This window comes from Salinispira sp., assembly GCF_059431795.1.
Genome location: NZ_JBXWXS010000011.1, coordinates 1 through 57671 on the forward strand (window position 1 = coordinate 1; position 57671 = coordinate 57671).

Genomic DNA, 57671 nt, shown 5'->3' on the forward strand with positions numbered 1-57671 from the left:
CCTGCTCGGCCATGCATCCGGGACCTGGTCGGCTGGCTCTGCCAGCCTGCTCGGCCATGCATCCGGGACCTGGTCGGCTGGCTCTGCCAGCCTGCTCGGCCATGCATCCGGGCTATATACCGGCCGATTATGTCGGTTTCTATATTCACCCGGCTTCTTTTTGAAAGATATTTCAGCGCCGTATTCTCCCAGGTATGGGGTATCACATTCACCGCAATGGTCTGCCCCTCAAATGTCTCCAGGTATATTTCGGCGATGGTCAGGCTGATACCGTCAATGGCAATGGATCCCTCGGGTATACACAAGGCGGCAGCCTGCTCTGAAAGGAGCAGTTTTACATATCGGTTGGTTCCCCGCTGCTCAATGGCAACCACAGAGGCCGTTTCGTTGATATGTCCCTGCACCATATGTCCGTCCATTCTGTCACCCACTCTGAGGGCCCGCTCAAGATTCACCGTGCTTCCGGAAGTGAGACTGCCCAGGTTGGTCTTGGAAAGGGTCTCTCCCAGGCAGTCCACGCTGAACTGCCGTGATGAACAATATGTCACCGTCTGGCAGGCACCATTTACCGCAACCGAATCGCCGAGCTTCAGTTCGGGAGCAATACCGGGGGCGGAAATTCTCAGCCGTATAGCCGCATCCCCACCCGATGATCCTATAGAGGTGATCGCTTCAACTCTTCCCAGCTCTTCAATCAGTCCGGTAAACATGCTTCCTCCTCAGAGTAGGCGGTAAGCCGGATATTTCCGTCCCCTGCATCTTTCCAGCTGGCATGAATCAGGTGCTTGGCATCCGCAACTGTGGCATACCCCAGATCATTTAGAGCGTTCACCCCTGACCCGAGAATCACCGGGGCGGTGAACACCTCAAGGCGCTGATACAATCCGTTTCGGAGAAAATCAGTAAAAATCCCTGAGCCCCCTTCCACCAGGAGGGAATTGATCCCCATGGTTCCCAGCTCATCCAGCAGTTGATCCAGGGGATATCGGGGATGGGAAGGATGGGTCCGGACTTCGGCTCCTGCAGCTTCAAGTTCCCGGATTCGGGAGGGATTTGCGTTCACTCCGCAGAAAAACACGGTTCCCGGCCCGGCCACATGAAAATCCGGCGGGGTACGCAACCTTCCGTCCAGTACAATTCTCAGTGGATTGGGTCCGCTGCCGTGACGGACGGTGAGACGGGGATTGTCCTGAATGACAGTACCGGAGCCCACAAGGACGGCGTCGTGTTCCGCCCTCATTCTATGTACTTCCATACGGGCCTGACTGCCGGTAATCCATTTGGAATCCCCGGACATGGCTGCGATTCTTCCGTCAAGGCTCTGGGCAATCTTGACGGTCACATGGGGCCGGCCGGTTCTCATTCGGCGAATGAACCCGGGGTTGAGCCCGGCGGCCCGGGTTTTCAGCACGTTTTGATCTACCCTGCAGCCCGCCGCTTCCAGGACCGACACTCCTCTGCCGTTTACCCTGGGGTTAGGATCACGATGGCCGATAACCACCCGGGATATTTCCGCCTCGAGGATTGCGCCTGTGCATGGGGGTTGGTGCTTGCCCTTACCGCTGTGGCAGCAAGGCTCAAGGGTGCAGTACATTGTCGCTTCAGGAAAAGTATGGCGGCCGGTTCGGGATCGGGCATTGTCTATTGCCGCCCTCTCAGCATGGGGGCCGCCGTACCGGGCGTGGTAGCCTTCACCGATCACCTTTCCGTGCTCAATGATTACGGCACCCACCCGGGGATTGGGGGACACCATCCGCCCCCCTTTTTCAGCAAGTTCAATGGCCTTGCTCATCCAGGTTTCATCTCTCATCTGAAACTCCTGTAGAATGGAGAACCGTGTATCCGGCCCCCCGGAGAATCTGATGATCGGGGCAGACGGAAATTCCGCCGCAAACATGAGCTACATGCAGCAGCAGAAATCCCGTTAGTGCATAAAAAACCCTGAGCCGACTCTGTCACAAAGGACAAAGACTGTACTCAGGGCTATGCATTCGGAAGAGAGGGCAGCCCGCGGGGGCACCCGTTGTGTCCGGAACCATATACTGCAGCCCCGGTTTGATTTTCTTCCATCCGGACTATACCGTCGGCACCGGAATTTCACCGGTTCAATCCTGTATTCAGGAGTCGCGGGCTATAACCGCCGGTCAGGAATTGCAACATGAACTCAACGAGTTCACGGCTCACCCTGCCCTGAAAATCGATAATATATTACCTATTAAAACTTCAAAAGTCAATATTTTTTGTACTTGGGACAATCAGCGGGTCGATTTCCCCGGTTGAAAGGGTATGAAAGCGAATATATTCCATCTTTTTCCCCCTTTGCAGCCTGTGAGACAGATCCGTATGCCAACGCACCATATCCGGCTGTTGCTGCTTTGTCTGGTTCTGTCTTGTTCAGCCGCAGCCTGTAGCCGGGCTCACAACCAAACCCCCATGGAGAAAACACCCGGCTCCAAACCCCCGGCTTCCTCACGCCCTCCATCTTCCACCCAGCCCCCGTCTTCCAATAGTACAGAGGAACACACATCGAAAGAAGTTCCCAGCGAGCAAACCGGTGATCCCCTGCTCATCAGAAGCATCCGGGCTTCATCACATCTGGTTAAAACCGACGGCAGCATGCCCTATGGCCCGGCGAATGTGTTGGACGGCGATCCCCGAAGCTGCTGGGCTACCGTGGGTACCGAAGAAGCGCCGGCCGACTGGATTGAGTTTGAATTTGATAAGCCTGAGCTAATCCACAGCATACAATTTTCATCCGGGTTTTTCGTACCAGAATATCTTGAAAAGAATAACCGCATCCGGGAATTGGATATTGAAATTGACGGTTCATTTCATAACAGGATTGTCTGTACCGATCCGGTGACCATGGGAATGTCCATGACCGAAATATTGCTCCATCCGGAGCACTCATTCACCCGCATACGCTTCACCGTTGTTTCGGTGTACCCGGGAACCCGCTGGAATGACTCCTGCATTAGCGATGTACGGTTTTTGCGCTACGGGAAAGTTCTTCATCCCGGGTTGGTCACAGAACAAACCACAGAACAAACCACAGAGGAAACCACAGAAAGCGCTACAAAAGCAAGCGGGGAAGAAATCAATAATATCACTACTAAAGAAGCAGAGCAGCAGGATGAGCCAACAGGGAGTGTAGTATCCAAAAAAATTCGTATGTACAGACTGCCGGGATTCATTCCTTACATGAAGGCTGAAAGCACACAGCTGTCATCCCCAGAGGATAATTCGGAAGATGTGGTGCTGGATTGGGAAATTCTCAGTCAGCTGCAAAGAAGCGAATCCATCGAATTCACCCATAGCGATGACGGACTCCTGGTAGAAGAAAAAAACAGATACCATGACATTAAGCTTTCAGGCCGTACTATCCGGTACGAGTACGATGAGCACAGGCGGCTCATCCGAAAAATTACTGACTACCCCGAGGCCGCAGAAGGCAATCGAATTACCACCGCAGAGTATCTGTATGACCGGGACTGTCTGCAAGAAATACAGTTGTCACGGGGGGAGTCACGGTGGCGAAGGGAGTACCGCTATGACCTTCCAGAGAGTGAAACGGAACGGGATGTCCCTCAGAATCCCAATATGCCGGCACCACTGCTCAACAGATGCAGACACAGCGAAATACGGTATTATGGCTCCGATGGAGAACTCAATGGTACTGAGATCTTTGAGTACAATGAAGCAGGTCAGCTGAAGAAAATGACCGCATCCAGTAATCAAACCCGAAGTACAACCAGATATGAGTATGACTCCCTGGGCCGGATTCAAAAGATCTTTTCAGGAGGTTGGGTTGAAGAACGAATCTACGCCGGGGACGGGCGCCAGCTCTACGTGATTATCCGGGACAGTTCCCGGCCGGAACTAACTATTCGCTTCCGCTGCTTTGAGTATGATTCAATGGGGAACCTGTTGAAGAGCACCACATATAGCTGTCTGCGTGAGTATGATTATGTACCCGGTGCCCGCACCAGATGGCCGGATCCCAGACAACGGCACAGGGCAGCAAGAAATACCATACACCTGGCCGCTCTCGGCGAAGGGTTCACAATTCAGCTTACAGAGGATTCCCGTGTGCAGTACGCGTACGACAATAATGGAACTCTCCGCTTTGCACTGGTGGATGACCACCCCGGAGTTGAAGTCCCCTGATCGACGGCCGGCGGGGCCACTGCTGCCGGCGCTGCTGCCTTTGCTGCCGGCGGGGCCATTGCCGCTGCTGTTGCTTTTGCTGCCGGCGGGGCCATTGCCGCTGCTGCCAAATGGTCCGGGCATGTGTGATGACCCGGTGATATAGGCGGGTCGTCGGCCCATTCAGTTTATCCGCTCTTTTCCTCAGCTGGCGTCGCCGGGTCAGGTCGCCGGGTCAGGTCAGCAGATCAACTGAGAGCATGCCGAATCTGCTTTTGAAGCCACAAAGCGGTTTGAATGAGGGATGGACCGTCATGAATAATGTTCTTCCCCTTCTCGGTTGTGGAAACGATAATCCTGGAAGGATCCAGCCACTCCCATCCCCGCTTCTCCACTTCCCGTGGGAAATCCAGGGGATATTCCGGCTCGTGGAAACCGAGAAAGATGGAGGGCTTTCTCTTTTCTACTTGCTGATAATCGAGCATGGTATAGGAGTCGCCCCCATCCCTGCCGCTGGGCAAGGCTCCCGCAATACGGATAATATCATGAATGTAGCTTCGCCCCCCGATGCTCCGGGGATGCAGACCGAACCAGAGTTCCGGGTATACCTCAGGAGCAGACTCCTGACTCCAGGGCCGGGCTTCAGTTATGCTGCGGGCAGATGCATCCATTCGTTCTGAAAGCTGCCGTCCATGGCCGGTAATACCCAGGAGGGCGGAAATATTGATTATATTTTCCAGAATTCCGTGGAAGCTGGAGGGAAGGGGCAGCGCGTATACCGGATACCCTGCCCGCATCATCTCCCGCCCCGCACGAAGCTGTACGCCTGTGGTAATAAGGATCAGATCCGGATTGATCTGTTTCAGAATACTGTGGTCGGCTCTTACATAGTCTCCGGCCAGAAGCGCATCTCCCGGAGAGATAAAACGGGGGCAGTAGGATGATATTCCCGCAAGCCTGTCTCCCGCTCCCAATTCAACAATCGCTTCGCTGAAACCGGGATTAAGGCTCACAACTCGCCGGGGAGGTTCGGCGAGCTCAAAAGTATAGTCCAGAATATCGCAGTGTACCCTCATAGCCGCCCCCCTCTTGTTCTCCCCTGCAGACTCCCGTTCTCTCTGCCAACGAGCAGCCGGGTCTTGAGATCGGTGGATGCATTATTCTCAAAGCCGGGGATGGAAAAAAAGCTCTCAAGAAGCATACCCGCCGCTCCCCGTGCCGGCAGAAGGGTCTGTTCCCGGAGAATGGTCACATTACACTCCACCGGAGTATTAAAAGGCCAGTGTGAGTTTGCGGCAGCCATGGTCAGTTCTGCAATATCATCTTCAAAATACTTCAGATCCCCGCCGATAAACACCTGGGTGAAATTCAAAAGATTCACAACAAACCCAATATGATCGGTAAGTTCCTTTAAGAATTTCCTCCGTACGGTATAATCATTTCGAAAAGAATCCAGCTCCCGGGAACTTAAACTGAACTGCCCTGACCGGGGAGATGTTCCGCCAATCCCCACAAATTCTCCGGCGGTTCCGTTGGGACCGTCGTAGAGAGCACCGTTAATCACCATTCCCAACCCAACGCTGATGTGATCGTTCTCACCCTGTATTGTTTCCCGGAGCGGTTCAAACGAAACGTAGACAAAGAGAAAATTGGAGAACGATTCACTTCGGTGGCTGGTGAGAATTCCAGATGCACAGGCGTTGGCGTCATTGGCAAGCATACAGGGAATACCCAGGACCTTTTCTACGTTTGTGTGAAAATCAAAGCTTTTATTCCGGATATCCAGTTCCGATGCATGGGTGATGGTTCCCATTTCCTGATTCACCAATCCGGGAACCGACACCCCCAGGCCCAGAATCTGTTGCCTGTGAATACCGTCCATTTCGCTCAGTTCACCCATGAGCCGGAGAAACAGGTTCTGTATGCTCTTCGGTCCCAGCCGCGCAGTCAGACTGCGGGTAATGATCTCCCGATGATGCATATCTGTGACCACACAATGCATGCCGTCCTGATGCAGTTCAACTCCCACCGCATATCCGAACTCAGGATACACCGATAATCCCACCGGGCGTCTGCCAGGTTTTGAAGCCGAAGCTTCACGGGGCAATTCATATACCAGATTTTGATCGATGAGGGAATTTGCAATGGTGCTGATTGTGGCCTTATCCAGTCCCAGAAGTTCACAGAGTTCCATGCGGCTGATGCCGTGATGCAGCCATATGCTCCGTAAAACCTTATGATAGTTATAACTGGTTTTCTCACCCCTGGCGTAGTGTTCCATATGCTCCCGTCATCATTCCCCCAAACATGTAATGGGTTTCCATTATATCCATGAGAGGATCATACAGCAATCTCCGCCGGGGATACAGTCTCGGGTTTCAGCACCGGGAACCGATCATCCCAATGAGAACATTTCGAAGTGGATATGCCTCCTCTTAATGCCCATATCGTGTAGTTGGGGAAACAGAATTCTGCGCATTGCAGGCGGTCCGCAGAAAAATACCCGGGAATTGGGTATGTTCAAGCCCCGGGCCTCGCAATGCTTGCGAATGATCTCCTGGGTAAGAAATCCGTTCTCGGCACCATGGATCTCACTACTGCGGTTTTGCACAACGGGTACAAACTGAAATATTCCCGATGCCAGGTTGTGGAGTTTTTCTCCTGCTTCATGTATTTCATCCTGGTAGCACAAATCCTCCGGACTCTGAACGGCCCAGAACAGGATAATCCGTTGGGCCCGGATTTCCTTTGACTCGCCCATATCCCGCAGGATGGAGAGCAGAGGAGTAATGCCTATACCTCCGGCGATTAGTATCAGTTCATCGTCGCCGTTCCCCGACGGATAAAAACGTCCATAGGGACCGTCTAACAGCGCTTTATCATTCTCCTGAAGTAAGCGGAGGGAATCACTGAAGTTGCCCAGGTTTTTCGCGGATATTCGCAGCCTGGAATCCCCGGGGGCTGAGGATATGGTGTAGGGGTGCTCTTCACTACCTGCCTTGCTTCCGGGGAAACGCAGGAACACAAACTGACCTGCCCTGAATGTGAAATTCCCAGGAGGACGGATGTACAGCTCCCGTATGTCACCATCCAGAATATTGACTCTTTCCACCCGGCTGTCCTGCTTTCTGAGCTTGATCGGCCGGATAATTTTATGCTCAACCCAGAGCACAAGGGCAGTGAGACCCCAAACGCCCATCAATATGATCCGCCCCCAGCTTTCCTGGGTGGAAGATGCCAGGAACACGTGGAAACTGAGCAAAAGTACTGCCAGTACCAGAAAATTATGAAGAGATTTCAATATGTTGTAGTCCAGCCCCAGTCGACGGGTAATAAAGTTCCGGAGTTTATTCATGGGAGCAAACCTGTGCACCAATCCTGGCACCATAATAATTACCGTGACTGCAATTAATGTGAGAAAAATTAAGAAGGCAAAGTTTCCTAAACGGGTTTGAAGGTTGACAACGGGAAACACGGAGATCTTGAGCTGGCGGTGAATAATCGCAAAGACCAGTGCGGCGCTTGCCATATAGCCGTGAAACTGCATCACCCGGTCATGTCCGAAATATCTGTCCAGGAACTTTTTCCTGGTGGAGATGATCAGGACATTCAGAAAGTAAATATAGGCGGTAATCCCGAAAATCATGGCCAGGGAAAACGGTTCAAGAACGTTGTAGAAATTACCCCGAAAGTACAGATAGAGGGGCAAAACAGGCGACGCCACCCCCAACAGAGGAAGGAGAACCCGGATCAGCAGAGGACGGGGCTCTCTCATTCACTGCCTCCAGTGGAGAGCTTGTTCCGTATTTGCTTCACAAAATCTTCTGCCAGGGATTCGATCTCACCCCTATTGGTATAGGAGGCGGATGTTACTGAATCAACTTCAACTTTGGGTTCCCAGTCGGTTATCTGAGTTGTATGAAGGATAACATTTTCAGGATTTCCGCCGTTGGCATTCAGCCATTCAATAACCCAGGGCCTCACCTTTGCGGTGGCTCCGCTGTTGGTTATGAACACCGCATCGAAATCATCCGCACGCAGTCCTTCCAAGCCCCGGGAACTGTGATCGGTTACCTGAATATATATGTCTCCGGTGTTTATCCGCTCAAGGAGCTGATCCAATAGACGGTTTTTGAACCGGGTGGGCTCGAAGGATATAAGAATTCTCGCCTCGGCATTTTGTGGACCATACGCCCCCTCCGATGCACTCAGATGGGAAATCAGAAAAATCGCAAGAATAAGAAAGATGATGCTCCGCTTCATATACTTCCTCCAGAAATTTTTACTAAAATACTAATAAATATTTCATGGGGGAAACATATTAATCGAAAAAACGTTCCAATGCAGGGATATCGGCATCGGGAATTCTGCCCAGAAGTTCTTCAACCAATTCAGGAAAACTGCATACGGTAAACAGATCGCTCACCGAACGGTCTATGTCGTTAAGCGATATTATGGAGAGAAGAGATGCTTTCCTGATAATCTGAGCCCTGAATACCTTATTTCGCATGGCAATCTCTGGCTGGGGACGCTTAAGAATGGACATTGCTTCAGGGGTTGCCAGCTCCCATCGGCGGACATCAAGGATATGGGCGAAGGGTTCGTCGGCCATACTGATGAGCCGGTGTTCCAGCTCCCTCCGGTACTTTTGCGCTCCTTCCTCATTCCAGGAACCGGAAACCTTCACCCCCAGAACCCTGCCGATACTGACTATTTCGTATTCACCGTGAACTGTAAACCCGGACATATGATTTAACTATAGTTCACTCTGGGGAAAAATACCCACAGCGGATACAAAAGCAGGTTTCACATTGTGCTCCAATCTTAAAAGCCGATGCATTATGTCCGGAATGTTCCGGCAATTCATGGGTCAATGTTTGAAGCGGGACTTGCAGCGGGCAAGGGAGCCAGGAGAACCTCTACCCCATTTTTCCGCAGAGCTTCGGCTTCCGTAAACCCGTCATCGGTTATCAGCAGATCCACTTCGCCGGGTACTGCAAAACGGGAAAACCCCCGGGCATTGAACTTGGAGGAATCTGCCAGAATAACTTTCCGGGCAGCGCCCCTGAGCATCGCCTGTTTCACCGATCCTTCAATGCTGTTCTGGGTAAAAAATTCTCCCTGGGCGGTGAAGCTGGTGGCGCCGATGAGCGCAATATCGAAGCGGAGCTTTTCCACCGCATCCAGCGCAATCGGGCCGATAAAACTGCCGGCTTCCCTCCTGAAGCTGCCTCCGGAAAGGGTCAAGCTGACCGATAAGGATGAGCGGAGGCTCGATGCGATATCCAGGCTGTTGGTGAAAATCCGAAGGGGTTTAGCATAGAGCTCCCTGGCAAGCATCAGATTGGTGGATCCCGCATCAATGGCAACCGCATCATCCCCGGCAATCAGCTCCAGGGCCCGATACGCAATGGCCTGCTTTTCCCGGGCATGGCTGGTGGCCCGGTCCTGGACGCTGGGGAGAACGCCGATATTCTGAGCAAGCCGGGCGGACCCGTGGGTCCGCTGGACCAGCCCCTGCTCCTCCAGGTGGGTTAAATCCTTTCGGATAGTCACCTGGGATACCCCCAGCCTCTGGGTAAGCTCCGCAACGGTCATTTGCCGGAAGCTCTGGAGCAGCCTGATTATGCTTTCATGCCGGGGCTGCAGAACGGCGGATTCAGACATCATATGTTCCTGAAGAGACGTTGCCGCCACTGCCGGTCCAATTGGTGTGGAAGAATTTTCCCCGGGGTTGATCCACCCGTTCATAGGTATGTGCTCCAAAATAGTCCCGCTGAGCCTGAAGCAGGTTCGCCGGAAGCCGTTCACTCCGGTACCCGTCAAAAAAGGCAAGAGCGGTACTCAGGGTGGGTACGGGAATTCCCAATTCTATGGCTTTTGCCAGCACTCTTCTCAGGGAATCCTGGGTCCGGGTTACCACATCACGAAAATATCCGTCCATGAGAAGACTTGAGAGCTCAGGATTGGCATCGTATGCTTCCTTGATTTTTCCCAGGAATGCCGAGCGGATAATACATCCCCCCCGCCACATCAGAGCTATGGAACCGTAATTGAGCTTCCAGTCGTTCTCTTCTGCGGCTTCCCGCATAAGCATAAATCCCTGGGTGTAAGAAATAATTTTGGCGAACAGAAGGGCCTGTTCCAGGTCATCCACAAACTGCTTCCGGTCACCGTCAAAGGGAGTATTCGGTCCTTTGAGTTTTTTCGAAGCCAGGACCCGCTCCTCCTTCAACGCTGAGAGAGTCCGGGAAAATACCGCTTCGCCGATGAGGGTGACCGGGACGCCCAATTCAAGGGCGGAAATTCCCGTCCACTTACCGGTTCCCTTCTGGCCGGCGGTGTCCAGGATTTTTTCCACCAGAGGCTCCCCCTGTTCATCCCGGTACGCCATGATATCCCGGGTAATTTCTATAAGATATGAATCCAGGGGACCTTCATTCCACCGGGCAAAGGTTTCATGAAGCTCATCATGATCCATTCCCAGACCTTCCTTCATCAACTGGTAGGCTTCGGTGATCAGCTGCATGTCGCCGTATTCGATCCCGTTGTGAACCATTTTCACGTAATGTCCGGATCCTGCATCTCCAACCCATTCGCAGCAGGCTTCACCGTCCCCGGTTTTTGCGGCGATGTCCTGAAATATGGGTTTGACCCATCGCCAGGCGTTCTCATTACCCCCGGGCATAATGCTAGGGCCTCTCCTCGCCCCTTCTTCACCGCCGGAAACTCCTGTTCCGATAAAGAGAATACCCTTCTCTTCCAGTTCCTGGGTACGGCGGTTGGAATCGGGAAAATGACTGTTCCCGCCGTCAATGACAATATCACCTTCATCAAGGTAGGGAAGCAGGGCCTGGATGAATTTATCCACAACCTCCCCTGCTTTCACCATGAGCATGACACGTCTGGGCTTCTTCAGCATGGAGACAAATTCTCCCAGCTCATAGGCGGCATGAATATCCGGTCTGCCCTGGGCGGGGCCTTTCATAAAATCTTCGGTCTTTCCTGATGTCCGGTTATACACCGCAACCGCATATCCGTTATCGTTCATGTTCAGAACCAGGTTCTGCCCCATGACTGCAAGACCGATCAGTCCAATATCAGCTTTTGACATGGTATTCTCCTAGAAATCTCTGTAAAGTATCTTTTTTTCATGCTCGGGAAGCACCATGATCCTGTGCCGCCCCTCTGATCAGTGTTATCTGTTATATCTTCCACGGCGGGGAAGATGGAAGACTTTTTTCAAAATCTTCCATAAGTGTCTGCTCGTATTTCCCCCGGTAGGCTCCTTCAACAAACAGCGGAAGTGCTTCATTCACAAACCTGCCCCAGGCAGCCTCCTCTGCGCCGGGAATAATGGGGTAAAACAGTGCGCCGATCTCCTGGGCTGCAGCATAGTCACCGGGGGCATCGCCGATCATCAATATGGAAGAGCCGTCATATCGGCCTTCGGCGGCGGTCTTCAGGTGAAATGCCTTGTTACCCATCTCCTGCCCGGCAATGGCCTGGACATACTCACGAATGTTGTTTTCTTTCCATTCATGCTCAATATTCGCCACAGGTGTTTGGGATACAACCATGGTATCCGCATGTGTGACCATCTGTTTCAATGCTTCTGGAACCGCAGGAAAAGGGGCCACATTTCTCACCATTCGGCTTACTGCAAGATTCACTTCCTCAGACCAGTCTCTGGCCTGAAGGAGGTCCGGATGGGGGCTGGCTTCAATTTCTTTGAGAAGTCCGGACATTCCCAGCACCGATTCCCTCTGTGTCCATTCTCTAAGCGCATCCATCCGGGGGATATCAACTCCCCGTTTCTGAACATCAGGATGCTCCCTCAGAAGGTCCAGACTGAGAATCAAGGCTTTGAAACGGTTCACTCCCCGGGTTGTAGAGAAAAGATTTACAAACTCCCACACCTCCCGGGCGGCATCGCTGACTCCCTGGAGATTCATCACATTAATAAAGGCCGGACAAAAACACTCCTTGTGTTTCAGTCCCATGCTGTCAAACACACAGCCATCCGAATCAATTCCTATGAAAAAGTCTTTTGTTTTCTTAAATGTGCGAATACGTTCCAGAATGTCAGTCATATGTTCTCCTCGTAACCCAATAATAACGGTATATTTGAAAGTTGTCCACCGATTATCTTTGTTTGCTTTTGTTTTTCGTAATTTTTCGCAATCATAGTTGGGTGGGAAAATACAAAACATGATTGCACTCAATAGGCACCCGCAGGTATAATTCAATAAGGTCTCAACTTATCTTCGAGGATGGTCCCATGTTTCTCACCAGCGAAACTGAAGCAGAAGTGATGCTGAATTTTGCAAACCGTATCCGAAGTTTCTTACTGGATAATCCTGAAATGCGTATACAGGAGCCAAAGAGAACGGTTGAACTCCATGGCGGACGGTCGTTCCCATTTCCCATGCCCGGAGTTGATTTCGACAGCATTATTTTTCACGGTCACCAGGGGCTGTACCATAGAGAAATATCCAGGGAAAGCAACTGGATTTCCCAGATTATTTTCAATAAGGAGCAAACCGGTTCATTTGAACTGAAACCCTTCAGAAGGTATGCAGGATTCATCGTGAGCTCGGTGGAGCATGCTCCGGACAATATGGAAGCCTACTTTTCAAGTCAGGAGAGCGAACCGCTGGTTCCCCTGGTAATTCCCATTTTACAGGAGGAGCACAGCAACCTCAGGGAAGACGGTGAGATAATCAACGGAACTGTAAAGGGTTCCCTGGCAGTGTACGCTCCTCCCGGGGACGAGGGTGAACGGCTGGCGGAAAAAGTGTACCGGATCATGATGAACTCAGCGCAGCAGAATGAAAGCCGGTTCGCAAGCCACGGCATCCGCAGCCTGGAAATAGATACCCCCAGAACCATGAGCTTTCCGGAGATGGCGGAGGCAAGCGGCGAGCTTCGTGCCGGCGTGGACTGTAACATTCAGGATGACAGCTATTGGACGGTGATATACTGAAAGCTGGCCGATCTATTGACAGTATATCTTACCGAATTCGGTACGTGCAGCCCGTGAGCATTCGGTCTTTTCCATGAGCTGCAATACAGGAATTTACCGTGAGCAGTACTACAGAAGATTATCTGAAAAACATCTATTCGGCCTCGGAATCCCAGGGTAGTGATTTAGTGAAACTGGGAGAGCTGGCGAATCTCCTGCAGGTAACCCCGGGAACCGTCACTTCAATGATGAAAAGCCTCAGTGAAGAACAACTGGTGGAATATCTTCCCAGGCACGGGGTCAAACTCACCCCAAGGGGAAAAACCCTTGCATTGAAAATGGTTCGCAGACACCGGCTGATTGAGCTGTTTCTGGTGGAAGTTCTGGGTCTTGAATGGCAGCTGGTACATGACGAGGCGGAAATACTTGAACACGCCTTCAGCGACCGTCTCATAGACCGGATAGATGAAATACTGGATCATCCCGCTGCGGATCCTCACGGGGACCCCATACCCGCTGCGGACGGAAATATTTCACAGCACGATGGAATCCCTCTAAGTGCCCTTGATCCTTCCGAAGAAGCACAAATCATGCGGGTAAATCATGACAGCGGAGATTTCCTTGAGTTCCTGGGAGATCGCGGCCTGTTTCCGGGAATCCATATACGGGTCAGGGAGAAAAACACCGTAAGCGGCACCCTGATTCTCAGTCGCGGGGATCAGGAAACCACCCTAAGCATGGGGATGGCCTCACTGATCTCGGTTCTCAGAATCTGAGGGCGTATCGTCTTTTGACAGCCTATCGTCTTCTGACAGCTCATCGTCTTCAGATTCGGTTTTAAAGCGGGTAATCTGCTCTTCCAACGCACTGCTTTTCAGGCCCAATTCACTGCTGAGATTATTGAGATATTCCATGGCTCCTGTTATCTCCCCGCTTCCGGCAGAAACCTCACTCATGCCCTCAAGCATCTCACCGGCAAAATTGTTCACTTCCTGCATCAGACCGTCGATGTTCCGGGTTTTGTCGTGGATATCCGCAGACTGTTGCTGAAGTTCCCCGGATCCGTCACTGAGCTGGGACATTGCCGTAAGAATCTCCCGCCCACCCACAGACAGCTCCTCGGTACTCTGGTGGATCTCCTTAAAGGCGCTGTACACATCTTCAATATGGGTGTTGATCTGGGCAAACGCATCTCCGGTCTGCTCCACCTGAACCGTTGTATCGGAGATTGCTTGAATAATCTCCTTTATACTGCCGCCGATGCGCTTGGTGTTGGAGGAGGTTTGCTCGGCCAGACGCCGTATTTCCTCGGCAACCACGGCAAAGCCTCTGCCGTGTTCACCCGCATGGGCGGCCTCAATGGCGGCATTCATGGACAGCAGGTTAATCTGGGATGATATACCGTTAATTACATCCAGAAACTCCTGAATACTTTCAATCCGTTGGGCGACCCCTTCCTGGAAGGTTTTCCCCATTACCTCAACCTGTTGAGCCCCTTCCCTTGCAGTATTCACCAAGTCCGCACTTGATTCGGATTTAGCCTGCACTATTTCAGCAACATTGTTAATCGAGGCGATCATCTCATTCACCGAGGCCACCGATTCTTCAACCATGGATGCCTGCTCCTGAGTAATCCGGGAATTGGTGTTCACCGAATTGCTGATGGCACCCAAAGATTGTACCGCATTGCCGATGTTACTCTTCAGCCGCTCCATCTGCTTCATCATATTTTGAATGGTGGCTGAAATCTGGCTGATTGAGCCTGCGGTTTCTTCGGTATTCGCGTTCAGATCGTTGCGGATATCCGCGGTTTGGCTGCTCAAATTCTTGATGCTGGAGACAATGTTTCTCAGGGATGCAATGAAACGGTTAAACTCAATGGAAAGTTCTCCAACTTCATCCTTAGTCTTTACCTCCAGCTGCCTGGTGAGATCACCGCCGCCGTCCGCAATTTCCACAATACTTTTCTTCACTTGTAAAAGGGGCCGTAATGCCCGTCTGTTGAAGAAGGCCACCAGCACGGCAATGAGGACAAACCCCGCCAGCATGACCAGGACTCCGATTATTCTGAAACTGTTCAATGCTGCGAACTTCTGACTGTGTGGCACTTCATAAAATACCGTCCAGCCCCAGTTCGGCTCGCTTCGATACAACATCCACCACAGCTCGCCGTCCCTGGTAAAATCCCTGTTCCCGTCCAACTCTGCCTGGGCATTCTGAATATAGTTTTCAAAGGCCAACTCCCTGCTCCCTCCGGGCAGCGTCGGGTGGAGCAGAACCGTCCTCTGCTGGTCAAGAATGAACGGTATCACCTCGTCATCCTGCAGCATATCGCTTTCATAATACTGCTGTCTGATGCGGGAGAGAATCTCGCTCCGGGTCTCCCGGGCCAGCTCAACCAGCTCGTCGCTGCCTGCCCCCGACTCCAGGAGCTCAGCCCGTTCGGCCCGCTGGGAGCGCTGAAGTTCCTGCAGCTCCCTGGTATATTCCACATAACCGTCCTGAATAATCGCCATGATCATCTCTGCCCGGAACTCAAACTGTTCCCGTTTTTCATTGGTTATAATTCGGCGGACCGTGGATTCAAGAATGAACGACATAATCAGAAATGTCACCAGAGTGATAATTACTATGAGAATAGTGATCTTAAACGAAAGCGTTTTGGTTCGTCGGGCCATACATTTCTTCCTTTGGGCAGGTAACAACGTTTCGGCGCATAACGCCGCTGTTACTCAGTATAATATCATCCCGGGGAAATTGAACAGAAGTTCAATAGAAACCCTGCAGCGACGGAACCTGAAAACGATCTTAACACGCAGTTTTGGATATATATTATTGAATGGTATGAAGTGCAGCAAATGCGAAATTCTGCCTGAAACAATGATTTCAGAGGGGGTGCTGTATCTATCCCCTGCAATTGCCCTTACCGGTGATAAACTGAAAAATGCGTTCCGCCAGGCCGGTGCAGCCTTGCATGAATCGGATGGAGTGCTTTCCAGCCGTATTACCAAGGATCAGATTGGTGAGGTGATGCGAAACCACCTGAAAGATTTCGCCGAAGCGGAATTATCCGGAACCAAGGCTCTCTATGTTCCACCGGGACATGACCCCACCATTCATGATCTGATCCACATGGAAAGCCTTTTGGCAATTTTCTCCCGCCTTGAGGGCAACTGGCTTCTGGATATGCTGCGGGAGCAGCGGCTCAGTCATGTGTTTCACCCCATCAGGGACGCACAAAACCCGGAGGCCATTTACGGCAGGGAAGTGCTTCTCAGAGGACGGGATCGGGAAGGAAATTCCGTTAACCCGGGAATTATTTTTTCGGTGGCCCGGAAAGCGGATCTGCTCTTTTATCTTGACCGGGAAGCCAGAGTTTCTGCTGTGAGACGGGCAGCAGAAAAAAACATAACCGAAAAGCTGTTTATTAATTTCAATCCAACTTCAATTTACAGCCCCGATTATTGTCTACGGACCACCATGCAGGCAATTGGAGAAACCTCGTTTAAGCCGTCGGATATCGTATTTGAATTGGTTGAAAGCGATTATATTCAGGATATTCCCAGAATGCTGTCTATTGTGGAATACTACCGTTCCAACGGTTTCCAGGTTGCTCTTGATGACCTGGGTTCGGGCTACAGCTCGCTGAATCTCCTCCACCAGTTACGTCCTGACATTGTGAAACTGGATATGGATATGGTTATCGGTGTGAGTAGCGACAGCTTCAAGCAGACCATTCTCAGAAGCATCATCCAGCTGTCAAAGCAAATGAAGATCACCACCATCGCCGAAGGAGTGGAGACCGAGGAAGACTACAATTGGGTAAAAACGCTGGGGGTTGACCTGGTGCAGGGCTTCCTCTTCGGAAAACCCCAGGAGTAGTTGCTGCCCGGCGGTTCCGAAGTACTTGCTATATTCGCGCTAATCCGGCTATTATCGGCTCAGTTTATCTATCAGATCCATTCATCCACAATATATTCATTCCGAGGTATACATTCTCCATGAACAACTCAAACGCAGGCTGGCAGCACTCCCCCTGTTCGCTCTGCAGTTCAACTGCCTGCTGCAAAAACATGCCGGTGAGCAGTCTGGACGCAGAATTCCTGAAGGATTTTTCCCTGCTCACCAATCTTTCAGAGGAACCGAATCTTCTGGTCTCCATGAGGGCCAAAGGGGGGCTCACCCTCTACTACCGGAGCAACTGCCGCTTCCTGGATTCCCTCAGCGGACAATGCCGGATTCACAACAGTGATCAGCAGCCACAGGAATGTAAAGACTACCTTGCCAGCAAATGCTGGTACACCCACAGCTTTACCTCCCAGATCAATTCCCTTCAGATCCAGCTTAGCCCCTCCCGCATTGAGGCTCTCAGGGATGCAAGCATTTTCAATGAAAAAGATCGGCTCTACAGAACCCCGGCATGGGATCGTTCCATGGAAATGATGACGGACCTGGAAGGACCCGGCGAATCGTCGCCCCCGGCACTTACAGACATTTCAGACCTGTTTCCGGGCATCGGAGAGTATCTGCTCATGGAGATTCCTGCAGCAATTACCGGGAAACACAGGGACCTGATGAAATTCCGCCTGGGCTTTCCCGGAATTTGGGTGGTAGGGGACGGCAAGCGATGGGCGTATGCCATTCCACTGAGCCGGCAAAAGGGATCTGCGGCCATGGACGGACTGCTGCCCCGGAATTCCCCGGATTTGCGGGCCCGGATGGAGAAAAGCCAGGAAAACGGAACCCTTCTGAGCTTTCATTACGGAAATTTTGAGAGCTTTCCCTGGGACGATCCGGAACATAGCCCCCTGCCGTTGAGTAGTTGAGCAGTTGATCATTTTAACAGTGGAGCGGATGAGCCCCCGTGTGTTGCGCTGCCAGCCGGCAGATCATTCTTCCGGCACGGTATAGACTGCGTTATATCCTTCAAATCCGTCGTCTTCAAAACGAATCAGATTAGACTGGGGGGCAATACCCGGAGAACCGTCATAGCACTGCCGCATATCTGTCCACCATCGAGGTTCCGGATAGTCCTCGGTTGCAATTCTGTATTTGAATACGATTTCTGTCCCGGGCTCAGCCATCATGCTCCAGGAGAAATACCCCTGTCCGCTATCCACCAGTTCATATTCAGCCGAGTCAGTCTCATCCCATTCATTAAAGTTCCCGCTGATATAAATGTTCGTAGGTGCATGCCAGCCAGTGGTTTCATTCCCGAAGGTGAAATCTGAACTTACCTGGAAAAACACCTCAACGTCCTTTTGAAAAAGCCCGGTGTCGCAGCCACTCAAAGCAATACTTGCGAGTAAAATCGAAATTACAATATGAATTCGTTTCATTTTTTTTGCTCAATTTATCTATTTTTAGCAATTTAACAATGAGCGGCAATTTTTGTCAACAACTTTTATACAGTGGCTTTTTTCCCGTCTTTTAGGCACTATGTAGGAGGGAGGCAGAGCCATGAAACGACTGTCCAAGTTCATTTCCACAATATTCATCGGGGGAGTGGCGGTAATTTTTCCCCTGGCCGTCCTGTTCTTTTTCTTCAGCTGGCTGTTCCGATTGGTATCCCAGGCAGTGCTGCCTGTTGCGCTGAAAATAAATGAATGGCTGGAAATTTCGGTGAGCCTGGCATCGGCAATCGCAGTGGTACTTATTTTGGCGGGATGTTTTGTGATCGGTTTGATTGTAAAAACCAAGGTGGGGAATTTCATCCACAACCGGCTTGAGCGTCATATCCTGCGGCGGGTTCCGGGGTACAATTTGCTCAGAGAGGCGGCAAAGCCGTTTTTTAATACCGAGCGGAATGAGATGTTCACCCGTCCCGCCCTTATTCGCCCCTACGATAATGAAACAATGATGACCGCATTCATTACCGATCATCATGTGGAAAAGGGTTTCTACACGGCATTTGTTCCCACGAGCCCCAACCCCACCAATGGCTTGGTGTTCCACGTAACAGAAGAACGGGTGGACTTTCTGGACACCGGTTTCGAAGAAACCATGCGCTCGGTGGTTGCGGGAGGCAACGGAACCGGTGAACTGATGAATAAGATCAGAAAAACAGATCCGGAAATCTGAGACCGACTACGAGGTAATCCGCCGATTTATCGGCTCCATATGGGCTGAATACTATTTTCTATGAACACTAATCCCGCTGAAGCTTAAACTCGCTGGTGAAGTGAAACTCAATATCAGGATACTCCCGGCGCATGTAGTTCAGATCCCACTCGCTTTCGGCGAAATATACCGGGTTTTCATCCTTGTCCATGGCAATTCTCCGTCGCTGAGATTCCACAAATCTATCCAGCTTTTTCCGGTCACTGCTGGTCAGCCAGCATGCCCGGGCAAAATTCAGCGGTGTGAAACGGCAACTGGCCCCGTATTCATTGAGCAGCCGGTACTGAATTACATCAAACTGAAGATTACCCACGGTACCCACAATTTTTCGTCTTCCCTGATCCTGAATGAACAGCTGGGCCAAGCCCTCTTCGGTAAGCTGGCGGATTCCTTTTTCCAGCTGCTTGCTCTTCATGGGATCGGTATTGGTGAGCTCTTGAAACACCTCCGGAGAAAAACTGGGAATTCCCTGATACATGAACTGTTCGCCGGTTGTCAGCGTGTCTCCGATTTTCAGATCCCCCCGGTCATACAGCCCCACCACATCTCCAGGATATGCATAATCCACCACATCTTTTTTTGAAGCCATGAAGCTGTAAGGATTATTGAAGCGGATGGATTTCCCCGCCCGTACATGGTGGAACATGGTATTCCGCTGAAAGGTTCCGCTGCAGACCCTCAAAAAGGCTATGCGGTTCCTGTGCTTGGGATCCAGATTGGCGTGAATTTTAAATATAAAACCGGAGAATTTACTTTCATCAGATGCCACTGTCCGTACATCGGTATCCCGGGCCCGGGGGGCGGGAGAAATATCCAGGAAGGTCTCCAGCAGTTCCCGGACGCCGAAATTATTCAGAGCTGAACCGAAGAATACCGGAGCAAGGTCCCCGGACAGATATGCGTCCCGGTCAAAATCGCCATAGGCGGCCTCAATCAATTCCACGTCTTCTTTCAGCTGAGCGCTGTCCTCTTCCCCCACTTCTTCCGGGAGCCTGGGGTCCTCCAGGTTTTCGATAAGTATGCGGTCTTCCTCGATACTGGTCTTTCCGGGACGGAAGAGATACAAGTTCTGCTCCACCAGGTTGTACACCCCTTTAAAACGATCCCCCCGATTTACCGGCCAGGTGAGAGGACGTACAGAAATGGAAAGCTTTTCTTCGATAATATCCATCAACTCAAGGGGATTTCTGCCCTCCCGATCAAGCTTATTAATAAAGACAATCACCGGTGTATTGCGCATCCGGCACACTTCCATGAGCCGCTCGGTCTGTTCCTCAACACCCTTCACCGAGTCCACCACCAGAATTACGCTGTCCACGGCGGTGAGGGTTCGATATGTATCTTCGGCAAAATCTTTATGCCCCGGGGTATCGAGAATATTGATGATTTTTCCAGCGTACTCAAAACTCATAACCGAAGTGGCTACGGAGATGCCCCGCTGACGCTCGATCTCCATGAAGTCGGAGGTGGCTCCCCGATCAATTTTATTGGATTTCACCGCGCCGGCTTCCCGGATGCTTCCCCCGTACAGCAAAAGCTTTTCAGTAAGAGTTGTTTTCCCCGCATCGGGGTGGCTGATAATGGCGAATGTACGCCGTTTTTCAATTTCCCGGGCGAGTTCCGCACCGGATTTGGTGGTGGTAGTCATAGCCCGGGCATACTACAGGAAAAGTCCATGCATGAGAAGGGTTTGGCAGTCTCACAGGCGGGAGTTCACCAACTCCGCCGGCGGCCGGATCAGGAGACTTGACTGAATCCAGACCGGAATTTACGGCAGAATGCTGGCCGGAATTGAAGACCAGAATTGCTGGCCGCAATTAGAGACCAAAGGGCCGGCCAAGGGCTCGGCCTGTGAATCAATCCAGAGGCTTTTGAAACATTCTGCCTGTGTAATCCAGCCGATGAAGGTAGGGAGCCTGTCCGCTTGCTGCCTTAAGAAAGTATTCGTCCACCGCCTTCTTTGCACCGGTAAAGTGGCCGTAGTCATCGATAATAATGAATCCTCCCGGGCTAACCAAAGGATAGAGGACCTCCAGCTCCCTATGGGTGGATTCATACCAGTCGGTATCCAGGCGGAGAACGGCAATCTGCTGCGGCGTCGATTCCGTAAGCGTCTCCATAACATCTCCCGGGACAAACTTCAGCTGATCTGGAGGGTAGGCAGTGAGGCTCATGGCTTTGCGAACCTCTTCCAGCCCCGCCTCCCACCAACCCGGGGAGAAGCGCTCCGCTGCCGCCTGCCCGCTGGCTGCAATGGCATCGTGTTCGCCGGGTTCGGTCATTCCGCTGAAGGTATCGTATAGCCAGATGCGTCGATCAGGCCGTGGATTGTGTTCCAGAAGGGCAAGGGCCGCCAGCATGCTGGAGCCCCCCTTGTACACCCCGCATTCCACAATATCCCCGGAAATGCCGTATCGGCACACATGTTCCACCGCCGTGTACAACCCCAGTCCGCGTTCCGGGGAAGTAAGCGTATAGGGACGCACCCGATCCCAATGCCCCGCAAATTCTGCAGGTGCATCCTGAAATAGGCTGCTGAGGGGTTCCACCAGATATCCCCGGCTCTGCAGGAATTTCCGTGCGCGCTGGGTTTTAAACCGGGTAAACCGGGAAAATAGATTCTTCGCCATACTACTCCATCGGCAGGGGGCCATTCGGGCTTGAAAGGCTTTGCACTTCAGGCATGAACGGCTATGCTGAGCGGATGAACTGCCCTCTGTGTAACTCATCCGACTCCGTTCAGCTGGGATCCCGAAACGTTGAACACGCCCATAGGGATTTTTACCGCTGCGGATACTGCGATTGCATCCATGTGCCTGAATCTCAGCATCCTCCAAAAGAGGAAGAAATCCGGCGCTATGCCACTCATAATAATCAATACGGCAATCCCGCTTACCGTACGTATCTGGAAAAAATTCTTGAAGGGGCGACGGAATGGATGGGAAGCCTGAATGATTACAGGGTTTTGGATTACGGGGGCGGAGAGGAAGAGGTGTTGGCCCGCATGCTCAGGGAAAAGGCCATTGAAGCAGAGTGCTGGGATCCCATATACGGATACGATAAGCTGGATTCAACACCATATGACCGGATTATCTGCTGCGAAGCCGCAGAACACTTCGCCAACCCGAAAAATGAATTTCAACGTATGAAAAAGATTCTCCGGCCCGGCGGTCTAATCTATGTGGTAACCCGCCTCAGCGATACCATTGATCAGCCGCTTCAGTGGTGGTATATTAACGACAGCACCCACCTTGTGTTTTACAGTTGCCGCAGCTGGGAGTACATTGCAGACAGCTTCGGTTTCACCCTTCTTCGCTGCGATTCAGAATCGCGGATTCTCCTACAAGGCTGAACCTCCGATACCGCACCAACAGCATAGCTGTGATTGTTCACGGCGTTATGAACTATACTATTTGTATATACAGAAATTTAGAGAGCATATGACAAACAAACCCAACAAGAAAACATCAGAACAAAAAGCCGGGAAAAAACCGGCGAACAAGCAGAAATCCGACAATGGACAGAAAAAGTCGGCCAAAGAGTCCCGCCCCGGGAAATCCCGCCGTCCCCGCAGCACATCCGCAAAAAGCCCGGCAGGAAAGGCAGCTCAAAATTCCGCCGCCGCCGGATCTGCAGCCAGGGGCGACAAGGTTGAGGGAGTAATATCCCTGCATAACCGGGGATTCGGCTTTCTCATCGTTCCGGAAGGTCAGGATATTTTTATCCCCCTGGATAATGTAGGCCAGGCCATGGACGGAGACACTGTACGGGTTCGCATCGAGTCCCGGCCCCGGGGCAAAAACCCTATTGGCAGAGTGGAATCCATTAGCAAAGAGGGGCGGCGTGAGTTCGTCGGTCTCTACACCTGGAAGGACGGAAAGCCCCGGGTAATCCCTGAGGATGACAGCCTCACCCGCCCCATTCCCGTGAGAAAGGCGGGAAACGCCAAAACCGGCCAGGTGGTTGTGGTCAGCAGGGACGGAAATATTCTGGACGTTCTGGGCTACCCGGATGCGCCGGGTGTGGATGTACAAATGGTACTTCGCTCACGGGATCTGCCCTATGAGTATCCGGAGGAACTGAACCGCATCGCCCGTAACATCCCCCAACCCAACATGCGTAAGCTGAAGAAAGAGCGGCTGGATTTCCGAAAACAGCTCACATTCACCATTGACCCGGAGAGCGCCAAAGATTTTGACGATGCAATCTCATTAAAGCAGCTTCCCGGGGGAATGTTCGAATTGGCGGTGCATATTGCTGATGTGAGCTACTTCGTTGAGCCGGGCGGTAAAATTGATACAGAGGCCGCAAAGCGAAGCACCAGCATATATCTGCTGAACCATGTGGCCACCATGCTGCCCGAGCGCCTGGCCAATGATTTATGCAGTCTGAAACCCGGGGTTGATCGTCCGGCTTTCAGCGTGATCATGACGGTGAACAGCCGAGGCGAGGTGCTGAGCTACCGAATTCAGGAAAGCATTATTAAGAGCGACCGACGTTTTAGCTATGAGCAGGTGGAAGAAATCCTCGACGGAAAATATGATCCCCAGGGAAAAACCATTCATCTATTGCAGGCCGTAAGTCTCCTGCTCCGGCGGCAGAGGGAAGAAACCGGAAGCATCGATTTTAATGCGTCGGTGCCGGTGATCAGTCTGAACGACGACGGAACGCCCAAGAGCATCGAACCCTCCAGACGGCTGGACGCCCACCGCCTGGTTGAGGAATGCATGCTCACCGCAAACCGCACCGTTGCCCGGCACATAGAAAAAATCGGGTCCCTGCCCTTCGTGTACCGGATCCACCAGCGTCCCGAACCGGAAGATGCCAGAACGTTTCTTAATCTCCTCAAAGCCCAGGGGATCAACTACCGCATCCCCGAGGATGAACTAGAAAGCGAGGATTACCGAAAACTCCTGTCCATTATTGAAAACCTCGAGTTTAAGGATCTAATTGAAAAAGTTGCATTGCGATCCATGACCAAGGCTGTTTACAGCGTAGAAAATCAGGGTCACTTCGGCCTGGCTTTCGACGCCTACACCCATTTCACCTCTCCAATCCGCAGATATCCCGACCTTTTGGTTCATCGGCTTCTCAAAGAGTACGGACGTACGGGTATCAAGCTTTCAGAGGCTGAAGGGCAGAAACGGAAAAAGGAGCTTCAACGGCTCTGTGATCACGCCTCGGAAGCGGAAAGCCTCGCAACCGACGTGGAACGGGAATATATCAGAATCAAGTCCATGCAGTTTCTCAAGGACCGTCTGGGCGAGGACCATGAAGGGATTATCACCGGGGTGACATCATTCGGTCTTTTCGTACAGCTCAAGGATTTCATGATCGACGGACTTGTGCATATATCGGAGATGAAGGACGATCATTATATTTTCGACGGGGAGAACTATCAGCTGAAAGGTGAGAAACGAAAAGCAGTTCTGCGGCTGGGAGATCCTGTGAAGGTGCGGATCAACCGGGTTTCCGTAGAGGAACAAAAGGCAGATTTCCGCCTTCTTGAACATCCCTCCTGACCCGCTGCCAGCCGACCTGTCTGCCCGCTGCTCGCCGGCGGCCTGCCGGGCCGACCTGTCTGCCGGAACGTTCCATTCCGGCCGTCCGGCCCCGCTGCAGGATGCTCAGGTTCCCCCGCCTGCCTCTCAATCATCACTTCCCGTTTTGACTGTCGCTGCCGTGGTCCGGCGCATCTTCGGACATATGTTTTTTCAGCGCTTTGCGGGCGAGACGGGTAATGAATATGGTCACCGCAACCGTTGCTGCAAGCCCTAATCCGTTTATCAGTGTTTGCAACCAGGCCGCTCCGGCCTGTTCAATGGTATCGGATGATACGCCCGCCGCTACTTCGGTGATGTTTCCCGCCAGGGATCCGAAATACACCCACATGACCGTACCGGGGAGCATCCCGATCCATGAAGCGAGCACATAAGGAAAAAACTTCACTCCTGTTATTCCATATGCATAATTCTGGAGGGAAAAGGGAAACAGGGGTGAAAGCCGGGTGAGAAAGACAATCTTCCAGCCTTCATGGGCCACCGCCCGGTCAATGGCGGAAAACTTCGGCCGGCCCTCCATTTGCCTGCTTACCCAGTTCCTGAATAAAAAGCGCCCGAATAAAAATGCAAGGGAAGCTCCCACCGTAGATCCAAGGCTGACAAGGGCGGTTCCGTAACCGAGACCGAAAATAAATCCCCCCGCAAGGGTAATAATGCTCCCGGGAATTAATGCCACAGTAAGAGCTATATAGAGAAGTACATACACGATAGCTCCCACCCAGCCCAGGTCGGCAATCCAGTCCAGCCCCTGCATAATCAGAGAGGGCAGATCGAATATTATCGCCGCAGCAACCACGGCACCTGCTGCCAGCAATAGTGCAGCCAATTTTCCCCGTTTCATATTGTTCTCCTCATTGTTGTGTCTGTATATACTTGCGTCTGTGTATACTTGTGCCCGTGTATGCTTCTGTTCGTGTTTAGGTATGACCCCACACTTGCTTTCCCGCTGGACAAATTAGTCCAGTAATCCCTGCCTGTCCTCGCCGTTACTGAAAAGTCGGGCCGAGAACCAAAAATGCTGGACAGATACTGCCGGGCTCAGGCGTGTACCGGAGAGAGGCCCCAATACTCCCAAGCCGTTGGCATCGAAAACTGTGTCGCTTATGACGTCAATAAGTACCGTTTCATCGCTGAGGGCAAACTCTTCGGCCATATCCGAAGTGATTCCATTTGGTCCTCCCGCCGTATCCAGGGTATTCAACCCCAGAGCTTGAATCCGGACCTTTTGGTCTGTGGTGGTTTTGTTCAGAAATGCATTGGCCGTCCCCACCTGACGCCCGGTGTTTATTCGTCCCTGATCAAGGGGGCTTCGGGCATCCGGATCATACAATACATACAGGGTTCCATTATTGGTGTTCAGCCGGATAAAAGGCTCTTCACGTAAGCTGTGGTATGCAAGGATGAGGGGCTCTTCCCCTGGGCCATGAACGAACAGGGCCCGTTCCAGAGGGCGCCTGTCCTCCCCTCCAAGTTCCGGGCCTTCATAGAGAAGGCGTGTGGATGAGCGGTCATATCCACGAAATGGGTTCACTCCGTATGCTCTTGATGACAGGTCAGGGGGCTGAAGAATCAGTGCATCGGGAAATACTCTTGAGGCATTCTGATAGCTAATAGTGGTGGCAGTCACAATTTCCAGTTGAAGACCGTTGAGTTCCCCGATAAGAGCCCTGCCGCTTCCCTGCTGCCACCATGACTCGGTTTGCCGGTCATACATCAGAAGATTGGAATATCTCAATCTTCCGGTGGTACCGAAATCAAGAAGCATGCTGCGCCCCTCATGGCGGACCCTCCGTCCGAACACCAATGCGGAATTACAGAGGGGACACCAAGTGACAGAAATGGGCGTACCGGCAATAGTATCATTTACTATTTCATGCCAGATCAGAATTCGCAGAGGATAGATTTTGTGAACGCCACCGGAAGAAACGGCAATTACCATCTCATTATCCGTCAGTCCCTGAGAATTTTGTTCTAAGGATGCAAATTCAGGATCATCAATTGCCGGAATTCCATCCTTTGGAGGACCTCCTGAGCGTATTTCATTCATTTCAATACTGCGGATACTGAAATCGGTATTGAATTCAGATTCCAGGCTTGCTCCCACAGGCTGAGCTGCAAGATAGGATGTTCCGGTAATGAGCAAAAGCAGTATGACCGGTATAGCACGGCGCCATCCGTTCACAGGGCGGAGAATGAAAGAGATCGTGCGACTATTCATTCAGACTCCAATCATAGTCATATCTAATCCTGCCGGGATATCCCCGGCTGATGTATGCTTCGGCATCCGTGAGAGTCTGTCCTTCTGCATACTCGGCAATATGCTTCATGACTCCTTCCACTGAGTTTTGAAAATCTTCCTGATACCAGTTGTAAATACTGGAAAGCCGGGGACTCCTTCCGCTGAAATCCGCTCCCCTGGGATGGTTGATGTATTCTGATGCGGCCGTATTAAGAAGTTGTTCCCGATTGTCTGAGGTGAATGCCCGGGGCTGAAGATTAGGACAGCCCATACTGGCACAATTCACAGCATAGTGGATTCTTGAATCCTGCCAGATGGGACGCAGAATCCGATGTTCAATATCGTTCAGGGTGAGTTCGACCCCCTCAACACTGATGAGCGGGGTATCCCATGGTTTGGAAATATCGCGGATACTTTCCACAGGATAATTATCCAGGATCAGGTCCACGGTGAGGGCATTGTAAAGGTTCACCCAGTAGGCGAACTGCTCATCCCTGTTCAGCATAGACACCGGCTGCTCCCCCAGGTAGTTCAGGTAGGCATCCAGTTCTTCACGCTGTCTATCGGATACTTCGGCGTATTGCATGCGGTGTATCCCGTCCGCGGTGCCGGTTTCCAGGTACTCTTCCAGGAACTCCTCCCAGGGAGCGTGATCAGCTTGCTGTAGAGAGTCCGAATCATGGGCCTCCCAGCGGGGCCAGAGTTCGGCCTGTGGAGCAGCCGCCAGCCCTGCAGTCAGGACGACAAAATAACACACAGTAATACACAAAATACGAAGTGAAGATTTGGGCAGATACATACACACCTCCCGGGTGTTGTCCGGTTTTCCTGGGATTTCCTCAGGAAAAGCTCAGCCGTTCATTGACCAGCTCCCTTGAACTGTTTCCGGACTAAAATACTAATGATTTTTGCATGTATCTACAAGTTTTTTAAAAATTCCTCTGCACTTTTTTTATTCACGGCCCCGGGTAACCCGCGGCCGGGTTTATTCGATTTGCTGGATTTTTTTCAGTGTTTTCAGCCCGGCTATCCATTCGCTTTCACCGATTTCCAGGAGTATTTCTTTTTGAACCTTTTCCCACAGAGGTAATGCCTCATTCAGCTTTTTTCTTCCTGCGGAGGTCAGGCTGTAAACCCGTTTCCGCCTGTCACCGTCCACGGGCTTAACCCCCCGGATGTATCCAGCTTCCTCCATGTAGGACAAGGTGCGGGAGAGAGTGCTGGGATCATGACCGCTGGACTGACTGATTTGTATCCCCGAAGCGGGTTCATTAATGGCAGTATGGACGAGCAAACCATACTGCATGGTGGTTATATCTGCAGCTTTGAAAGCCTGCTCGTAGCGGCGAAGCACCGCCCGGTAGGCCCGTCCGATATTAAATGCTATGCAGGTATCCGGCACCAGCTCAGGAGTCAGCGTCATCGGATCTGCGGTTCTTTCAGGTATTTCTTTTGACATGTCCCTAATATACGCATTTTTAGGTTCCCGAGGCAATTTGGAACGATCCTCATGAGCCATGAACAGCCTCTAATCCAGAGCCTTAACTGCATGTTTGAGCGAGGCCGTATCGCCTCCGGCTTCCCATATTTCAAGAAATTCACTCCAGTTTTCCAGCACAAATTTGGTAATACCGGGATCGAACAGCTTCCCTTCCTGCTCCCGAACATAATCCCGAACACGGTGGGTGGACCACGCCGGTTTATAGCTGCGCTCGCTGAGTAATGCATCCACCACATCACACATGGTTACGATGCGGGCGAGAATATGAATATCTTGCCCCTGTTTGCCGTCGGGATATCCGGAGCCGTCCCAGCATTCATGGTGTTCCAACGCAATAACAGCTGCGGTGCGGATATATTCATTATCACTGTCTTTCAGAATTTCATAGCCTTTTCTGGGATGAGTGCGAATTTCCGCCATTTCCGTAGCTGTGAGGGGACCTGCTTTCTTCAGAATATTGTCGGATATTCCCACCTTTCCCACATCATGGAGTGAAGCACCCAGATGCAGGGAATCTATATCGTGCTGGTTTAATCCCAGATGATTTGCTATGAAGGTGGAAAGCCCGGTAATCCGGTTCAAATGCTCTGCTGTCTCGCTTGAGCGGCGCTCAATTACGATGCTCAGGTTATGCATAACCTCTTTCTGTGTTTTTACCATCGCTGAATTGTAGCGGTTCAGCGCTTTCTGTCTTTGGAGGTTGAACTGGATTAAAATAATCAACAGCACCAGGACCAGTATAATTACCGCAGAGACTCCCAGAACCCGGGCATGTTTTTCAAAGAATCCTTCCGGCTCCCGTAGATATTGGGTGTCACGGGGAAAGTCACCCTTATTCATTCCATAACGCTGTGCGGTGGGATAATCCACCTGATATCCGGCGATGGGCTGGTTCACCAGTCCCGACCATTTATCCAGCTCGCCGTTCTGCCAAATATTTTCTAGAATCTCTGCACTGTATTTACCCAATAGGAAGCCGTCGTACACGTAGCCGCCCAGTGCCCCCTCCAGGATGGCAAACGACCAGAAGCTGTAGATGGGAACCGGACTGATGGACACAAGCCGGTTGATGATCAGGTCATTGTTCACCGGCTTCTCACCATCATAAAAATACAACACGTAAAAGAGTACATCCCCGGGGTCGATGGCAGAAACCTTCAGGGACAGCTCTCCAAGGTCACCACTATCAATCCAATTGAAATTCTGACTGTACTCCCGGGAAAGATCCTCAAGCTGTTCTCTGATGATTCCGCCGGTAAGGGTTTGATCAAGAATTATGTGGATATTTCGGGCATCAGGATGAGCCGCAAGCGCCAAGTCGATATTCTTCCGGTAATCGTTCCGCTCGATAATGTAGCGGATATTTTCCCCTCTCGCCGAAGGTTCCTGATTCAACCCGATGGAGAGGGCGGGAGCGTTATTAAAGAGACTGCTTCGGTGATTCATGAAAAACTCATAGGCCAGGTTATCCGATGTAATTACCAGATCAAATTCCTGTCCCCGGAATTTATAGCTGAATACTTCATACAGCTGTTCAAGATATTCTTCGGAATTAAAACGCTTTGCATCCATGTACTCAAACCAAAGACTGTAGTTCTGGTCTAACGTACCTTCAATCAGTCCCCGGTTAATAGACTCAGTCCATGCAAAACTTTGGCTGTAGGAGTGGAGTATCAATATATCTGTATTTTTTTTACTTTCCCGGGTCAATTGATCAGTATCTCCCGCCAAAAAAGCCGGCAAAAGAAGTACCCAGAGCACAGCAAAGTACATTGCCCGTTTCATTCTATCAATCATGATACGGTGTTTCCCGCTGTAATTCAAGAACGGATGTGGATGTTTTGACCGTTTGCCCTTGACTATCTGCTTATTTTTATATATATTTTTTTATATATAACAGGAGATAGATATGAAAAAGATTGTCATTATAGGCGGCGTCGCCGCGGGTGCCACGGCAGCGGCCCGGGCACGAAGATTGGATGGAGAAGCGGAAATCACCCTCCTTGAGGCTGGTGATGATGTCTCGTTTGCGAATTGCGGGCTCCCGTATTATTTGGGCGGTGATATTGAAAACCGTTCTTCCCTCATTCTCGCCAGTCCCGAAACATTTCATGATCAGTATCGGGTAAAGGTTCACACGGCTACCGAAGCTGTTTCCCTGGATCGGGAAAACCGCAGGGTGCATACCCGCAACCGCAACGACGGATCTGAGCAGGAGTTTGAGTATGATTCACTCATTTTGGCCCAGGGAGGCAAGCCCATTGTACCTCCGATCCCGGGTGTTCAGCAGGACAATGTATTCCAGCTCTGGACCCTGGACGATATGGATGCCATAGATTCATACATTCGGGAACAAGAACCCCGAACTGCAGTTGTTGTGGGAGGCGGATTTATCGGTCTCGAGATGGTCGAAGCATTGGCAAAGCGGGGAATGAAGGTGCAGCTGGTTGAACGTCTTCCTCAGGTAATGCCCAATTTGGAGGCTGAGTTCGCCGGTTTTCTCAGCAAAGAGCTGCAGGATTTCGGCGCAGAACTGCACTTGGGAAGTTCCCTCGAAAAAATTGATGGAAACAGCGCATACATCGACAACGGCAGCAGGCTGGAAGCCGATATGATTCTATTGTCTGTAGGGGTAAAACCCACACTCCAGCTTGCCAAGGACGCAGGCCTGGAAATGGGTGAAGCCGGAGGACTCCTGGTGAATGAGCGTCTTCAAACCAATGATGAGAAAATTTTTGCCGCCGGAGATATGCTGGAAATAGAACATAAGGTAATGGGCAAAAAGGTGCGCATTCCCCTTGCCGGACCTGCAAACCGACAGGGCAGGCTCGCTGCGGAGAATGCGCTGGGAGGTAACCGAAGCTACAACGGTGCAGGAGGCGCAAGCGTTGTCAAACTGTTCAGCGCAATTGCAGGCTCCACTGGAATGAATCTGAAAAATGCCAAAGCAGCAGGAATCAATGCAGATGCCGTGGTAGTCCACAAGGCAAGTCACACCGCCTATTACCCGGGTTCGGAAAAAGTAAGCCTCATGCTGATATTTAACAAAGAGGACGGAAAAATTCTCGGAGCCCAGGCTGCTGGAAGGGTGGGCATCGATAAACGTCTGGATGTCATCGCCACCGCCATAGCCGGCGGGCTTACTTTGAACGATTTGGAAGAACTGGATCTGGCATACGCTCCCCCATTCAACAGTCCCAATGGTCCGGTAAATATGGCGGCATTCACCGCAAACAACCACCGCAGCGGTTTCAGCCCATCGGTTCTGGCCCAGGATCTGGAAGATTTCGCCAAGGAGCATCAGCCCATCGCCATCGACCTTCGTGACCCCATCAGCTTCAACAAGGCAAATCTGCTTGGAAGCACCAATCTCAGTCAAAACCTGCTCAGAGAGCATATCAATGAGATTCCTAAGGATCAGACCATCCTGCTGATCAGCGACGATGGACAGAAAGGTCATGTTGCCCTGAGAATGATGGCAGGGGAAGGATTTGAAAAGCTGTATAACCTGAGCGGCGGATACATCTCACTGGAACGTCAGCAGCGGGCAGCCGGGTTCACGGCTCTGAAAGTAGGCTTGTTTCCGGTGGAGAAACGCTCCATTGAGGATCTGGAAGCGAATACCGGCTCGGTAGATGCTGAGGAAAGCAGCGGTGAAGAAGAGCTTTCGGAAAGCGGTCCCATTGTGGTGGACGTACGAACCCCCCAGGAGTTTAACATGGGTGCTTTTCCCGGTGCGGTGAACATCCCCCTGGATGAGCTTCCCAACCGGGCCGAAGAGCTTGGCTCCAAGGATAGAGAAATAACCCTGTACTGCGCATCGGGAGCACGCTCCTCATACGGACAGAGAGTCCTTTCCCAGATGGGCTTCAGCAATGTTGATAACGGCGGCGGTCTCCACGACATGATGGCCAGAGCATAATACAGGGTTCATACCCTTGAGCATAGCCGGGTATCATACACCCACTGGAAAACGGGGACGCCTCAGTTGAGGTTGTCCCCGTTCCCATAAACTCAGTCCGCTGGAGCTCTGAGATCCACATTTTCGGCAATCCCCCGTTGTTGGAGATCCGAATACACCTCGCCCAGAGCATCCTCGGTTTCCCTGGCATAGCGGAAGGGCGCTTCCGGGGCTTTAGCCCCGTCTTCAGAATGCCCATCTTCAGAATGCCCATCTTCGGAAAGAATCCCCCTTCGCATGAGAACCTGCAGCCCCGGCAGCTTAATACCCGCTATCCATGCTTGTATGGAGCGGGAACGGCAGTACCCGCGCAGATCCAGAAGGCCTTGTACGCCGCTTTCATCTATATAATGCATTCCTTCGGCGGAAATAATGAGATGCTCAATTTCAGGCATATCTTTGATCTGATCCAGAACCCTCTGAACAACATACTCCCGATTTGCAAAGTGGAGGGAGCTGTCCAGCCGGATGATCAGAATATGCCGGGGTAGAGGTAAGGAGAGCAGCCGGGCATCCCGAAGTCTGCCGTCTTCATGCCTTCCCAGCACCACCACCCTGGGGCGTATCCTCCTGAGAACAAAAATACACAGTTGAAGAAGAACCGGGACCAGGATTCCATAATAGATTCGAGGAGCGAACATGAGAGTTGCAGCGAAAGCGGCCAGCCACACCAGGGCATCCAGCCATGAGCTACGCCAAGCATTCATCAGGCTTTCCGGGCGTATAAGCCCGATCACAGAAACAATGATAATGCCGCCAAGTATGACCCGCGGCATTGCCCACAGAATAGGACCGCTGAGAAACGCAAGGGGGAGAACAAGCAGGCCTGCAACCAGGTTGCTAAGCCGGGAAGAAACATTCTGATGCTCCAGCAGTGCAGACCGGGCGAAGGAGCCGCTGCCGGGAAAAGCGCCTGCCACAGCGGCCCCCAGAGCCCCCACTCCCTGGGCAATCAGCTCCCGGTCAAGATTCATTCGCTGAGGAGAGCTCCGTACGATGTGGTTGCTCACTGCAAACATTTCCATAAGGCTTACCGTTGTCACAAGCAGGACCGCAGGGATGAGATCCACAGCCATGGAGAGCACTTCCGGCAGGGAGAGGCCGGTTCTGAAGAGGTGAACCCGGGGAATGCTGAATTCCACAGGGCCGAGAAGCTTGCCCCCTGAATCCCCGTATCCTGTGACCACAGCCAACAGGGTGAACAACAACATGGGAATCAGGAGACTTGCCACCGATGCTCCGCGGCGCCTCAGCAGAAGACTCAAAAGGATGAATCCTCCACCCATAATCAGTGTGGGCATGTGCCGCCAATTGTGATTCCCGAGCACCGAGAGAATAATTAACATTGCCGCAGCACTGGTAAACCCCGCAGCCGCAGGATGGGAAATGAGATTTGCGAAAAATGAAAATTTCATAATCCCCAACACTATTCTAAGCAGCCCCACCATCAGCGCCAGAAGCATGACCAATTGGAAATACTCCACACTAGCGCCGGGGGCCAGTTCTCCCAGGAGTGCGGCAATTGTAACGGCTGTGAGAGAAGTGGGTCCCCCGGAAAAGCGGTGAAGATGTCCGAATAGGCCGCCGGCGGTAAGTGCCGCTGCGGCGGTGAAAAGCCCGTATTCCGGGGGCATGCCCGCCAGGGAAGCCTGGGCCATCGACTGGGGTATGAGAAGAACCATCAGGCTGAGGGAGGCAAGGAGATCAGCGGACAGCCTTCCTTTTTCAGGAAGGAGGCTGTTCACCCCCCGGCTGAAAAACGAAGGGTTCATCAGGTTCTGCGCAGGGCGTACAATTGGGAAATTATACCCGCAAGGGCTTCAAGCCCCTGCTGATCCCCCTGATCGAAACGGTTCAACTCGGGACTGTCGATATCCAGAACCCCCCAAAGGGTGTCCCCGTGGAACAGGGGAATAACAATTTCCGATTTACTGGCGGAATCACATGCAATGTGTCCGGGAAAGGCATCCACGTCGTCAATCCTCTGCGTTCGGCCGCTGCTGTAGGCGGCTCCGCATACCCCCGAACCCGGAGCTATGCGGACGCAGGCCGGTTTGCCCTGGAAGGGCCCTAAAACCAGCTCATCCTCCTCTGCATTCCACAGATAAAAACCGGCCCAGTTTATCCGGCCGAGACTATGATAGATGAGTGAGGAAATATTGGCGAGATTCGCAATAAGGTCCGGTTCTCCCTTCACAATCTCTGCGGCCTGAGCCTTCATAAGAGGGTAATCGACGGCGGAATCCTGTACTTCAATCTTCATTTGATCAAACATCTTCAACTCCTTTCAATGCCCCATGGATATCCTGTAAAATATCATCCGGATTCTCCAACCCCACCGAAAGCCTGATGGTACAACGGCTGATTCCCTGGGACGTGAGCATCTCATCGCTCTGGTTTCGATGACTGGTGCTTGCTGGATAACTCACGGTGCTTTGAAGCCCTGCCAGGGAGGGGGAAAAACTGATCATCTCCAGCCCCTCAATAAACCTACCGGCGGCAGCGGGGCTGTCCAGATCGAAACTGAGCATTCCGCCTGCGCCCCGGGGGAAAAGTTCTCCCGATGAGTCCAGACCGGGGTAGCGTACATTATCTATTTGGGGCAGCTTATTCAGGAGCCCCGCAATATGAAGGGCATTTGAGCTGTGGCGTTCCATTCTCAACGGAAGGGTTTGGAGCCCCCGAAATGTCAACCATGATTCAAAGGGGCTGAGCTGGGACCCAAAGTTAATTATCGCCTTGCGGGCCTCATCCACCACCGGCTTTCGTGATAGAAACGCTCCCCCGGTGGCGTCGCTGTGACCGTTCAGATACTTGGTGGTGCTGTGAACCACTCCGTCGGCCCCATGTTCCAAGGGGCGGAACAGCGCCGGGGAGAGAAACGTGTTATCCACCAGAATTTCAAGACTGCACCCGTTTTGCCCCTTTCCCGGCCGGGAGGAGCGGGCAGAGTCGGTCAGGGCCCGAATATCGGCCGCCTTCATGCCGGGATTGCTTACCGTTTCCCAATACAGAATAGTCAGACAGTTTGGGGGTCCGGCATTCAGGGCGTCCAGAACCAATTCAGGTGATTCGCTGTCCACCTCCACAATGCTGAACCCCAGGGGAACCAGCTCCTGTAAGAAGAGGGATCTGGTTCCTCCGTAAAGATAGCGGGAGGTTACAATGCGGGTATTGGAAGAATATGCTCCTGCCGCCTTCATCAGACCTATTACCGCGGCAAAGACCGCCGCCATACCGCTTGAACTAACCACTGCGGCTTCCGCCGATTCCAGGGCCGAAAGCCGTGTTTCCAGCTGCCGGTTGTTCGGGTTCCCCAGACGGCTGTACATGTACAGATCAGGATCGCCGTCAAGATATGCATTCACATCTTCAAGGGAGTCGAAACTGAATACCGATGTCTCAAAAATGGGAGGAGTTTTACTGTAGTTTTTCATTTCCCGAAAGGCTTTCTCGCCTCCCTGGAGGGCGTTGGTGAAACTGTTTTTGTATTTCATGTGTGAATGAAGATACCCGCAGCCCGGGATTTTAGGCAAGGTAATAGCGGTGTTTTCCCAGCATTTTCGCCTGATACAAGGCTTTGTCCGCAAGGTTCAGGAACCCGTCTACATTCAGGGCTTCCTCAGGCAGCCGGGTGGTAGCCGCAATCCCGATTGAACAGGAGAGCTGTTTCCCATCGGGAACAGATATACTTCGCCCGATAATTTCCCGCAGATGATCCCGGTATGACTCGTTGTCCTCTATCTCCCGGATAATTCTTTGTCCCAGTTCCCCCGCCCCCTGCTCGTCGGTTTCCGGCAGCACCACAACAAACTCATCCCCGCCATAGCGGAACGCAGTATCTATCTGGCGGATCACCGTGGTGATGGTGCGGGAAACCTGAATCAGCAGAGCATCCCCTGCCGCATGCCCATAGGTGTCGTTGAAGAACTTAAAATTATCCAAATCGATAAACAAAAGTGCCAGATGCTTCTTTCCGTTCCGGCTATACCGTTCGTGTCTTGATATTTCATTTTCCAGTGTGTCGTACAGCGCGGCACGGTTTCCCAGATTTGTAAGATAATCGGTGGTTGATGATTTTCTCAACAGATCGTTCTTCCCTTTCAATTCTTCATTTTGCAGCATAATTGTCTGCTTCTGGTTCAGCCGTTCAAGGGCAAGTCCGAACTGTTGACTCACAATGCTGAAAAGCTGGAGAAGCTCCGGGCGAATCCGGGATTCTCCGGCTCTTGTGAAGAATACGATGAGCCCCTGGGTTTCACTCCTGGGATTCACCGAGATACTCAGCACTCCCCCGTAATCGTCCATGAGGGGAGAAAAGTCAGCCAGATCCACCGACTGGGTGAATCGCACCGGATCAGGATAATCTCCCAGATGCTGAATGAGGGAGGTAAACTGCGCATTCTTTTTAATGGGGGATTTTTCCCTGATGTACCGCTGCTGATACCGGTTGCGCTTTCGGCTGAAATACATGAGAACTTCAAAATCCAGCTCAAAATAGGAAAACAGCAGATCCATGACATTTTGAATAAGATCTGACTCGCTTTCCTCTTCGCTGATAATCCCAAACAACATGTTGATCTGATTAATATCTTCCAGACGTTTCTTTAGATTGTTCAGATTATTCTGCATTCTGGCGCCCTGGAGCGCCCACCCGCAATCCAGCCTGGACTTACGCAGAAGAATTTCCCTGGGAGGGGGTTCCACGGTCATAGATTTGAGTCTGATCCGGGCCATCCCTTCATAGGTTTGATTAGATACAAGGTCTGCCTGTTCCATACAGCGGGCATAGAGCTTTTTTGCCTCAGTCCTGCGATTAAGCAGCAAGTACATATCACCGAATTCCAAATAAAACAAGGGATGGAGGTAGCTGGTATTATTCGGTTCCATAAGAAGGGCTTCTTCCGCTGACTGAAAATGCTGGAGAGCTTCATGATACTCCCCCTCTTCCCGATGATGAAGCGCCTGAAAGATGCGGAAAAAGAATTTTTCCTCATATTTGCTGGAAGTAAGGCCGCCTTGCTCAAGTTCCACCTGTACACGTACCTGCCATGCGCGGACGGTATTTCCAGATTTCAACAGGTTCAGTCCCAAAAGCACCATAATTCCGGGCCGGGAATGAAAGGATAAATCCTCGATTTTCAATACCTTCATGATATTCAGGCATTGATCGGTGTAATACACACCGTCATCGTATTTCATGGCAAGAAATGAGAGGAGACCCAGATTATAGAGAGTCATGGCAACCTCCCGGTATGCCCTGCCCCCTTCCAAGAGCGCCAATGCGGCTTTAAAGTTATTAAAAGACTTCCGGTATTCTCCATCGTATAGATGAAAGAACCCTATGCCGTTATAGGTGGTGGCCGGCTCATCGTTGTTCAACATTCCCAGCTTTAAACGTTTACTCTTGCGGTAATTGGACAATACCTTGTCCCGCTCACCCCTGGCGATGAAGGCCATTCCCACCGAGTGGAGGGCGTTGGCCAGACGTCGTTTGTTGCCCCGCTTTCTGGGGATAACAAGCGCCGGATAGTCGCGTGTACTGAACGTTCCCTCCTCCATGGAGCGATTAACTGCATACATCATGGATTTGAGGAAGGTGTAGCTGTTCTCCAACCCCAGTTTTTCTGCCAATTCAACGGCATTTTTAAAGTACTGCCGTACGCTGCTTACATCATCCGGGTGAAGGTGGTCTTCAATGAGCACAGAAAGGAAATGAGCCTTAAAAAGACGGATTTCATCCCTCGCAGCTTCGGCAAAGCGGCGGGCCAGTTTGGCCATTTTCTGGGCATACGCAAGATTGGATAGCCCAAGGTATGCCGAACCCAGCATCTGGTATACTTCCGAAAGAAGCTGATTCTCATCGCTCTGCTGGGCTATGCTGAGTGCATTTTCAAAATTCCTGCGGGCGGCATCGTGAAAATTCCGGTGAAGGTCGATCAGGCCCAGGTACTTCCACACCTGATACCTGACTCTGGGAAGGGCCCGGTGGTAAAGCTGGAGATCAATAAAGGAGCGGAATATGGTTTCCGCGTCATCAAGGGCCAATAGATTGTATGCGTTAATTCCGTCGTAAAACTGGGGATCATCCAGAATTTGCCGGTACGGTGTTCGGCTGCTTTGAAAATGATCTCCCTTCCCCACACCGGGAAAATTCAGAACCAGGCCCTGCTGATCGGCCACCTCGAGAATCCTGTTCCAGGGTGAATCTTCCGCATCGGTAATACTCGGGACAATCTCGGGGGCGATAAAAATTCCAAGAAACGGAACCCGTATGGAACTTCGAAGCACCATCTTTAGCAGGCGGAGTGTGGATTTGGGCAGAAACTGTGCGTTATCTATTACAACCACCAATGGTTGATCATCAAAGAGCCCGTTGAGCATATCCCAGATGGAGCGCTGCATCCGGTAGGATTCGTAATCCAGCTCTTCAGGTAGCAGATCCTCACGGCGGATGGCCGTACCGCTGCTCAAGTACTCGGCCAGAACACCCTTGTGATAATGGTACACGCCATATCGGTCTAGGAATCCAAGGATTTCTCGCGGATCCTGATCGCTGAGTTCCTCTCTGCAGATATCCAGAAAGGGAGCGTAGGGTTTCGGGTTGTATCCGGGGAATGAATAATGAAAAAATCTGGGCTGCTCTTCTTCCACGAAACCGTGAAGCTTGTTTAGAAGTGCTTCAGCAAGCTGTCCCTGCTCGTCCGCCTGGCAGAAAAGCATGGTCCCTTTACCTTTGCGCAGTTCATTCCAGAGAGTTCGCAGCAAGGGGCCTAATGTTTTTAATTGATTATCCATTATCGGGTACCTTCCACTAGTATACTCGCCGGATATTGTTCTCTCAAGTAAAAACGACTCATAAATATCCAGATAGGCAATTTTATTATTTATGTTGTTCAATAAATAGTTTACTTCTAAACTATTTATCTTTATATTGATTTCATGAGCTCATCATACAGCCAAGAACAGCGCCGAGCACGGGCGTTAAAATTGTTTACCACACTGACCAAGGCTACAAACAGTCTTCACCGGGACGCCTTCCGCCATGAACCGCTGGGGGGAATGGTCTCGGAGACCGAATTCGCCGTACTGGAGGCGTTGCATTTTGGGGGTGCAATGAATCAGTGCACGGTCAGCCGGAAAATTTTGAAATCCCGGGGGAATATTTCCGTGGTGGTGCAACAGCTGGTTAACAAGAAACTTGTGGACAGGGTTCCGGACCCCCACGACCGCAGACATACGAATATCTCTCTGACCGAAGAGGGCAGCAAACTCATACAGCTGCTCTTTCCCAGAGTGGCGGAAGGAATACAGCGCAGTACTGAACATCTCAGTGATGAAGAACTCGAGGAGTTTATCAGGCTGTCAAAAAAACTTGGAACACAAAGAGAAGATTTCAACACCAATGGTTGATACAGGCTCTTGAGGAGAACGCATTGAAAATTAAGGTATTTTTTTACTCAACATACGGACATAACTATCTCATGGCAAAAGCGGCGGCTGAAGGTGTGAAGGAAGCAGGCGGCGAAGTAGAGCTCAAACGCTTCCCCGAGTCCATTCCCGCAGAGGTCCTTGAACAAATGGGTGCCCGTGAAGCCCAGAAGGCTTTTCAGGATGTGCCGGAACTGACCCCTCAGGATTTTGGGGATGCTGACGGCTATATTCTTGTCTCCGCCACACGTTACGGAACGGTGCCCGGACAGGTGCAGAACATTCTTGATCAAACAGGAGGTCAATGGGCAAGCCAGAGTCTGGAAGGAAAAGTGGGAAGCGCGATGGTCGGCACAGCCACCCAGCACGGAGGACATGAAGCCGCCATCTCAACTATTCACCGCTTCTTTCTGCATCAGGGAATGGTGGTTGCCGGTCTCCCCTATACATTTCAGGGACAAATGCGGGTGGATGAAATCACCGGCGGCAGTCCGTATGGTGCGGGCACCATTGCAGCGGGCGACGGCTCTCGAATGCCCAGCGAAAATGAGCTGGCAGCAGCCAGGTTTCAGGGTAAACGAACCGCAGAACTGGCCGGAAAACTGGCCGAAAACTGACCAGAAAACTGGCAGAATAATTCATACCATCATCCGGGGGCGCTCAGGCGTATCAGTGCAATGCTGCCCCCGCTGATGCTCAACCGGGAAACAAAGCCCCGAAGATCTTCTTTGGAAATTGAGTCACTTGATTCCCCTTCCCGGGAAACCTCCACCGATACATCTGTGAGGATAAATTCACTGCGGGGAAAGAGTTCCAGGTGGTCTGAAACCGGAGAGTGAAATGTGATGTTTCCCCCGTGACGACGGACAATTTCACCGGCTATGGAGAGACCGATTCCCATTCCGGAAGATCCGAGGCCCCTCACAAAAGGAGTATCAATCTGGTCCTGCAAAGAAGCTGGAATGCCTTCACCGTCATCCACCACGGCAATATACAATTCCTGACTATCCTCAAGAGTATATGCAGCAATGTACACATTTCGAGCTCCGGCATTTCCCCCATTCTCTACAAGATTGCGAAGAACCTGCCCAAATCCCAATCGATCCACATGCACCCGTTTCCCGGGGTTTATGATATATCTTCCCATTTCCGAGAACGGTGTTTCCCCCAGGGGAATGTCACAAATTTGTCCCAGACTGTATTCGGCAATTTCCAGCGAATCCAGCCCTCCTTGTATACGGCTCATAGACAAAAGCCTGTCCACTAATTCCTTCATTCTCAGAATGGATTCGTGGGTGTTTTCCTGAAGCGATTTCATCCTGGGGTCGGGATACGGAGCTTTCTCCAGAAGTATTTCTGTATTGGTAAGCAAAGATGTCAGGGGCGTGCGCAGTTCATGGCTGGCATCCATAAGGAATCTTCGGAGGCTGTCCCGTTCGTTTTGAAGTTCCGCAATTCTCAGCTCCTGCTCAGCTGCAAGGTTGTTAAAGCTTTCAGTCAGCTGAGCAATCTCATCGGAACCCCGCACAGGAGCACGAACCCGGTAATTTCCCTCAGCCATGGAGACCGCAGCATCTCTAAGCATCTTTACCGGACCGCTAATCCGTGAACCGAAAAGATAGGCAATTACTCCGGCGGCGGCTGCTGAGAGCAGAGCAGCCAGCGCATAGCCTCTGAGAGCCAGGGTGAGCAGCGTGGTGCCGCTCCGGGTATCCCGGGTTACCTGAAGAGTAAAACCGCGAATATTTCCCTGAACGCCGATAAAATCATCACCGGAGAACAGCCTGCCGATCCCCGGAGCTGCAAGCCTGTGCATCTCCATCATGGCGCTACCGGAATCCATGCCCATACCATGTCCCCTGGGACTCCACATTCCGGACCGGGGCGAAACAGAAGGAAAGTCCCGGGGTACGGGAAGAGTTTCACCCTCGGCTATGGGCTTCCCGGGAGCAGAAGAGGCAAACTCTTCAAGAACCCTGCCCCGGGAATCCAGCACCCGGATTCTCAGCCTTCCAATTTGGCTCAGAACCCTCAGGCGTTCTCCCATTGCTGGGCTGAGTCCCTCCCAGCTGCTTCCAGCGATCCCCGGGGATACTACATCGGCAGCTTCACGCAGATAGTTTTCCAATCCGATGGCTTCGCTGCGGTACAGCAGCGCATTATATGAGGTAAAAAAAATAAGCCCGCTCACCCCAAGGGTGAGCAGGATTAAGGAGAGAAATAAGAAAAATAATCTCGTTTGAATGCGGTGAAACATATCCATCCGTTATTAGAAGCTTTGATCTGTCTGGGGTGCAAAGCCCCGGACACCGCCCCTGCCTGCGGGAGCTCTGCCCCTGGATACTTCCATCATACCGTGTCCTGCAGGACCTCTGCCATACATTTGGCCGGGAATACTGTAACTGATCCCCAGATCAGGTCTTCCATCGGCTGTAGACCCCAGTTCAAGATCAAGAATCTTCTCTTCCGGCATAACATACTCGGAACCTTCTTCCCTGAACCTCATAAGATTGATCCGTACCCGGTCTCCCGCCTGTAAATCGGACAGCGCGCCCCCGGCCACCGCCTGGTAGCTGTACTCACCGTTCACGGCAATGATTACATCCCCGGGAAGTATTCCCGACTCTTCGGCGGCGGATCCCTGTTGAACTTCCAACACATGGATTCCCATTCCCCCTCCGTGCCAATCGCCTGAAGCCCGGCTTTCGAAGCCATAGCCGGGTCCCCAGGTCTGGGAATTCACAGCAGGCTCCTGGTTTCCGTTTGCAAAAATTGCTGCGGGCAGTGCAATTAGAATAAGCAGCACTGCAGCGATTCGTGTCGCTTTCGTTGTCTTGGTCATATCAGACCTCCTCGTTTTGATCTAATATGAATCTACACCCCGCACATTACGCAGCTGTTGTGTGAATATTAAGGCTTCTTAATAAAACGGTATCCGTGCCCCCGAACGGTTTGGATATGCCGTGGCGAGGAAGGATCCTCCTCCAGTTTTTCCCGCAAATGCCGTATGTGCACGTCCACGGTCCTTGGATCTTCAAGAAAGTAATGTTCTCCCCACACCGCATCAATAATCTGCTGACGGCTGAGAGACTGATTTTCATGATCCCGGAAGGCAAGCATCATACGGAATTCCACCGGGGTAACCTCTATTTCCTGTCCATCCCGATAGGCTCTTCTTGCCAGAAAATCGACCCGGACCTGTCCGAAATCAACCAGTTCGTTTTCCGCTTCTGAGCTGCTATAGATGTTTGCCCGCCGAAGCTGAGCCCGTATTCTGCTGAGTAGTTCGCGGTAACGGTAGGGTTTGACCATGTAGTCATCGGCCCCCATCTCCAGGCCGAGAACCTTATCCATTTCCTCATCCCGGGCAGTCAGCATAATTACCGGAAATCTGTAGCCCTGCTCACGGATGGAACGGCATACATGAAGTCCGTCCATACCCGGAAGACGAATATCCAGGAGTGCAATATCAATATGACTCACAGGCAGAAGCTGAAGAGCATCTTCCCCGCTGCTGCAATGATGTACGGTGAAGCCCTCAAGCTCCAGACCGGTGGTAATAGAGGAGGCTATGGCCGGATCATCTTCTACGATGAGCACCGATTCCTGCATACATCTGCTCCCGAATCCCGCCAGGAGGAGAGACCTCCCTAGTTGAGATCGATATGATTTCCCGTATGGGTAAAGTACACCCATTCACAGACATTTGTCACATGGTCCCCCAACCGCTCCATGAAGCGATTGAGAAAAAGAAAGCTGGCACCTTCTTCAACATTTTCCGGGCTGGATTTCATAAATTCCAGAATTCGAATGGTAAGTTCTTTTTTTAAGGCATCTATCTGTTCATCTTTTGCGGCAACCGATTGGGCAAGTTCGGCGTCGTTGTCCAAATAGGCCTTGATTGCCGTTTCCAGCATCTCTATGCCCTGTTCGGCCATCTGCACAATAACCGGTAGAAACTGCTTTCTTCCCGCATCCGATATGCGTTCGGTTCCTTCAGCAAGATGCTTGGCATGGTCTGCAATGCGTTCAATGCTGGAGACGATTTTAATTGCACTCACAATCTCTCTCAAATCTCCCGCCACCGGCTGCTCCATTGCAATGAGCATGGCCGCCAAATCTTCGATCTCACCCTGCAGGGAGTCGACCATTTTGTCTTCTTCTATTACCTTGGCCGCAAGCCGGGTGTCCTTCTCCTGAATGGCCTTCAGACCATCCCTGAGAAGATCCACGGTTATGGCGGACATGGAATAGATTTTATCGTTCAGTGTCTGCAACTCGTTACGGAATTTTTCACGCCACTGCATGCTGCACCTCCGGCGGTCTTTACGCCCTTTGCTTGTTTCAAACTGCCATTATGCCTTGATCAGCCGAACCGCCCGGAAATATAATCCTCGGTTTCCTTGTGTTTCGGGTTGAAAAAGATTTCATCCGTTTTTCCATACTCAACAAGATATCCTGAGCGGTTCTCATCCACAAGGAAAAACGCGGTTTTATCGCTCACCCGGGCAGCCTGCTGCATGTTATGAGTCACAATGACTATTGTATAATCCTGTTTCAGATCGTTGATCAAGTCTTCAATCTTCGTGGTGGATATGGGATCCAGGGCAGAAGCCGGTTCATCCATCAGGATGATATGGGGTTTAATGGCGATGGCCCGGGCTATACACAGCCGCTGCTGCTGCCCGCCGGATAGCCTCAGGGCATTCTGCTTCAATTTATCTTTCACTTCATTCCACAGTGCGGCCTGCTGGAGACTGGTTTCCACCAGTTCATCCATATCACCGGTGAATCCGTTAATCTTCGCCCCCCAGGCGATGTTGTCGTAAATGCTTTTCGGAAAAGGATTGGGTTTCTGAAAAACCATTCCGATGTGTCTGCGGACCTCAACCGGATCCACCTTATCGGCGTAAATATCCACTCCCCGAAAGTGAATGGTCCCTTCGGTGCGGGTCCCGGGAATCAGTTCATTCATCCGGTTGATACTGCGTAAAACCGTGGACTTTCCACAGCCTGAGGGCCCAATAAATGCGGTAACTTGTTTCCGGGGCACTTCCAGATTAATATCCGTAACCGCCCGGAATGTATCGTAATAGATATTCAGGTTATCGGTTTTAAGTTCGATTTCCTGGTTTTCAAGCTGAGTACTCATTTACCCATTCTCCTTTTTTTACTGATTTTGTCCCGCATAATAATGGCGCCTGCATTCAGGGAAAGCAGAACCACCAGCAGAACAATAATTGCTCCCGCTGCGAGATTTCGGAATTCAGCCTGTGGATAGGCCGTCCAGCGGTATATCATGATCGGCAGGGTGGTGAACTTATCGAAAATTGATGTGGGATCCCTGGTAAGGAAGGCCGAAGCTCCTACTACCACCAGAGGCGCAGTCTCCCCAAGGGCACGGCTCACCGCAATAATGGTGCCGGTGAGAATCCTGTCAAAGGATGCGGGCAGTACATGATGCCAGACAGTTTGCCAGCGGGTTGCTCCAAGCCCGTACGCCGAATCCCTCAGACTTTTGGGTACGGCCCGAATGGCTTCCTGTGCATTAATGATAATGATAGGAAGGATCAGAAGCCCCAGGGTGAGCCCGGCGGAAATAATAGTTCTTCCGTTGGCTGTGGAGTGATCTTCTACGGCACCGAAAATCGCCCCGGAGGTAAGAGGTTCCAGAATCCGGACGAACACCGCAAGGCCTAACAGGCCGTAAATAATCGAGGGCACCCCCGAAAGATTGTAAATATTCACCTGTATAAAGCGATTCAAACGGTTATCCGGAGCAAACTCTTCTAAATACAGGGCCGATCCCACACCCACAGGAAATGAAAAGAGAATGGTAATAAGTATAACCATTAGCGATCCCATGATCGGGGTTCGAATTCCGGCATTTTCCGGGATATTCGAGAGATCCTTTGAGAGAAATTCGAAATTCACCCAGGATCTGAATTGGATCCAGCCATCAGGAAGATTGGTATCCACCCAGGCGGCAATTTCATCCCTCTCAGTAAGAGATTCCCATAGGTGCCAGCTCTTCTCAACCCGGGGCTCAACAACCCGGTCAACCACCAATCGCACCAGTTCTTTCTGGCTTCTGTCCACAAGGGGCTGATCGTCATTCATGGCACGCAGGAGTCCCCGCCGCACATTCTCGTTGAGAATGGTGAGAAGATCGGCTTTCTCCAGATCATGGAGTTCAATTCCGCTTCCCGGCTGAACCTGCTCAACCAAGACGGCAGGCTCCACGGAATTCTTAACCGCCACGTAGCCGAAAGCGCTGTTCAGTATATTCAGGATGAGGGTTACCAGTGCAATAATGGCGATGCTGGTTGCAATATAGAAAATGCCCTGCCACATATAACCCAAGCGTGTCCGTTGTCGGAGCCCCTTATCCTTAGCCCGGTTTTCCGCGGCTATGTCACGGGGTGTGGAAAACATGCTGCTCATTATTCGTACACCTCACGATATCGTTTCACGATTTGCCGGGAGATAATATTCAGAATCAGAGTGAATACAAACAAAAGAAGTCCCAGGGCGAAAATGCTGTTGTAATCTATGGTGTTATAGCTCACATCGCCCCCGCTGATCCTGACGATATATCCGGTAAGGGTTTCCGCAGCTTCGAAAGGATTGAAGGTGAAATTGGGGCCGGCACCCGCCGCAAGGGCCACAATCATGGTCTCCCCTATTGCCCGGGAAATCCCCACAATGAAGGCTGCGGCAATCCCCGATATAGCTGCAGGAACCACAATTTGTATTGAGGTTTCCATTTTTGTGGCTCCCAGTCCGTGGGCAGCCTGACGGAGACTGTCGGGAACGGCACTTAATGCATCCTCTGTCATGGATGCAATGATAGGAATAATGAGGATACCCATAACGATCCCCGCAGAGGCAGTATTATAGATGTTCACCACCTCGGCTCCGAAAATAGATTTCAGCAACGGTGTCATGAATGTAAGGGCGAAATATCCGTACACAACAGTGGGCACACCGGCCAGAATTTCCAGAATCGGTTTCAAAACCGACCGTATATTTGGAGGGGAGTATTCGCTAAGATAAATGGCCACAAACAACCCGATGGGTGTGGCCACCAGCATCGCAATAGTACTGGTCATGATGGTGGAATTGAGAAGGGGCAGCACCCCGATCTTCCCCAACATGGGCTGCCAGGTGGTACTGGTGAAAAACTCCCAGACACTCACTTCGCGCCAAAAAAGCATGGAATCGGTTGTGAGAATGATCACTATTCCCGCGGTTGTGAGAATAGACATGATCGCCATGGAAAACAGCACCCCCTGAATAATGCTCTCATGGGGTCTGGAGCGACGGGCAAAGGAAATCTCGGTAGATACCGGAATATTCTCCGCCGGGCCCCTTTCGGGCGATGGTTCAAGAGACGTATGCTCTGACATGAAAAACTCCGCTTAAATCCGACCGCGGCCGGTTGCTTGTGTTGCGGCCCGGGTGGCCGAAACGTGAACTGCATGCACACTGCATATAGAATTCTGCTCAGAAGTAAGTTAACTATAGATACCCGGGATTACGCAAGTAGGCCCCGGGGATTTCAGGAAACACGGCTGCGCCCCCGTTCAGAAGCGCAGCCATGTTCAAGTTGAAATCAGTGTATGATATGGTTCGGCAGGCTTTAGTATGCGCCTTCCATTACTTCCAGCCAATTGGCTTCTGCAACACTGAGATCTACAGGAAAGTAACCCACCTGATCAATTACGTCGTTCGCGTTGTTCAGGAAGTATGCAATGTAGGCTGCTACATGGGGCTTGGAACGCATAATTTCAGCATCAGAGTAAATAAACAGAGGGCGGGCAATGGGATATCCGCCGGCATTTACATTTTTCTCGATGCTGTCGTAGTTGGCCTTCTCAACAGCTTCCTGTGAAGGCTCAATTCCTTCAACTGACAGAATGTTCAGGATATCCTGATTTTCCACATAGTAGGCATATCCGAAAAATGCGACCGCGTAGGGACTCTCAGAAACACCCTGTACCAGAATGTTGTCATCCTCGGAAAGCTGGGTGTTATCGGCACTGAGAATTGTTTCAGGATCCTCATCGTATACCATTTCCACGAAGAAATCGAAGGTTCCGGAATCTGTACCGGGAATATAGCGGAGAATGGGTTCATTGGGCCAGTCTGAGCGTACTTCATCCCAGGTCTGAGCATCGCCGAAGATGAGGGCAAGTTCTTCCGCACTTACATCTTCAACAAAATCATTTTCAGTGGATACCACAACAGAAAGGGCGTCTGTTCCAACCCGAAATGGGATGGGAGTCCGGCCGATTTCTGCGGCATTCTCTACTTCACTGTCCTTGATGGCCCGGGAAGCGTTGGATACATCAGTTTCGCCGGCAACTGTGAACCGTTCGAAACCTGCGCCTGAACCGATTACATCCAGGGTAACCTGGCCTTTAAATCCGTCTTCTTTGTAACGCTCAATAATAACTGCGGCAAGGGGAGCCACAGTGGAAGATCCTGCGGTGGCTACATCGCCCTGTACAAGAAGGGGATTCACGGCGGGGAGATTTCCCTCGCCCATTTCTTCAACCCATGCAAAGGGGTTGCTTTCTTCTGCGCTCTCTGTTTCTCCCTGACCTTCAGCGAAAACGGATGCGCCAACAAGCACCAGCACCAGAAGTGCGGCTATAATCTTCTTCATAATTCTTCCTCCAATTTGGAATCAAATGACGTGTTCATGTGTACCAGTGAATTGTTAGATTTGTGTTAGATATGTTTTAATATTCGGTTAATACAAAAAAATGAAGTGAAATATGCCCTGTAGATCGGCATTGGGCACTATTCCCGGTATTTTTCCATAATTTCAAGCAGCCGGTCTTTCTGGGAAGTGAATGCCTCTACGATATGTGGGTCAAAATGGGTTCCGCTGTGACTCTCAATGTATTCCAGGGCTTCCTGAATACTCCACGCAGGTTTGTACACCCGGTCGTGAACCAGAGCATCGAACACATCTGCAACCGCAACAATCCGCCCCACAAGAGGAATATCTTCCCCCTGAAGATTTCCCGGATATCCTTTTCCGTCCCACCGCTCATGGTGACTGATTGCAATAATTGCCGCCAATCTGAGCAGACCCTTTTTCCCGGTCTTCAGAATCTCATTTCCGATAACGGTATGCTTCCGCATTTCAAGAAGCTCCTTCTCATCCAGCTTGGCTGGCTTGTTCAGGATTGAATCTGGAATACCGATTTTCCCGATATCGTGCATGGGAGCAGCCAGGCGAAGCAGCTCCACTTCCGGCTCCTTCATTCCTACTTCCCCCGCAAGTAGAGCAGCTATCTCCCCTACCCTGCGGACATGATTTCCGGTTTCCTTTGATCGGGACTCAACTACCTCGCCCAGAGTGAAGATGATCTCTTTCTGGGTCTTTTCGATCTGGTTGTTCAGGTACAGATTGGAAAATGCAATGGCCACATTTGAAGAAAACACCTGTATGAGCTCCTGGTCCACCTTGGGGATGGCATCATACGCCTTGAGTAGAATTATATTTTCCACCCCTTCATCCACCTGAAAAAATCCCACATAGCTGTCATGTTCAAAAAACGATTCCCGGCGCTGAATAACCTGCTCCAATAGAGGGGAGATCTCATCGCCCTCAAGATCATCCAGAAGACTGCCTGCCGCATCTTTATATCTGCCGGTTCCGGCGAGGATCCGGTATTCATCACTGCTGCGTCTCAGCGCAATGCCGTCGGTTCTCAAATAGAGGCTGTCATCATCCATTTTCAACAGCGATGTGAGCTGAATAAGCACACCTCCGTAAAATTCTTGAAAAGAACGCTTGCTGAACAGAGCGGCGCTTGCATCAATAATTTTCTCAAAGCCTTCCTTGCTTCTTCGAATAATCTTCAAGTCCCGATAGCCCCGAATAGCCACAGTGATAGAGGTATACAGCTTAATATCCGTGATCTCGGTTTTGGACTTGTAATCGTTTATTTCATACTTGGTAATTACACGCTTCTCCGGTGCCGCTCCCGGTTGTCCGGTGCGGAGAATAATCCGTACCAGATCATTCTTCAGTTCATCACGAATCCATTGGGCGAGCTTCAATCCCGCATCATCGGTTTCCATTACCACGTCTAAAAGGACTACGGCTATGTCAGGATAATCTTTCAGGATTTCCTTGGCATCTTTGGCCGAATAGGCGGAGATCAGCTCAACCCCCCGGTGTTCAAATTCATAATCCCGGAGAACAAGGCGGGTAATTACATGGACCTCTTCGTCGTCATCAACCACTAGAATTTTCCATGGAGAACTCCGGAAATTCATTTGTTCCGGAAGCTGCTCATCTGCAAATATCAGAAGATCATCGTTGTTCTGTTCAGTCACAGTATCCTCACTCCACCTGTTGTATCCGTTCCCCACCGCAGCAATTTCCAAAATCGCTGATTTTTGAAATTGCCTCTATGCATATTATAGAATACTATTTTGCCGATAAATTTTCGAGGATTCCGTATCATTCTTTTCTGCTCCGCTGAATCCGGTTCAGATAGCGTCCGGGTAAACTGTCAAATGGCGCGTTCTGCAGAGCACTGAAGAATAGATCCCGGGATTCATTAATCAGTCCCGCATGAAAGCAGCTGATTCCCCGGTCCGTATACTTCCGGTTATGTCTGAGCTGCAGCCCTTCACCTTGAGAATATGGTTCAAGCCACTCAAATACCCCCAGAGGGTCATCATCCTGGGATTGTGAACTGAGAGCAATGAGCCGAAATTGATCGCTCCGGGAAGTATTATTTTTAAAAACCTCCCCCACAACTATTCTGGCACGGCATACCCGGGCTTCGTGCTGAAGATCCTTGAGAAACTCCACAGCTAAAGGCATAATCACCGGTCGCTGTATTCCGGGTACCGCATATACATGCAGATCCTGACTGGAACAAACCATCCGGAAATTCAGATGGAGAGAACCATAACCGCTTACCTCAAGATTCAGTGATATGAGGGAGTTGTGAAGGACCTTCACTGCGCTGATCACCCGTTCCTCGGACTCATCCACAACAAAGAGATATTCATCTCCCAATTGGGAGAACAGGCATGCGTCAAAATTCCCGAAGGCGCTCTGAAAGGTCCGGTACAATTGGGTAATCAGCCGGATCTGCTCGCTCCGTTCCCCGATACCATCCATATATCCGCTGAATCCCTGGAGGCTCAAAAGCACCAGCGATGCGTGGATGCTCAATACGCCATCCGATCCCTCCTGGTGAGAAGAAAGCATCCTGTTCAGCCAATTCTCCGCATTGCATTCCAATCTGTGAACCGAATCCTCGTTCATATTTTAATAATAAAATATCCCGCAGAAATTTTCCCGGATTTTGACAATACTTGGGGAACAGGATATGATTCTTCAATATTCAATACATGGAGCAGGCATCGAATGACACTCAGCTGGATCAGCAACACCATATTTGTTTCTAAAGTAAAAGATGCCGGACCAATTTGGCGGATGCTTCATGAACTGATCGATGTAATACGGGATCAGGACGACAGCTTTCACTTCCGCCAAAACATCGACTTGGAATTTCTTCATAGCACAATCTGCTATTCAGGCGGGGAGTTTCAAATTATTCTGCATTTTCTCTCCTCGGCGGGAATTATGGAGGGGATTTCTTCATTTATTTCCCAGCGATATGGAAATTTTTACGTAAAATATGTGGAAATCGACTCCGGCAGGGACGTGGTAAATTTTCTGGCCCATGAGAACGGGAAGCTTCAGGGTGAAAAGACCGTCTCCAAAGGTCTAAGCCGGCATCTGATCGATGAAATTGAGAAATCCCCCATGAAAGGAAGCTGCTTTTCATTCACGGTTCCCGAGCTGTTTAACCAGACCGAACAGCAGTTTATTGAAACCCTTCAAGATCTGAAATACAATAGTAAACCGCACACAAATCCGGATCCGGAGGATGATTTGCTCTTCTAACCCCGCCAGGAAAGGGGATTGATTAATCAGCTTTGGAGACGTTTCTCCGGAAACGGAACAGGAATATAATCGATACGGCAGTCTTCATACAGCGGGTATTTCCAGACTGCCTCAGGACCGAACCGATGAATACCAGACACATTGCCCAGCAAGCTGAACAGGCTTCCAAACTGAGCGCTGCCCTCCCTTCGGCAACGAAAAACCGCGCCCTCAGGGAAATTTCTGCCGCATTGTATGCCGCCCGTGAAGAGATCTTCAGCGCCAACCGGGAAGATATCCGGCGCAGCGAGAAAGAAGGATTGGCAGCCCCCCTTCTGAAACGACTAAAGTTCCAGGAAGACAAACTGGAGGAAGTTCTCAAAGGGGTGGAATCTCTCATTGATATTCCCGATCCTGTGGGGGAAGTGCTTGCCAGCAGAGAATTAGCTGCGGACCTGACGCTTCATAAACTTCGCTGTCCCATCGGAGTCATCGCCATGATCTTCGAGTCCCGTCCGGATGCTGCAGTGCAGATCGCCTCTTTGGGATTAAAAAGCGGAAATGCGGTTCTTCTGAAAGGGGGATCGGAAGCGAAAGAAACCCTGGGCGTCCTTAACCGGGTAATGCACGATGCGGCTGTATCCGCAGGTCTGCCCCGGGGCTGGCTGGGACAGCTTACCAGCCGGGAAGATGTGGCCCAGCTGCTGGAAATGGACGAACTGGTGGATCTTATCATTCCCAGGGGCTCCAATGAATTTGTACGCCATATCATGAATAACAGTGCAATTCCCGTTATGGGACATGCTGACGGCATATGCCATGTGTACGTGGACTCATCCGCCGATGAAGAAATGGCCAGAGACATTTGCGTGGATTCAAAAACCCAGTATGTGGCGGTCTGTAATGCCATGGAATCTCTTCTCATTCATAAGGACGCCGCCCGGCGCATGCTTCCGGATATCTGTAGGGCATTGCAGGGAAAACATGTGGAACTGCGTGGCTGCAAAGCCGCCCGAGAACTGGTTCCCGAAATGAATGATGCCGGGGAAGAAGACTGGAGCAGCGAATATCTGGATTACATTCTTTCTATTAAAGTGGTGGATTCCCTTGAGCAGGCAGTTGAGCACATTAACACATACGGTTCAGGACACACCGACAGCATCGTCAGCGCAGACCCGGAAGCTGCACTCCGTTTCATGAATTCGGTGGATACCGCCAGCGCTCTGTGGAACTGTTCCACCCGCTTCGCCGACGGATTCCGCTACGGTCTGGGAGCGGAAGTGGGGATCAGCACCAATAAAATTCATGCCAGAGGACCGGTGGGAATGGAAGGACTCACAATTTATCAGTGGCGGCTGTTCGGTACGGGCCAGATTGTGGAGGATTTCGCCACTGGGAAAAAATCTTTCACCCACACCCCGCTGAACACGGACAGCTACGGATTCCCCCACAATGAGCAATGATCCAAACCGGCATGGTATAAGCCGGCAGCAGCTCAGTCAGGCAAGACGCATCGTCATTAAGATCGGCACCCAGACCATCAGCAATGCCGATGAAAACGGCATAGACACTGGTTACATTGACCAGCTGAGCCGTCAGTGCGAAGCCCTCCATTCCCGGGGGCGTCAGATTCTGATTGTAAGCTCAGGGGCCATCGGCATGGGCGCCCACAGTCTCGGTCTTCAGCAGCGGAGCCAGGATATGGCCATGAAGCAGGCCTGCGCCTCCATCGGCCAGCCCCTGCTCATGCAAACCTACCGGGAAGCTTTTTCCCGGCGAGGAATGGTGGTTGCCCAAATACTGGTAACCCGGGATCAGTTCAACAGACGGGAAAGCTTTAACAATCTCAAACGCTCGGTGGAGAAGCTTCTTCAGCTGGGGGTAATTCCCGTCATTAATGAAAACGACAGCATCAGCACCGAGGAGATCGGCAGAGCCTTCGGGGACAACGATCAGCTTTCCGCCTATGTGGCAAGCAAGATCGATGCCGAGCTGCTGATTATTCTCAGTGATATTGACGGACTCTACGATGCCGACCCCAGAGAGAACCCCGACGCCCGAAAGCTGAGCTATATTCCCAGACTGGAGCCCCGTCACCGGGAAGCGGCGGGAGGCAGGGGAAGCGGCTTTTCCACCGGAGGAATGCGCACCAAACTGAAGGCAGTGGATATTGCCAGGGATGCCGGCTGTCGGATAGTTCTTGCCCAGGGCAGGGAGGCGGATGCAATTACCAGAATCTGTTCAGGGGAAGAATTGGGAACCCTTTTTGAATCTGCCCTTCCCATGAAGCAGCGCAGACGCTGGATTAAGCATGCCGAAGCCGCGGGCCGTATAGAGGTGGATGAAGGTGCCCTTGCGGCCATCCGGGAGCACCGAAGCCTGCTTCCCCGGGGAATCATATCCGTGGATGGGGTGTTTCAACGGGGAGATGTGGTGCTGGTGAACGACCAGATTAAACTCGTATCGGCTTTCGACAGCGGTGAGCTGGCAAAAATTATCGGCAGGCACAGCGCGGAGATTCCCGGAATTCTGGGTAAAGGACATCCGGATGTGATCGCCCGGCCGGAGGATATGGTAGTAATAGAGGAGCGATTCTAGGGAATCGTACTGTGAGACATTACATCCTGAAACACCCCTTCGTGGGAGCAAAACAGGACATGCTGCTTCATTCTCCATAGATATCTTCGTTCCACCGGCGGAATATTCCAGAAATCATCACCGATCTCCAGGGGGAATTCGTTTCCATCCTGGGTGAACGCCTTCACCCCCAGTTTATGCAGAATAGGAAACCCCGCTGCAAGATCCCATAAACGAGTTCTTGTAAGGTATCCGATACTCCCCCCTAACGCCAGGTTCCGCATACTGGAAACACATGATCCAGTGGAGAGCACTGAAAGGGGACCGTCATAGCGTCCGTGTTTCACAATAGTCTGGCTCACCGCTAAAACGGGACTGGATGCCCGAGGATCCGGGGGATCCAAGGGGCGCAGCTGTTCATACTCGGGAAAACGGTTCTTTCCGCTTCTGCCGTACAACACGGTATCCCCGCTGCTCAGCAGCAATTCTCCGGAAAACGGGAACAGAATGGCTCCCTCGGCCAGCCTCCCCTTCTCCATATAGCCCAGGGAGATTCCCCAGCCTGGCAATCCGTTGGAGTACAGTACTGTGCCATCCACCGGATCGGTGACGTAACAACGGGCCTTCAGTGCCTGGCGATGATAGGCTTCGCCGTGTTCAGATGATGTTTCCTCGCCGATAAAAAACAGCTCACCCTCTGTCGAGGACTCGGGTTCATCGGTCTCCTCCAGACGCTGCCGGATCAGGGCTTCAATGCGGGTGTCCGCCTCTGTTACAATGGTGTTATCCGCTTTGATCTCCCGCTTCGCCGAATTCTGGATATCCAGGGCAAGCCGCCCGCATTCTTTCAGCACATCCGCGATTATTTCAGGCTTCCACGCCATGGCACCTCCCGTGTATACTGCTAGGGTACCAGAAGCCGGTGATGCTGGCAATCAGCCCGGCTGAAACATCTTGCCACCAGGAGTTTTACATGAGAAAGATTGTATGTTGTATTGATTTCTCACCCTTAACGGAAAAGGTAATGGCCGAAACCAGAAAGCTGGCAAAAACCTGTCCTGTTCAGGTGATGCTGATATATGTGACAGGCGACAGACCCAGCCGGCCCAGTTCAGTGGTTCACGATAGAAGCGATGAAGAAGAAGGGATTCAGCGACGTAAGGATATCCGCAAGCTGATGAACCTGAAAGAAGATCTGAAAGCCGACGATATCCCCTGCGAGGTTTCCACTCCAAACGGCCCTGTTTCCCAGGCAATCGCCAGGGAGGCCTCGGAATTTGCTGCCGATTATATCCTCATGGGAAGTCACGGAAACGGAGCCATGTATCATCTGGTTGTTGGCTCTGTAGCCGAGGGAGTACTGAAAGCCACCGGAAAACCGGTCATTCTTGTTCCAGCCGACCCGGACACCGGAGAATAAAACCGGCCGGGTTTGCATCAGGCCCCGGGAAACCGGGGTGTAGATGTGCCCAGGTTCTCAGCGAAGCCCGTAGAGCATCCTCTTCAGAGCCTCGCTCTGGAGTCTTCTGGGATTGTTCCGGGCCTGACGGGGATTAAACCCCACATCTATGAGACGGTGAATATCATCTCTGGTGCTGATGCCCAGATCATGCAGGGTCCCCGGTAACCCGAAGCGTTTTCGCAGATACATCAGTCGGGCGCCCGCTTCTCTGGGGGTATCCTCGCCGATCACTTTGCTCATATCAAGAATATTTTTTCTCACCCAGGCAGCGCCGCGGGGATGCTGACAGTCATCATCATCGAGGGAATAGTTATATTCTATGAACGCCGGCAGAAGCACCGCAAGGCCCATTCCATGGGGAACTCTGAATAGGCTGGTAAGGTAAAACGCCAGCGCATGGGGGCCGGTGAGTCCCGAATCGTCCAGACTTTTTGCGGCCTGAATGGAGCTGTCCGCTATTTCCAACAGCGCATCGTTACTTCCCTCAACCGCTTCCGGAAGAGCATTGATGAGCCGTCCCAGAGATTTCCTGCTTAGGGCGATGCTGCGATCATCCGCTTTGGCACTCCACATTCCTTCCACTGCGTGGGAAATGCTGTCGAATCCTTCACCGGCAATTTGTGACGGGCTTTGAAGACTGCTGAAGAATGGGTCAAAACAGGCCAGTTCGGGCACCATCTGTTCATCCTTCAATTCGCACATCTTTCGCCCCCGTAGATAATACGAACGGCTGCTCACCGCCGCACCACTGCCGAAACCGCTGGAGACCGCTATAATCTTCGGCCGTCGGGACACCCTGTTTCTGAACGCCTTGATCTCTGCGGTGATAATATCGTCCTCCGCATCAGGATGGAGAAAGGACTCAAAAAGATATATCTCATCGTCGTCGGCATCGAAAAGATAATGTCTGAGCATCTTACCCAGATCTATGGCTCCCTCTCTCCCCAGACAGATAATGGAGTCGAAATCCCGCTCCATGTAATATTTCATGGCGGCTTCTATCTCCACATTTGTCACAGGGTAGGTGAACCCCGAATAGAGACGATAATTCTGTTTCCGGATTTTACTATTGGAAAGGACCTGTTTGAAAGGAATCATGTCCCAGGCTTTCTGGGACGATAGAATCAGCGGCTTGCCGATTCGCCATTGCTCAAGAACCTGAACCACATGCGCGGTTCCCCGATTGCCCACATACACATCTTGAAGTATCCCAGCACGCATATTCATACTATAGCGCAGAAATATTAAAAACGGGTTATAAATTTTGAAAATTGCGGGATTTTCTGTATTTTTTTGCATTTCTGCTTATAGCCTGTCTAGTAGTTCGCCCCATGTTCATCCCCGTCTTTTGGGTGCTGCGGGTGTACAGTTTCTATACGCCGGAATATACTTCCCCGCATGAAATCCTCAAAAGATCTAAATGCCCGCAATGACCTTATTCATCGAGAGCAGCTGCTCACCCGGATCTCAAACCTTACAGTGGTGGCAATCTCCATTATCCTGCTGCTAATATACGCTTTCAGCCTGGGAAAAAGGGAGCTCTCACCACCATCGGTGGGAACGAGCAATGCCATTCTCCTTTTCTCCGCTGACTACGGGTTTTCCAAAATCACCCCCGGCCATGTGGCGCTGCTGAGTAATGGCCGGGAGGCCGCAATCGCCTCGGTGGACGGGGAGCGAATACGTATGGGCATACTTGGAGCAGGGGGAGCACTTGAACAGAGCCTGAGCATCCCGGTGGATCTATCTAACAGCAGAATTTTCTTTCTTCATTCCCCG

At 51.4% G+C, this 57671-nt stretch carries 51 protein-coding genes and 1 riboswitch (1 of these 52 running past the window's edge); of the genes, 16 read left to right on the plus strand and 35 right to left on the minus strand.

Going from position 1 to position 57671, the window contains the following annotated elements; all coding sequences use genetic code 11:
• Together AC52PS_RS03250 and ribD are read right to left on the minus strand one after the other, a co-directional pair.
• A partial coding sequence (locus tag AC52PS_RS03250) for a riboflavin synthase (protein WP_495561600.1) occupies positions 1–710 on the minus strand: 710 nt, incomplete at its 3' end.
• On the minus strand, positions 695–1810 hold the full coding sequence (gene ribD / locus AC52PS_RS03255) for a bifunctional diaminohydroxyphosphoribosylaminopyrimidine deaminase/5-amino-6-(5-phosphoribosylamino)uracil reductase RibD (RefSeq protein WP_495561601.1): 1116 nt from the start codon (positions 1808–1810) through the stop codon (positions 695–697). The genes ribD and AC52PS_RS03250, both read right to left, overlap by 16 nt.
• A 244-nt stretch (positions 1811–2054) precedes the next feature.
• A riboswitch (FMN riboswitch) is annotated at positions 2055–2202 on the minus strand.
• A 141-nt stretch (positions 2203–2343) separates the two neighbouring features.
• On the opposite strand from ribD, the gene AC52PS_RS03260 reads away from it, so the two are divergent.
• Positions 2344–4167, plus strand: coding sequence for an NADase-type glycan-binding domain-containing protein (locus AC52PS_RS03260; RefSeq protein WP_495561602.1), 1824 nt, complete (start codon positions 2344–2346; stop codon positions 4165–4167).
• A 227-nt stretch (positions 4168–4394) separates the two neighbouring features.
• Here the strand turns inward: AC52PS_RS03260 and AC52PS_RS03265 are convergent, their stop codons facing one another.
• The 8 genes from AC52PS_RS03265 to AC52PS_RS03300 all read right to left on the minus strand — a co-directional run bounded on the left by AC52PS_RS03265 (position 4395) and on the right by AC52PS_RS03300 (position 12239).
• Complete coding sequence (locus AC52PS_RS03265; protein WP_495561603.1) at positions 4395–5222, minus strand: ABC transporter substrate-binding protein; 828 nt, start codon at positions 5220–5222, stop codon at positions 4395–4397.
• Positions 5219–6427, minus strand: coding sequence for an ROK family transcriptional regulator (locus AC52PS_RS03270; protein ID WP_495561604.1), 1209 nt, complete (start codon positions 6425–6427; stop codon positions 5219–5221). The genes AC52PS_RS03265 and AC52PS_RS03270 overlap by 4 nt, the downstream gene beginning before the upstream one ends.
• A 114-nt stretch (positions 6428–6541) precedes the next feature.
• Positions 6542–7921, minus strand: a complete 1380-nt coding sequence (locus AC52PS_RS03275; RefSeq protein ID WP_495561605.1) for a ferredoxin reductase family protein — start codon at positions 7919–7921, stop codon at positions 6542–6544.
• Complete coding sequence (locus tag AC52PS_RS03280) at positions 7918–8409, minus strand: hypothetical protein (RefSeq protein ID WP_495561606.1); 492 nt, start codon at positions 8407–8409, stop codon at positions 7918–7920. Before AC52PS_RS03280 ends, AC52PS_RS03275 begins: the two co-directional genes overlap by 4 nt.
• A gap of 58 nt (positions 8410–8467) precedes the next feature.
• Positions 8468–8893 (minus strand): hypothetical protein, encoded by a 426-nt coding sequence (locus tag AC52PS_RS03285; RefSeq protein ID WP_495561607.1) that lies wholly within the window; start codon positions 8891–8893, stop codon positions 8468–8470.
• Between the two features lie 116 nt (positions 8894–9009).
• Positions 9010–9813, minus strand: a complete 804-nt coding sequence (locus AC52PS_RS03290; RefSeq protein WP_495561608.1) for a DeoR/GlpR family DNA-binding transcription regulator — start codon at positions 9811–9813, stop codon at positions 9010–9012.
• A complete protein-coding gene (gnd, locus tag AC52PS_RS03295; protein ID WP_495561609.1) occupies positions 9806–11260 on the minus strand; it encodes a decarboxylating NADP(+)-dependent phosphogluconate dehydrogenase in 1455 nt (484 codons plus the stop codon). Before gnd ends, AC52PS_RS03290 begins: the two co-directional genes overlap by 8 nt.
• 91 nt (positions 11261–11351) lie before the next feature.
• The gene (locus AC52PS_RS03300) at positions 11352–12239 is read right to left on the minus strand and encodes an HAD family hydrolase (RefSeq protein ID WP_495561610.1); all 888 of its coding nucleotides are present in this window, start codon (positions 12237–12239) and stop codon (positions 11352–11354) included.
• A gap of 188 nt (positions 12240–12427) precedes the next feature.
• Between AC52PS_RS03300 and AC52PS_RS03305 the strand changes: the two genes are divergently transcribed.
• Both AC52PS_RS03305 and AC52PS_RS03310 read left to right on the plus strand, forming a co-directional pair.
• Positions 12428–13132 carry a hypothetical protein gene (locus AC52PS_RS03305; RefSeq protein WP_495561611.1) on the plus strand — a complete coding sequence of 235 codons (705 nt, stop codon included), beginning with the start codon at positions 12428–12430 and terminating at the stop codon, positions 13130–13132.
• A gap of 98 nt (positions 13133–13230) precedes the next feature.
• Positions 13231–13887, plus strand: a complete 657-nt coding sequence (locus AC52PS_RS03310) for a metal-dependent transcriptional regulator (protein WP_495561612.1) — start codon at positions 13231–13233, stop codon at positions 13885–13887.
• Here AC52PS_RS03310 and AC52PS_RS03315 read toward each other — a convergent pair.
• On the minus strand, positions 13861–15789 hold the full coding sequence (locus AC52PS_RS03315) for a methyl-accepting chemotaxis protein (protein WP_495561613.1): 1929 nt from the start codon (positions 15787–15789) through the stop codon (positions 13861–13863). The genes AC52PS_RS03310 and AC52PS_RS03315 overlap by 27 nt on opposite strands.
• A 166-nt stretch (positions 15790–15955) precedes the next feature.
• Between AC52PS_RS03315 and AC52PS_RS03320 the strand changes: the two genes are divergently transcribed.
• Together AC52PS_RS03320 and AC52PS_RS03325 are read left to right on the plus strand one after the other, a co-directional pair.
• Complete coding sequence (locus AC52PS_RS03320; RefSeq protein WP_495561614.1) at positions 15956–16993, plus strand: EAL domain-containing protein; 1038 nt, start codon at positions 15956–15958, stop codon at positions 16991–16993.
• Between the two features lie 119 nt (positions 16994–17112).
• The gene (locus AC52PS_RS03325; protein ID WP_495561615.1) at positions 17113–17937 is read left to right on the plus strand and encodes a YkgJ family cysteine cluster protein; all 825 of its coding nucleotides are present in this window, start codon (positions 17113–17115) and stop codon (positions 17935–17937) included.
• Between the two features lie 63 nt (positions 17938–18000).
• On the opposite strand, the gene AC52PS_RS03330 is transcribed toward AC52PS_RS03325, so the two are convergent.
• Positions 18001–18450, minus strand: a complete 450-nt coding sequence (locus AC52PS_RS03330; protein ID WP_495561616.1) for a hypothetical protein — start codon at positions 18448–18450, stop codon at positions 18001–18003.
• Between the two features lie 121 nt (positions 18451–18571).
• Between AC52PS_RS03330 and AC52PS_RS03335 the strand changes: the two genes are divergently transcribed.
• On the plus strand, positions 18572–19192 hold the full coding sequence (locus AC52PS_RS03335; RefSeq protein ID WP_495561617.1) for a DUF502 domain-containing protein: 621 nt from the start codon (positions 18572–18574) through the stop codon (positions 19190–19192).
• 67 nt (positions 19193–19259) lie between these two features.
• Here the strand turns inward: AC52PS_RS03335 and AC52PS_RS03340 are convergent, their stop codons facing one another.
• Positions 19260–20879 (minus strand): peptide chain release factor 3, encoded by a 1620-nt coding sequence (locus AC52PS_RS03340; protein WP_495561618.1) that lies wholly within the window; start codon positions 20877–20879, stop codon positions 19260–19262.
• Positions 20880–21087: 208 nt separating this feature from the next.
• Entirely contained in the window at positions 21088–21861 is a 774-nt protein-coding gene (locus tag AC52PS_RS03345; protein ID WP_495561619.1) for a TylF/MycF/NovP-related O-methyltransferase, read from the minus strand.
• Positions 21862–21914: 53 nt separating this feature from the next.
• Here AC52PS_RS03345 and AC52PS_RS03350 point away from each other — a divergent pair, with 53 nt between their 5' ends.
• Together AC52PS_RS03350 and rnr are read left to right on the plus strand one after the other, a co-directional pair.
• Entirely contained in the window at positions 21915–22583 is a 669-nt protein-coding gene (locus tag AC52PS_RS03350; protein WP_495561620.1) for a methyltransferase domain-containing protein, read from the plus strand.
• A gap of 88 nt (positions 22584–22671) precedes the next feature.
• Positions 22672–24753, plus strand: coding sequence for a ribonuclease R (gene rnr, locus AC52PS_RS03355; protein WP_495561621.1), 2082 nt, complete (start codon positions 22672–22674; stop codon positions 24751–24753).
• Between the two features lie 133 nt (positions 24754–24886).
• Here rnr and AC52PS_RS03360 read toward each other — a convergent pair whose 3' ends face one another.
• The 5 genes from AC52PS_RS03360 to AC52PS_RS03380 form a co-directional block, all read right to left on the minus strand.
• On the minus strand, positions 24887–25633 hold the full coding sequence (locus tag AC52PS_RS03360) for a TVP38/TMEM64 family protein (RefSeq protein WP_495561622.1): 747 nt from the start codon (positions 25631–25633) through the stop codon (positions 24887–24889).
• 114 nt (positions 25634–25747) lie between these two features.
• Positions 25748–27010 (minus strand): DUF3179 domain-containing protein, encoded by a 1263-nt coding sequence (locus tag AC52PS_RS03365; RefSeq protein ID WP_495561623.1) that lies wholly within the window; start codon positions 27008–27010, stop codon positions 25748–25750.
• The gene (locus tag AC52PS_RS03370; protein WP_495561624.1) at positions 27003–27830 is read right to left on the minus strand and encodes a DUF547 domain-containing protein; all 828 of its coding nucleotides are present in this window, start codon (positions 27828–27830) and stop codon (positions 27003–27005) included. Before AC52PS_RS03370 ends, AC52PS_RS03365 begins: the two co-directional genes overlap by 8 nt.
• A 186-nt stretch (positions 27831–28016) precedes the next feature.
• Positions 28017–28490 carry a MarR family winged helix-turn-helix transcriptional regulator gene (locus AC52PS_RS03375; RefSeq protein ID WP_495561625.1) on the minus strand — a complete coding sequence of 158 codons (474 nt, stop codon included), beginning with the start codon at positions 28488–28490 and terminating at the stop codon, positions 28017–28019.
• Between the two features lie 69 nt (positions 28491–28559).
• Positions 28560–30317, minus strand: a complete 1758-nt coding sequence (locus tag AC52PS_RS03380; protein WP_495561626.1) for an HD domain-containing phosphohydrolase — start codon at positions 30315–30317, stop codon at positions 28560–28562.
• A 124-nt stretch (positions 30318–30441) separates the two neighbouring features.
• Between AC52PS_RS03380 and AC52PS_RS03385 the strand changes: the two genes are divergently transcribed.
• Positions 30442–32454, plus strand: coding sequence for an FAD-dependent oxidoreductase (locus tag AC52PS_RS03385; protein WP_495561627.1), 2013 nt, complete (start codon positions 30442–30444; stop codon positions 32452–32454).
• A gap of 92 nt (positions 32455–32546) precedes the next feature.
• Here AC52PS_RS03385 and AC52PS_RS03390 read toward each other — a convergent pair whose 3' ends face one another.
• The 4 genes from AC52PS_RS03390 to AC52PS_RS03405 are packed head-to-tail and all read right to left on the minus strand — an operon-like array spanning position 32547 to position 39291.
• On the minus strand, positions 32547–34265 hold the full coding sequence (locus AC52PS_RS03390; RefSeq protein WP_495561628.1) for a SulP family inorganic anion transporter: 1719 nt from the start codon (positions 34263–34265) through the stop codon (positions 32547–32549).
• The gene (locus tag AC52PS_RS03395; protein ID WP_495561629.1) at positions 34265–34768 is read right to left on the minus strand and encodes a GAF domain-containing protein; all 504 of its coding nucleotides are present in this window, start codon (positions 34766–34768) and stop codon (positions 34265–34267) included. The genes AC52PS_RS03390 and AC52PS_RS03395 overlap by 1 nt, the downstream gene beginning before the upstream one ends.
• Positions 34761–35990: a trans-sulfuration enzyme family protein gene (locus AC52PS_RS03400; RefSeq protein WP_495561630.1), complete on the minus strand. Its 1230-nt coding sequence runs from the start codon at positions 35988–35990 to the stop codon at positions 34761–34763. Before AC52PS_RS03400 ends, AC52PS_RS03395 begins: the two co-directional genes overlap by 8 nt.
• A 31-nt stretch (positions 35991–36021) precedes the next feature.
• Complete coding sequence (locus tag AC52PS_RS03405) at positions 36022–39291, minus strand: tetratricopeptide repeat-containing diguanylate cyclase (protein ID WP_495561631.1); 3270 nt, start codon at positions 39289–39291, stop codon at positions 36022–36024.
• 144 nt (positions 39292–39435) lie between these two features.
• Between AC52PS_RS03405 and AC52PS_RS03410 the strand changes: the two genes are divergently transcribed.
• Both AC52PS_RS03410 and wrbA read left to right on the plus strand, forming a co-directional pair.
• Positions 39436–39906: a MarR family winged helix-turn-helix transcriptional regulator gene (locus tag AC52PS_RS03410; RefSeq protein ID WP_495561632.1), complete on the plus strand. Its 471-nt coding sequence runs from the start codon at positions 39436–39438 to the stop codon at positions 39904–39906.
• 23 nt (positions 39907–39929) lie between these two features.
• A complete protein-coding gene (wrbA, locus tag AC52PS_RS03415; protein WP_495561633.1) occupies positions 39930–40541 on the plus strand; it encodes an NAD(P)H:quinone oxidoreductase in 612 nt (203 codons plus the stop codon).
• Between the two features lie 29 nt (positions 40542–40570).
• Here wrbA and AC52PS_RS03420 read toward each other — a convergent pair whose 3' ends face one another.
• From AC52PS_RS03420 to AC52PS_RS03465, 10 genes are all read right to left on the minus strand, one after another.
• Complete coding sequence (locus AC52PS_RS03420; RefSeq protein WP_495561634.1) at positions 40571–42181, minus strand: sensor histidine kinase; 1611 nt, start codon at positions 42179–42181, stop codon at positions 40571–40573.
• 12 nt (positions 42182–42193) lie between these two features.
• Positions 42194–42766: a PDZ domain-containing protein gene (locus AC52PS_RS03425; RefSeq protein WP_495561635.1), complete on the minus strand. Its 573-nt coding sequence runs from the start codon at positions 42764–42766 to the stop codon at positions 42194–42196.
• Positions 42767–42834: 68 nt separating this feature from the next.
• Positions 42835–43536 carry a response regulator transcription factor gene (locus AC52PS_RS03430; protein WP_495561636.1) on the minus strand — a complete coding sequence of 234 codons (702 nt, stop codon included), beginning with the start codon at positions 43534–43536 and terminating at the stop codon, positions 42835–42837.
• A 38-nt stretch (positions 43537–43574) separates the two neighbouring features.
• Complete coding sequence (gene phoU, locus AC52PS_RS03435) at positions 43575–44231, minus strand: phosphate signaling complex protein PhoU (RefSeq protein ID WP_495561637.1); 657 nt, start codon at positions 44229–44231, stop codon at positions 43575–43577.
• A 59-nt stretch (positions 44232–44290) separates the two neighbouring features.
• Positions 44291–45076 (minus strand): phosphate ABC transporter ATP-binding protein PstB, encoded by a 786-nt coding sequence (pstB, locus tag AC52PS_RS03440; protein ID WP_495561638.1) that lies wholly within the window; start codon positions 45074–45076, stop codon positions 44291–44293.
• Positions 45073–46368, minus strand: coding sequence for a phosphate ABC transporter permease PstA (gene pstA / locus AC52PS_RS03445; protein ID WP_495561639.1), 1296 nt, complete (start codon positions 46366–46368; stop codon positions 45073–45075). The genes pstB and pstA overlap by 4 nt, the downstream gene beginning before the upstream one ends.
• Positions 46368–47333: a phosphate ABC transporter permease subunit PstC gene (pstC, locus tag AC52PS_RS03450; RefSeq protein WP_495561640.1), complete on the minus strand. Its 966-nt coding sequence runs from the start codon at positions 47331–47333 to the stop codon at positions 46368–46370. Before pstC ends, pstA begins: the two co-directional genes overlap by 1 nt.
• Positions 47334–47566: 233 nt before the next feature.
• The gene (locus tag AC52PS_RS03455) at positions 47567–48595 is read right to left on the minus strand and encodes a phosphate ABC transporter substrate-binding protein PstS family protein (RefSeq protein ID WP_495561641.1); all 1029 of its coding nucleotides are present in this window, start codon (positions 48593–48595) and stop codon (positions 47567–47569) included.
• Positions 48596–48732: 137 nt separating this feature from the next.
• Entirely contained in the window at positions 48733–50283 is a 1551-nt protein-coding gene (locus AC52PS_RS03460) for a DUF3369 domain-containing protein (protein ID WP_495561642.1), read from the minus strand.
• Positions 50284–50410: 127 nt separating this feature from the next.
• Positions 50411–51229, minus strand: coding sequence for a hypothetical protein (locus AC52PS_RS03465; RefSeq protein WP_495561643.1), 819 nt, complete (start codon positions 51227–51229; stop codon positions 50411–50413).
• Positions 51230–51331: 102 nt separating this feature from the next.
• Between AC52PS_RS03465 and AC52PS_RS03470 the strand changes: the two genes are divergently transcribed.
• The 3 genes from AC52PS_RS03470 (at position 51332) to proB (ending at position 54451) form a co-directional block, all read left to right on the plus strand.
• Positions 51332–51874 (plus strand): hypothetical protein, encoded by a 543-nt coding sequence (locus tag AC52PS_RS03470; RefSeq protein ID WP_495561644.1) that lies wholly within the window; start codon positions 51332–51334, stop codon positions 51872–51874.
• Between the two features lie 125 nt (positions 51875–51999).
• Positions 52000–53316: a glutamate-5-semialdehyde dehydrogenase gene (locus tag AC52PS_RS03475; RefSeq protein ID WP_495561645.1), complete on the plus strand. Its 1317-nt coding sequence runs from the start codon at positions 52000–52002 to the stop codon at positions 53314–53316.
• Positions 53306–54451: a glutamate 5-kinase gene (gene proB / locus AC52PS_RS03480; protein ID WP_495561646.1), complete on the plus strand. Its 1146-nt coding sequence runs from the start codon at positions 53306–53308 to the stop codon at positions 54449–54451. Before AC52PS_RS03475 ends, proB begins: the two co-directional genes overlap by 11 nt.
• Here proB and AC52PS_RS03485 read toward each other — a convergent pair.
• Positions 54448–55314, minus strand: coding sequence for an inositol monophosphatase family protein (locus AC52PS_RS03485; RefSeq protein WP_495561647.1), 867 nt, complete (start codon positions 55312–55314; stop codon positions 54448–54450). The two genes, proB and AC52PS_RS03485, sit on opposite strands and share 4 nt — an antisense overlap.
• An 89-nt stretch (positions 55315–55403) precedes the next feature.
• Between AC52PS_RS03485 and AC52PS_RS03490 the strand changes: the two genes are divergently transcribed.
• Complete coding sequence (locus AC52PS_RS03490; protein WP_495561648.1) at positions 55404–55850, plus strand: universal stress protein; 447 nt, start codon at positions 55404–55406, stop codon at positions 55848–55850.
• 57 nt (positions 55851–55907) lie between these two features.
• Here the strand turns inward: AC52PS_RS03490 and AC52PS_RS03495 are convergent, their stop codons facing one another.
• The gene (locus tag AC52PS_RS03495) at positions 55908–57113 is read right to left on the minus strand and encodes an iron-containing alcohol dehydrogenase (protein ID WP_495561649.1); all 1206 of its coding nucleotides are present in this window, start codon (positions 57111–57113) and stop codon (positions 55908–55910) included.
• A gap of 177 nt (positions 57114–57290) precedes the next feature.
• Here AC52PS_RS03495 and AC52PS_RS03500 point away from each other — a divergent pair, with 177 nt between their 5' ends.
• On the plus strand, positions 57291–57671 hold the 5' end (the start) of the coding sequence (locus tag AC52PS_RS03500; RefSeq protein WP_495561650.1) for a hypothetical protein. It continues 1386 nt past the right edge of the window; only the first 381 of its 1767 coding nucleotides appear in the window; it begins with the start codon at positions 57291–57293; its stop codon lies beyond the right edge, outside the window.

Bases quoted from the DNA above. Each gene is read 5' to 3' on its own strand.
- AC52PS_RS03470 (WP_495561644.1), top strand. From the start codon at position 51,332: ATGACACTCAGCTGGATCAGCAACACCATATTTGTTTCTAAAGTAAAA.
- rnr (WP_495561621.1), top strand. From the start codon at position 22,672: ATGACAAACAAACCCAACAAGAAAACATCAGAACAAAAAGCCGGGAAA.
- AC52PS_RS03455 (WP_495561641.1), bottom strand. From the start codon at position 48,595: ATGAAGAAGATTATAGCCGCACTTCTGGTGCTGGTGCTTGTTGGCGCA.
- AC52PS_RS03285 (WP_495561607.1), bottom strand. From the start codon at position 8,893: ATGTCCGGGTTTACAGTTCACGGTGAATACGAAATAGTCAGTATCGGC.
- AC52PS_RS03490 (WP_495561648.1), top strand. From the start codon at position 55,404: ATGAGAAAGATTGTATGTTGTATTGATTTCTCACCCTTAACGGAAAAG.
- AC52PS_RS03485 (WP_495561647.1), bottom strand. From the start codon at position 55,314: ATGGCGTGGAAGCCTGAAATAATCGCGGATGTGCTGAAAGAATGCGGG.
- AC52PS_RS03495 (WP_495561649.1), bottom strand. From the start codon at position 57,113: ATGCGTGCTGGGATACTTCAAGATGTGTATGTGGGCAATCGGGGAACC.
- AC52PS_RS03300 (WP_495561610.1), bottom strand. From the start codon at position 12,239: ATGACTGACATTCTGGAACGTATTCGCACATTTAAGAAAACAAAAGAC.
- AC52PS_RS03265 (WP_495561603.1), bottom strand. From the start codon at position 5,222: ATGAGGGTACACTGCGATATTCTGGACTATACTTTTGAGCTCGCCGAA.
- AC52PS_RS03280 (WP_495561606.1), bottom strand. From the start codon at position 8,409: ATGAAGCGGAGCATCATCTTTCTTATTCTTGCGATTTTTCTGATTTCC.
- AC52PS_RS03325 (WP_495561615.1), top strand. From the start codon at position 17,113: ATGAACAACTCAAACGCAGGCTGGCAGCACTCCCCCTGTTCGCTCTGC.
- AC52PS_RS03405 (WP_495561631.1), bottom strand. From the start codon at position 39,291: ATGGATAATCAATTAAAAACATTAGGCCCCTTGCTGCGAACTCTCTGG.
- AC52PS_RS03390 (WP_495561628.1), bottom strand. From the start codon at position 34,265: ATGAACCCTTCGTTTTTCAGCCGGGGGGTGAACAGCCTCCTTCCTGAA.
- AC52PS_RS03305 (WP_495561611.1), top strand. From the start codon at position 12,428: ATGTTTCTCACCAGCGAAACTGAAGCAGAAGTGATGCTGAATTTTGCA.
- AC52PS_RS03340 (WP_495561618.1), bottom strand. From the start codon at position 20,879: ATGACTACCACCACCAAATCCGGTGCGGAACTCGCCCGGGAAATTGAA.
- AC52PS_RS03430 (WP_495561636.1), bottom strand. From the start codon at position 43,536: ATGCAGGAATCGGTGCTCATCGTAGAAGATGATCCGGCCATAGCCTCC.
- AC52PS_RS03385 (WP_495561627.1), top strand. From the start codon at position 30,442: ATGAAAAAGATTGTCATTATAGGCGGCGTCGCCGCGGGTGCCACGGCA.
- AC52PS_RS03425 (WP_495561635.1), bottom strand. From the start codon at position 42,766: ATGACCAAGACAACGAAAGCGACACGAATCGCTGCAGTGCTGCTTATT.
- AC52PS_RS03350 (WP_495561620.1), top strand. From the start codon at position 21,915: ATGAACGGCTATGCTGAGCGGATGAACTGCCCTCTGTGTAACTCATCC.
- AC52PS_RS03260 (WP_495561602.1), top strand. From the start codon at position 2,344: ATGCCAACGCACCATATCCGGCTGTTGCTGCTTTGTCTGGTTCTGTCT.
- pstB (WP_495561638.1), bottom strand. From the start codon at position 45,076: ATGAGTACTCAGCTTGAAAACCAGGAAATCGAACTTAAAACCGATAAC.
- AC52PS_RS03335 (WP_495561617.1), top strand. From the start codon at position 18,572: ATGAAACGACTGTCCAAGTTCATTTCCACAATATTCATCGGGGGAGTG.
- AC52PS_RS03320 (WP_495561614.1), top strand. From the start codon at position 15,956: ATGAAGTGCAGCAAATGCGAAATTCTGCCTGAAACAATGATTTCAGAG.
- AC52PS_RS03330 (WP_495561616.1), bottom strand. From the start codon at position 18,450: ATGAAACGAATTCATATTGTAATTTCGATTTTACTCGCAAGTATTGCT.
- AC52PS_RS03465 (WP_495561643.1), bottom strand. From the start codon at position 51,229: ATGAACGAGGATTCGGTTCACAGATTGGAATGCAATGCGGAGAATTGG.
- AC52PS_RS03400 (WP_495561630.1), bottom strand. From the start codon at position 35,990: ATGAAATACAAAAACAGTTTCACCAACGCCCTCCAGGGAGGCGAGAAA.
- AC52PS_RS03360 (WP_495561622.1), bottom strand. From the start codon at position 25,633: ATGAAACGGGGAAAATTGGCTGCACTATTGCTGGCAGCAGGTGCCGTG.
- AC52PS_RS03270 (WP_495561604.1), bottom strand. From the start codon at position 6,427: ATGGAACACTACGCCAGGGGTGAGAAAACCAGTTATAACTATCATAAG.
- pstA (WP_495561639.1), bottom strand. From the start codon at position 46,368: ATGAGCAGCATGTTTTCCACACCCCGTGACATAGCCGCGGAAAACCGG.
- AC52PS_RS03410 (WP_495561632.1), top strand. From the start codon at position 39,436: ATGAGCTCATCATACAGCCAAGAACAGCGCCGAGCACGGGCGTTAAAA.
- AC52PS_RS03380 (WP_495561626.1), bottom strand. From the start codon at position 30,317: ATGAAACGGGCAATGTACTTTGCTGTGCTCTGGGTACTTCTTTTGCCG.
- AC52PS_RS03275 (WP_495561605.1), bottom strand. From the start codon at position 7,921: ATGAGAGAGCCCCGTCCTCTGCTGATCCGGGTTCTCCTTCCTCTGTTG.
- AC52PS_RS03375 (WP_495561625.1), bottom strand. From the start codon at position 28,490: ATGTCAAAAGAAATACCTGAAAGAACCGCAGATCCGATGACGCTGACT.
- AC52PS_RS03365 (WP_495561623.1), bottom strand. From the start codon at position 27,010: ATGAATAGTCGCACGATCTCTTTCATTCTCCGCCCTGTGAACGGATGG.
- phoU (WP_495561637.1), bottom strand. From the start codon at position 44,231: ATGCAGTGGCGTGAAAAATTCCGTAACGAGTTGCAGACACTGAACGAT.
- AC52PS_RS03370 (WP_495561624.1), bottom strand. From the start codon at position 27,830: ATGTATCTGCCCAAATCTTCACTTCGTATTTTGTGTATTACTGTGTGT.
- AC52PS_RS03420 (WP_495561634.1), bottom strand. From the start codon at position 42,181: ATGTTTCACCGCATTCAAACGAGATTATTTTTCTTATTTCTCTCCTTA.
- AC52PS_RS03475 (WP_495561645.1), top strand. From the start codon at position 52,000: ATGAATACCAGACACATTGCCCAGCAAGCTGAACAGGCTTCCAAACTG.
- pstC (WP_495561640.1), bottom strand. From the start codon at position 47,333: ATGTCAGAGCATACGTCTCTTGAACCATCGCCCGAAAGGGGCCCGGCG.
- AC52PS_RS03315 (WP_495561613.1), bottom strand. From the start codon at position 15,789: ATGGCCCGACGAACCAAAACGCTTTCGTTTAAGATCACTATTCTCATA.
- AC52PS_RS03395 (WP_495561629.1), bottom strand. From the start codon at position 34,768: ATGTTTGATCAAATGAAGATTGAAGTACAGGATTCCGCCGTCGATTAC.
- gnd (WP_495561609.1), bottom strand. From the start codon at position 11,260: ATGTCAAAAGCTGATATTGGACTGATCGGTCTTGCAGTCATGGGGCAG.
- proB (WP_495561646.1), top strand. From the start codon at position 53,306: ATGAGCAATGATCCAAACCGGCATGGTATAAGCCGGCAGCAGCTCAGT.
- AC52PS_RS03290 (WP_495561608.1), bottom strand. From the start codon at position 9,813: ATGTCTGAATCCGCCGTTCTGCAGCCCCGGCATGAAAGCATAATCAGG.
- AC52PS_RS03345 (WP_495561619.1), bottom strand. From the start codon at position 21,861: ATGGCGAAGAATCTATTTTCCCGGTTTACCCGGTTTAAAACCCAGCGC.
- ribD (WP_495561601.1), bottom strand. From the start codon at position 1,810: ATGAGAGATGAAACCTGGATGAGCAAGGCCATTGAACTTGCTGAAAAA.